43 protein-coding genes and 2 pseudogenes (1 of these 45 running past the window's edge) are annotated in these 57,671 nt (G+C 56.2%); 25 read left to right on the plus strand and 20 right to left on the minus strand.

Features of this window, described 5'->3' with window-relative positions; genetic code table 11:
• A pseudogene (locus RDL66_RS05775) lies at positions 1-378 on the plus strand (glucose-6-phosphate isomerase); the annotation flags it as partial.
• A 124-nt stretch (positions 379-502) separates the two neighbouring features.
• Complete coding sequence (locus RDL66_RS05780) at positions 503-1,489, plus strand: malate dehydrogenase (RefSeq protein ID WP_296182730.1); 987 nt, start codon at positions 503-505, stop codon at positions 1,487-1,489.
• Between the two features lie 77 nt (positions 1,490-1,566).
• On the opposite strand, the gene RDL66_RS05785 is transcribed toward RDL66_RS05780, so the two are convergent.
• A complete protein-coding gene (locus RDL66_RS05785) occupies positions 1,567-3,153 on the minus strand; it encodes an alpha-amylase family glycosyl hydrolase (protein WP_308535825.1) in 1,587 nt (528 codons plus the stop codon).
• 309 nt (positions 3,154-3,462) lie between these two features.
• Between RDL66_RS05785 and RDL66_RS05790 the strand changes: the two genes are divergently transcribed.
• The 8 genes and pseudogenes from RDL66_RS05790 to RDL66_RS05825 all read left to right on the plus strand — a co-directional run.
• Positions 3,463-4,716 carry an extracellular solute-binding protein gene (locus RDL66_RS05790; RefSeq protein WP_297722356.1) on the plus strand — a complete coding sequence of 418 codons (1,254 nt, stop codon included), beginning with the start codon at positions 3,463-3,465 and terminating at the stop codon, positions 4,714-4,716.
• A gap of 111 nt (positions 4,717-4,827) precedes the next feature.
• Positions 4,828-6,231, plus strand: coding sequence for a sugar ABC transporter permease (locus RDL66_RS05795; RefSeq protein ID WP_308535826.1), 1,404 nt, complete (start codon positions 4,828-4,830; stop codon positions 6,229-6,231).
• Complete coding sequence (locus RDL66_RS05800) at positions 6,228-7,148, plus strand: sugar ABC transporter permease (RefSeq protein WP_308535827.1); 921 nt, start codon at positions 6,228-6,230, stop codon at positions 7,146-7,148. The genes RDL66_RS05795 and RDL66_RS05800 overlap by 4 nt, the downstream gene beginning before the upstream one ends.
• Positions 7,149-7,922 (plus strand): TraX family protein, encoded by a 774-nt coding sequence (locus tag RDL66_RS05805; RefSeq protein WP_308535828.1) that lies wholly within the window; start codon positions 7,149-7,151, stop codon positions 7,920-7,922.
• 222 nt (positions 7,923-8,144) lie between these two features.
• Positions 8,145-9,434 carry an extracellular solute-binding protein gene (locus RDL66_RS05810; protein WP_308535829.1) on the plus strand — a complete coding sequence of 430 codons (1,290 nt, stop codon included), beginning with the start codon at positions 8,145-8,147 and terminating at the stop codon, positions 9,432-9,434.
• A 185-nt stretch (positions 9,435-9,619) separates the two neighbouring features.
• On the plus strand, positions 9,620-10,591 hold the full coding sequence (locus RDL66_RS05815; protein ID WP_308535830.1) for a sugar ABC transporter permease: 972 nt from the start codon (positions 9,620-9,622) through the stop codon (positions 10,589-10,591).
• On the plus strand, positions 10,588-11,499 hold the full coding sequence (locus RDL66_RS05820) for a carbohydrate ABC transporter permease (RefSeq protein ID WP_308535831.1): 912 nt from the start codon (positions 10,588-10,590) through the stop codon (positions 11,497-11,499). Before RDL66_RS05815 ends, RDL66_RS05820 begins: the two co-directional genes overlap by 4 nt.
• 142 nt (positions 11,500-11,641) lie before the next feature.
• Positions 11,642-12,568: pseudogene (locus tag RDL66_RS05825) on the plus strand (type I restriction-modification system subunit M); the annotation flags it as partial.
• 234 nt (positions 12,569-12,802) lie between these two features.
• Here the strand turns inward: RDL66_RS05825 and RDL66_RS05830 are convergent.
• From RDL66_RS05830 to RDL66_RS05885, 12 genes are all read right to left on the minus strand, one after another.
• Positions 12,803-13,933 carry a UvrD-helicase domain-containing protein gene (locus RDL66_RS05830; RefSeq protein WP_308535832.1) on the minus strand — a complete coding sequence of 377 codons (1,131 nt, stop codon included), beginning with the start codon at positions 13,931-13,933 and terminating at the stop codon, positions 12,803-12,805.
• Entirely contained in the window at positions 13,930-15,570 is a 1,641-nt protein-coding gene (locus RDL66_RS05835; protein ID WP_308535833.1) for an AAA family ATPase, read from the minus strand. The genes RDL66_RS05830 and RDL66_RS05835 overlap by 4 nt, the downstream gene beginning before the upstream one ends.
• Positions 15,567-18,536 (minus strand): type III restriction-modification system endonuclease, encoded by a 2,970-nt coding sequence (locus RDL66_RS05840; protein ID WP_308535834.1) that lies wholly within the window; start codon positions 18,534-18,536, stop codon positions 15,567-15,569. Before RDL66_RS05840 ends, RDL66_RS05835 begins: the two co-directional genes overlap by 4 nt.
• Positions 18,537-18,539: 3 nt before the next feature.
• Positions 18,540-20,501, minus strand: coding sequence for a DNA methyltransferase (locus tag RDL66_RS05845; RefSeq protein ID WP_308535835.1), 1,962 nt, complete (start codon positions 20,499-20,501; stop codon positions 18,540-18,542).
• Positions 20,498-20,731, minus strand: a complete 234-nt coding sequence (locus tag RDL66_RS05850; protein WP_308535836.1) for a helix-turn-helix transcriptional regulator — start codon at positions 20,729-20,731, stop codon at positions 20,498-20,500. Before RDL66_RS05850 ends, RDL66_RS05845 begins: the two co-directional genes overlap by 4 nt.
• A 108-nt stretch (positions 20,732-20,839) precedes the next feature.
• A complete protein-coding gene (locus RDL66_RS05855; RefSeq protein WP_308535837.1) occupies positions 20,840-21,082 on the minus strand; it encodes a type II toxin-antitoxin system Phd/YefM family antitoxin in 243 nt (80 codons plus the stop codon).
• Between the two features lie 174 nt (positions 21,083-21,256).
• Positions 21,257-21,943, minus strand: coding sequence for a VOC family protein (locus RDL66_RS05860; protein WP_308535838.1), 687 nt, complete (start codon positions 21,941-21,943; stop codon positions 21,257-21,259).
• A gap of 34 nt (positions 21,944-21,977) precedes the next feature.
• The gene (locus RDL66_RS05865) at positions 21,978-22,907 is read right to left on the minus strand and encodes a hypothetical protein (protein WP_308535839.1); all 930 of its coding nucleotides are present in this window, start codon (positions 22,905-22,907) and stop codon (positions 21,978-21,980) included.
• Positions 22,908-22,918: 11 nt separating this feature from the next.
• Positions 22,919-23,929 carry a transketolase family protein gene (locus RDL66_RS05870; RefSeq protein WP_297346259.1) on the minus strand — a complete coding sequence of 337 codons (1,011 nt, stop codon included), beginning with the start codon at positions 23,927-23,929 and terminating at the stop codon, positions 22,919-22,921.
• A gap of 2 nt (positions 23,930-23,931) precedes the next feature.
• Complete coding sequence (locus RDL66_RS05875) at positions 23,932-24,795, minus strand: transketolase (protein ID WP_297587420.1); 864 nt, start codon at positions 24,793-24,795, stop codon at positions 23,932-23,934.
• 14 nt (positions 24,796-24,809) lie between these two features.
• Positions 24,810-26,093, minus strand: a complete 1,284-nt coding sequence (locus RDL66_RS05880; RefSeq protein WP_308535840.1) for an aminotransferase class III-fold pyridoxal phosphate-dependent enzyme — start codon at positions 26,091-26,093, stop codon at positions 24,810-24,812.
• Positions 26,094-26,122: 29 nt separating this feature from the next.
• On the minus strand, positions 26,123-26,893 hold the full coding sequence (locus RDL66_RS05885; RefSeq protein WP_295026976.1) for a hypothetical protein: 771 nt from the start codon (positions 26,891-26,893) through the stop codon (positions 26,123-26,125).
• A 270-nt stretch (positions 26,894-27,163) separates the two neighbouring features.
• Here RDL66_RS05885 and RDL66_RS05890 point away from each other — a divergent pair, with 270 nt between their 5' ends.
• From RDL66_RS05890 to dnaG, 4 genes are read left to right on the plus strand one after another with little or no spacing between them, the layout of a single operon-like run.
• Positions 27,164-28,549 (plus strand): glycine--tRNA ligase, encoded by a 1,386-nt coding sequence (locus RDL66_RS05890; RefSeq protein WP_297722428.1) that lies wholly within the window; start codon positions 27,164-27,166, stop codon positions 28,547-28,549.
• Between the two features lie 45 nt (positions 28,550-28,594).
• Positions 28,595-29,920: a tRNA dihydrouridine synthase DusB gene (dusB, locus tag RDL66_RS05895; protein WP_308535841.1), complete on the plus strand. Its 1,326-nt coding sequence runs from the start codon at positions 28,595-28,597 to the stop codon at positions 29,918-29,920.
• Positions 29,917-31,218 (plus strand): deoxyguanosinetriphosphate triphosphohydrolase, encoded by a 1,302-nt coding sequence (locus tag RDL66_RS05900; RefSeq protein ID WP_308535842.1) that lies wholly within the window; start codon positions 29,917-29,919, stop codon positions 31,216-31,218. Before dusB ends, RDL66_RS05900 begins: the two co-directional genes overlap by 4 nt.
• Before the next feature lie 26 nt (positions 31,219-31,244).
• Entirely contained in the window at positions 31,245-33,329 is a 2,085-nt protein-coding gene (gene dnaG / locus RDL66_RS05905; protein ID WP_308535843.1) for a DNA primase, read from the plus strand.
• A gap of 109 nt (positions 33,330-33,438) precedes the next feature.
• On the opposite strand, the gene RDL66_RS05910 is transcribed toward dnaG, so the two are convergent.
• Together RDL66_RS05910 and RDL66_RS05915 are read right to left on the minus strand one after the other, a co-directional pair.
• On the minus strand, positions 33,439-34,251 hold the full coding sequence (locus RDL66_RS05910) for a type I 3-dehydroquinate dehydratase (protein ID WP_308535844.1): 813 nt from the start codon (positions 34,249-34,251) through the stop codon (positions 33,439-33,441).
• Positions 34,252-34,310: 59 nt separating this feature from the next.
• Entirely contained in the window at positions 34,311-34,478 is a 168-nt protein-coding gene (locus tag RDL66_RS05915) for a hypothetical protein (protein ID WP_308535845.1), read from the minus strand.
• Positions 34,479-34,861: 383 nt separating this feature from the next.
• Here RDL66_RS05915 and RDL66_RS05920 point away from each other — a divergent pair, with 383 nt between their 5' ends.
• From RDL66_RS05920 to RDL66_RS05935, 4 genes are all read left to right on the plus strand, one after another.
• Positions 34,862-36,529, plus strand: a complete 1,668-nt coding sequence (locus RDL66_RS05920) for a fumarate hydratase (protein ID WP_308535846.1) — start codon at positions 34,862-34,864, stop codon at positions 36,527-36,529.
• Positions 36,530-36,787: 258 nt separating this feature from the next.
• Positions 36,788-37,948 (plus strand): NAD(P) transhydrogenase subunit alpha, encoded by a 1,161-nt coding sequence (locus RDL66_RS05925; protein WP_297722453.1) that lies wholly within the window; start codon positions 36,788-36,790, stop codon positions 37,946-37,948.
• Positions 37,949-38,090: 142 nt separating this feature from the next.
• Complete coding sequence (locus tag RDL66_RS05930) at positions 38,091-38,417, plus strand: NAD(P) transhydrogenase subunit alpha (protein WP_297722456.1); 327 nt, start codon at positions 38,091-38,093, stop codon at positions 38,415-38,417.
• A 2-nt stretch (positions 38,418-38,419) separates the two neighbouring features.
• A complete protein-coding gene (locus tag RDL66_RS05935) occupies positions 38,420-39,958 on the plus strand; it encodes an NAD(P)(+) transhydrogenase (Re/Si-specific) subunit beta (RefSeq protein WP_308535847.1) in 1,539 nt (512 codons plus the stop codon).
• 85 nt (positions 39,959-40,043) lie between these two features.
• Here the strand turns inward: RDL66_RS05935 and RDL66_RS05940 are convergent, their stop codons facing one another.
• From RDL66_RS05940 to RDL66_RS05960, 5 genes are all read right to left on the minus strand, one after another.
• Entirely contained in the window at positions 40,044-41,993 is a 1,950-nt protein-coding gene (locus RDL66_RS05940; RefSeq protein WP_308535848.1) for an MFS transporter, read from the minus strand.
• A 55-nt stretch (positions 41,994-42,048) separates the two neighbouring features.
• Complete coding sequence (locus RDL66_RS05945; protein WP_299293704.1) at positions 42,049-42,594, minus strand: MarR family winged helix-turn-helix transcriptional regulator; 546 nt, start codon at positions 42,592-42,594, stop codon at positions 42,049-42,051.
• Between the two features lie 162 nt (positions 42,595-42,756).
• Positions 42,757-43,944: an acetate kinase gene (locus RDL66_RS05950; RefSeq protein ID WP_308535849.1), complete on the minus strand. Its 1,188-nt coding sequence runs from the start codon at positions 43,942-43,944 to the stop codon at positions 42,757-42,759.
• Positions 43,945-44,002: 58 nt separating this feature from the next.
• On the minus strand, positions 44,003-44,992 hold the full coding sequence (gene pta, locus RDL66_RS05955) for a phosphate acetyltransferase (RefSeq protein WP_308535851.1): 990 nt from the start codon (positions 44,990-44,992) through the stop codon (positions 44,003-44,005).
• A gap of 292 nt (positions 44,993-45,284) precedes the next feature.
• Entirely contained in the window at positions 45,285-46,037 is a 753-nt protein-coding gene (locus tag RDL66_RS05960) for a GntR family transcriptional regulator (protein WP_308535853.1), read from the minus strand.
• A 176-nt stretch (positions 46,038-46,213) separates the two neighbouring features.
• On the opposite strand from RDL66_RS05960, the gene guaA reads away from it, so the two are divergent.
• From guaA to RDL66_RS05995, 7 genes are all read left to right on the plus strand, one after another.
• Complete coding sequence (gene guaA / locus RDL66_RS05965; protein WP_308535854.1) at positions 46,214-47,800, plus strand: glutamine-hydrolyzing GMP synthase; 1,587 nt, start codon at positions 46,214-46,216, stop codon at positions 47,798-47,800.
• A 120-nt stretch (positions 47,801-47,920) separates the two neighbouring features.
• Positions 47,921-48,568 (plus strand): type IV toxin-antitoxin system AbiEi family antitoxin domain-containing protein, encoded by a 648-nt coding sequence (locus RDL66_RS05970; RefSeq protein WP_308535856.1) that lies wholly within the window; start codon positions 47,921-47,923, stop codon positions 48,566-48,568.
• Positions 48,565-49,452 (plus strand): nucleotidyl transferase AbiEii/AbiGii toxin family protein, encoded by an 888-nt coding sequence (locus RDL66_RS05975; RefSeq protein WP_308535857.1) that lies wholly within the window; start codon positions 48,565-48,567, stop codon positions 49,450-49,452. Before RDL66_RS05970 ends, RDL66_RS05975 begins: the two co-directional genes overlap by 4 nt.
• 874 nt (positions 49,453-50,326) lie before the next feature.
• The gene (locus RDL66_RS05980; RefSeq protein WP_308535859.1) at positions 50,327-52,687 is read left to right on the plus strand and encodes an AAA family ATPase; all 2,361 of its coding nucleotides are present in this window, start codon (positions 50,327-50,329) and stop codon (positions 52,685-52,687) included.
• A gap of 354 nt (positions 52,688-53,041) precedes the next feature.
• A complete protein-coding gene (locus RDL66_RS05985) occupies positions 53,042-53,929 on the plus strand; it encodes a patatin family protein (RefSeq protein ID WP_282921984.1) in 888 nt (295 codons plus the stop codon).
• A gap of 58 nt (positions 53,930-53,987) precedes the next feature.
• Positions 53,988-56,831 carry a YhgE/Pip domain-containing protein gene (locus RDL66_RS05990; protein WP_308535860.1) on the plus strand — a complete coding sequence of 948 codons (2,844 nt, stop codon included), beginning with the start codon at positions 53,988-53,990 and terminating at the stop codon, positions 56,829-56,831.
• Positions 56,828-57,671, plus strand: the beginning of a protein-coding gene (locus RDL66_RS05995) for a YhgE/Pip domain-containing protein (protein ID WP_308535862.1). 1,508 nt of this gene lie beyond the right edge of the window; only the first 844 of its 2,352 coding nucleotides appear in the window; it begins with the start codon at positions 56,828-56,830; its stop codon lies beyond the right edge, outside the window. Before RDL66_RS05990 ends, RDL66_RS05995 begins: the two co-directional genes overlap by 4 nt.

Below are 57,671 nucleotides of genomic sequence, written 5' to 3' on the forward strand. Positions count from 1 at the left end.
CACGAACTGTTCCTGGGTAACTTCTTTGCCCAGAGCGCGGCGCTGGCTTTTGGGAAAACTCCCGACGAGGTGCGCGCGGAAGGCACGCCGGAAGAGTTGGTGGCGCACCGGACTTTCCCGGGCGACCGCCCCTCGACTTCCATCATGGCCCCGGCCCTCACCCCGAAAGTACTGGGCGAGCTTATCGCCCTGTACGAGATGATTACGCTGGTCGAAGGCGCAATCTGGGGCATTGATTCTTTCGACCAGTGGGGCGTGGAGCTGGGCAAGGCGATGGCCATCAATCTGGGGCCCGCCATCAGCGGAGACGCCGATGCCTTGGCGCAGGCGGACGCTTCGACCCGGGGACTGCTGGAATACTATTTCGCCCACAAGTAAGCGGGTGAAATTCTGCGTTTTTTCAAGGGGCTCGGTTTACCCTCATCGTGGCTTTTTGCGCTAAAGTAATGAATGCTGACGCTCAGAGTGGAAGCGTTTAACACGATACAAAGGAGTTAAATCAATGGCTAAAAGTCCTGTAAATGTTACCGTCACCGGTGCTGCTGGCAATATCGGATACGCGCTGGTATTCCGCATCGCCTCCGGCGAAATGCTCGGCCCGGATCAGCCGGTTCGTATCAAAATGTTGGAAATCACCCCGGCTCTGAAGGCTGCCGAGGGCACCGCCATGGAACTGAATGACTGCGCTTTCCCTCTGTTGGATGGTATCGACATCACCGACGACCCGAACGTGGCGTTCTCAGGCTGCAACTTCGGCCTGTTGGTCGGTTCAATGCCGCGTAAGCAGGGCATGGAACGCGCGGATTTGATCAGCGCCAACGGCGGTATTTTTGGTCCGCAAGGCAAGGCCATCAACGACAACGCCGCTGATGACGTGCGTATCTTGGTGGTGGGCAACCCGGCGAACACCAACGCGGTTATTGCTGCTGCATCCGCCCCGGATGTTCCCGCCTCGCGTTTCAACGCCATGATGCGTTTGGATCACAACCGCGCTCTGAGCCAGCTGGCTGAAAAGCTCAACGTGCCGGTGTCCACCATCAAAAAGATGATTGTGTGGGGCAACCACTCTGCTGACCAGTACCCGGACATCTCTTTCTGCGAGGTAGACGGCAAGCCAGCGTGCGGCCTAGTCGATGAGGCTTGGCTGGACGATTACTTCGTTCCGACCGTGGCCAAGCGTGGTGCGGCCATTATTGAGGCTCGCGGCAAGTCCTCCGCCGCTTCAGCGGCTGCCGCGGCTATCGACCACATGCATTCCTGGGCTTGTGGCACTCCCGCGGGCGACTGGGTCACCGCCGCTATTCCTTCGACCGGCCAGTACGGTGTTCCCGAGGGTCTTTCCTACGGCTTCCCCGTGACTTCCGACGGCAAGGAATGGAAGGTTGTGGAAGGTCTCGAGCTTTCGGACAAGACCAAGGCAAAGATTAAGTTCAATGCGGACAAGGCTTCTGAGGAAATCGACACCGTGAAGTCCTTGGGCATTATGTAAATCGCCGCCAAGATTTCTCAGTTTGGGAGCCAGATTCTGGCTCCCAAACTGGTTTAAACCCTAGTTTTGGGTTTCGTTTACAGCATCGCGAAACTTTGGGGTCCCAGCTTTAGCGTGGTTCCCACCACCTGGGCCGAGCCGATACTAAAACGCACCGAGCGCGCTTGTGCCAAATCATATTCGGCGGGAGCGTGCGCCGGATTGACCGCCACAATCAGGCTTTGCGCGGCATTTTCGCGTTTGAAAACAAATAAACGCCCTTCCGGCTCGGCGCTGAGGACGGTGAAAGCGCCGTCAGCCGCCAAAGCCGGGAGTTCCCGTTTGTATTCCAACACGCGCGCCACCGTGTGCCACAAAGAATCCGGTTGGGCGCGCTGGACCGCCACGGTGGGAGCATCCGCGCTGGTGTCGACCGGCAGATAGAGATTCGCTGTTGCAGCCGTGGAAAATCCCAGGTTATCAGTGCTATCCCACTGCATCGGGGTGCGGGCGCCGGTACGCACGTAACCGCCCTCCTTGGTGGGCAGCAGCTGGTGGCGCAGGCCAATCTCATCTCCGTAATAGATAAACGGAACTCCCGGCAAGGTCAGTATCGTCGCCCACGCCAAACTGAGTTCACGTTCGGTCAGTCGGGGCGCCACCCGCCAAGTGTCGTGATTGCAGGTGATGAGGCTGAAAAAGGCCCCGGTTTTCTCGGCGGCGCGCAGTTGCGGCTCGTATTGCTCCAGGAATCCGCAGATGCTGGTGGGAGCGTCCGTGTTGAAGTAGCTCAGGTCGTTTTCCCGCGCATACGGAGTGTTCGTGTTACGCAGCAAGATGTTGTAGCCGTTCGGGTGATTGTCCCACCGCCAATCCAGGTAAAAGTCCATGTCAAACCCGGCTAGTGCCGACTCGCTGGGGACGCCCCACTCGGCTACAAACGCGGCTTCGGGGAACTCGGGACGAATCTGGTCAAACATATAATGCCAGGTCTTGATGGTGTACGGCTTGCCTTCATCATCGTGTTTCACCAGGGAGTTTGCCATGTCTACCCGGAATCCGTCGGCACCGGCAGAGAGCCAAAAGCGCATGACATCGACCATCGCGTCACAGGTTTTCCGGGCAGAGGTACCTAAAGCTGGGTCTTGCCAGGGATATTTCGGGTGGGCCCAACCGTAGTTCAAGGCCGGCTGGCATTTGAAGAAGTTGAGGATATAGGTTCCGTCGCGTTCCGTTTCCCCGCCAATAAAGGGGTAGCCGTCGCCCCCGGCAATCCAAGAGTCGGTCCACACGTAGCGGTCCGAAAACTCGTTCGGTTCGGGGCGTGAGCTGGACTGGAACCAGGCGTGTTCTTCAGAAGTGTGGCCGGGCACCAGGTCCAACAGCACGTGAATTCCCAGGGCATGTGCCTGGTCAAACAGTTTTACCAAGTCCTCGTTGGTGCCGTAGCGAGGGGCCACTAACTTGTAGTCGCGTACGTCGTATCCCGCGTCCTTGAAAGGCGAATCAAACAGGGGATTGAGCCACAGCGCATCGACCCCCAACTCTTTGAGATAGTCCAGCCGGGAAATAATGCCCGGAATGTCCCCGATGCCGTCCCCGTTGGAGTCCTGAAAACTCTGGGGATAAATTTCATAGAAAACCGCGTTATTCAGCCACTTTGGACGGGGGTATGGGGCGTTCACAGTGATCCTTTCTCAGAGGTTCGCTATCGAGAGGTCGCAAGGACCTCAGAACATCTTACAGAAGGCTCGGGGGTGTTTGCCCCCGAATCCGTCACGGAAAAACCGGTGTAAACGCCTTGTGAGCCCTCTCGCTTTGTGACAGGGCAATGGGCTACAAAATTTAGGACTTTAATCCCCCTTCCCTGCAAGAAAGAAAATGCTAGCATCTAAAATTAATGTTTGTTCCGACAAAACGGTCGGTTTTTCCGCCGCTTTGCGGAACTTCCTGAGCTGGGGAGAAATCCTCCTCGCCTGTCGAAAGGAAAATTAATGTCCATGACGTTTAAGAAAGCCTTTGGTCTGATAGCCGCCTCGGCGGTGGCCCTGTCCATGAGCGCCTGCGGTGGCGCTGGCGGGAATAGCGCCGGCGGACAGTCCGAGGATGTGTCGCTGTCTGTGTGGGCTCCTCAAGAGGACCAAGCGGACGGTAACAGCTGGCTGGCTAAGATGGAGGAATCCTTCGCGAAGGCTCATCCCGAATACAAGATTACCTGGAAGAACGACGTGGTCTCTGAGGGCGACGCCAAGACTAAGGTAGAGACCGATCCGGCCGCTGCCGCTGATGTTTACATGTTTGCCAACGACCAGCTGGGCGGCTTGCTCGATGCCGAGGCTATCGGCGAGCTGGGCGAGAACGAAGCCAAGCAGGTCAAGGAACAGAACGAACCGTCCATGGTGGACTCGGTCACCGGTACCGATGGCAAGATTTACGGTGTTCCCTTTACATCTAACACCTGGTTCATGTACTACAACTCAAAGAAGTTCTCGGCTGATGACGCGAAGTCTTTAGACGCGATGCTCGCTAAAGGCAAGGTGTCTTTCCCGCTCGACAACTCCTGGTACATTCAATCCTTCTACACCAAGGGCGCAGGCCTGACGTTCTTTGGTGACAAAGGCAACGATGCTACGAAGGGCATCACTTTTGCCGATGGCGATGCTGCCGCTACCGCGGTAACGAAGTACCTGGTCGGCTTAGCCAATAACCCGAACTTTATGGATGACGCGGAAGGCTCCGGCCTGGGCGCGCTGAAGGCCGGTGACACCGATGTGCTGTTCTCCGGGACTTGGGATGCCGCCAACGTTAAGGAAGCCCTGGGCGATGGATACGCCGCCGCCAAGCTGCCGACCTACAAGCTGGACGGCAAAGACGTTCAGATGGAGGCTTTCGCCGGTTCCAAGGCCGTGGCTTACAACCCGCACGCCAAGAACGCCAAGGCTGCCGCTCAGTTTGCGGCGTTCCTGGGCTCCACCGAAGCCCAAAAGGCTCACTACGAGATGCGCGGCATTGTCCCGACCGACAAGTCCCTGGTCGACTCCGTTACGGACGACGACTTCGCCGCCAAGGCTCAGCTGGAAGTCATCTCTGGGGCTTCCATCCTGCAGCCGACAATCTCCGCGATGGGTTCCTGGTGGGATCCGGCCGAGGCTTTCGGCAAGGGCATTTTGAACAAGGAAATCACGGAGGCCACCGCCGAAGCTCAAACCCAGAAATGGTCTGAGCAACTGGCCAAGATGGTTGGCTAGATAACTACATCTCGAAGCTGTCGGGCCGCTGGTGAGTGGCAATCCCCCCAGCGGCCCCGCAGCCCGACCGCGGGTTTTACCGGCGGCCTTTTCACTGAGAAGGAAACCTGAATGGACGCAACGCAAACGTCAAAACGCGAGGCGAGGCTACGTAAGAAACTCGGGAAAGACTACGTCTCACCCTCGCCCTATAGCCTCAAAGCTGCTTTCCGGGAAGGCGACGCCATTACCAAAGCGTCCGCCGTAATCTTCGGACTGGGCAACCTGACGCACCGCCAAATAGTAAAAGGGGCGCTCTTCCTACTTTTAGAGATAGCGTTCTTTGCCTTCCTGTTCACCAACGGTTTGGGTTTCCTCGCGAAACTTCCCGGACTTGGTGACCAACAGCGAGGCAAGGTGCTGGTCGACGGCTATTGGGAGTACACTGCCGGGGACAACTCGGTCATCATCCTGCTCTACGGTGTGGCCACGATACTCATCATTCTGGCGTTCATCGGTTTGTGGAATCTTTCGGTGCGTTCGGCCTACAAGGCCCAGGTGCTGACCGCGAAACACGGTAGAGCTCCTTCGATACGCGAGGACATTGCGGATTTGCTGGACAAGCGATCCCATATCGGCTTTTTGTTCCTGCCGACTCTAGGCATCCTCACCTTTACCGTACTGCCGCTGCTATTCATGATTTCCATGGCTTTCACCAGCTATGACCACAAACACCTGGTACTTTTCGACTGGGTAGGGTTGAAAAATTTTGCGGCGATTTTTGCCAATTCCTCCGGGGATGTGAACCTGCGAATCTTTAGTTCCGTGCTGATATGGACCCTGGTGTGGGCTATCTTTGCGACCTTCCTCAACTTTTTCTTGGGCATGTTCATGGCCATGCTCATCAACCGGAAAACCACCCGCTTTAAGAATTTTTGGCGGGCGTGCTTCTCAATGTCTATCGCGGTGCCGCAGTTCGTGTCCCTACTGGTCATCAACCTAATGCTGCAGCCGCAAGGCGCTATCAACCGGTTGCTGATGGACTGGGGATGGATTGACCAAGCCTTGCCCTTCTTTACGGATGCCACTTGGGCTCGCGTCACCGTCATCGTGGTGAACCTCTGGGTCGGTATTCCTTTCACGATTATGCAGGTTACGGGCATTTTACAAAACATTCCTGCCGACCAGTACGAAGCAGCCAAGATTGACGGGGCTAACTCTTGGGTGATTTTCCGCAACATCACCATGCCCTACATCATCTTCGTGCTCACTCCCTATCTGATTACGACTTTCACAGCCAACGTCAATAACTTCAACGTTATTTACCTGCTGTCCCGCGGAGCGCCCGTACCGGTGGGAGATTCCGCCGGCAAGACCGACCTTTTGATTACCTGGCTGTACAAACTTACGGTAGACAAAAACGACTACAACCTCGGTGCGGTCATCGGTATCATGACCTTCATCGTGCTGGCGGTGGTGTCGCTCATTACCTACCGGAGATCCGGTTCCTTCAAGAATGAGGAGGCCTTCCGATGAACACATCCGCTACCAACACAACAGTTGAGGCCACCCCTCGTGCCGAATCCAAAACGTCCATCATGGGCAGTCTCAGTAAGCGCCGCATGGTCGGGGACATCGTGGTCCACGCGTTCCTTGCTATCATGGCGGTCATCTGGCTGCTGCCGATTGTGTGGGTCGTTGCCGAATCTTTCAACAAGGATCCCGCCCCCTACACCAAGACGTTCTTTCCCCGCGAGTTTTCGCTGGATAACTACATCAAGATTTTCACCGATCGTTCCGTCATGGACTTCCCCCGGATGTACCTGAACACCTTCATCATCGCCTGCTTCACCTGCGTGATTTCCGTGTTCTTCGTGCTGATGGTGGCTTACGTCATGAGCCGGATGCGGTTCCGTTTGCGCCGCACCTTCATGAGCGTGGTGCTGATTTTGGGTATGTTCCCCAGCATCATGGCTGTTTCCGCCATCTACTTCATATTAAAGGCGGTGGGTCTGACCGGCGGCGGCATGACGATTCTCGCTTTGATTCTGGTGTATTCCGCCGGTTCCGGCGCGGGCTTCTATGTTATGAAAGGGTACATGGATACCATCCCGAACTCTCTGGACGAGGCCGCGATTCTGGACGGCTGCACCCGTTCCCAGGTGTTTTGGAAGATTATCCTGCCCATCTGTAAACCCATGATCGTCTACCAGGCCATCGTGAGTTTCTTGGGGCCGTGGCTGGACTTCGTGATGGCGAAAGTCATCGCCCGCACCCAGTCGGACTACACCGTGGCTTTGGGCTTGTGGTTGATGCTGGAAAAGGAATACATCCACACCTGGTTCGCGCGTTTCGCGGCGGGGGCTGTGCTGGTGTCGGTACCAATTGCCATTCTGTTCATCGTTATGCAGCGTTTCTACCAGGAGTCCATGTCCGGTTCGGTGAAGGGCTAGATGGCGTCGTCTAACAACAGTGTGCCTGAAACCGGACCGGAGCGGATGCGTGGTCTGAGCAATCTTCGCCTCAAGGTCATCGCCGGTATCTTCCTGTCTCTCCAAGTGGCGTCCACCACGGTGGTTCCGTACTTTTTCGGAACTGATTTGAAAAATAACTTCGGAGCGCTCACCGCGGCGGTGCTCAGCGAAGTCGTTTCGTGGTGTGCGGTGCCGATTTATGCGTGGCTCCTCGCGGAAGGGTTCACTTGGACTGCTAACCGCTGGCGCTACCTGCTCCGCCTGGTCATTTTGGCTCTGGTCTGCGAAGTTCCCTACGACCTGGTGACTTTCAACCGGCCAGTGGACTGGGCTTCGCAGAATCCGGTGTTCGGCCTCGCCCTGGCGTTGCTGGTGTTGATTCTCATCGACTACATTCGCAAACGGTGGTCGGGCGCACCAGCGTGGATGGGTGCGGTGGCGCTGTCCGTTGCCGGAATACTCTGGGCACTGCTGCTGCACTTGGGAACCCGTCAAGGTGTCATCAACATCGGATGTTTGCTGATTGGTTTCACGCTGATTTTTTCCCTGCTGAGGCTACGGGAAAACACCATGATGATGACAGCCGGGTTGCTGGGTGCCGTGAGCCTGGTGACTCCAGCTATCGGAGTGGCTTTTCTGCACTATCGCAACGAAACCTTGGGGTATCTCAACGCCAATACCCGGTGGTTTTGCTACGCAGTCTATCCGCTGCTCCTGATGCTGGGGACGTCGTGGCGCGCCCTGTTGCTTTAGGCAGGTGCGGACAGCTGAGCAACACAGCCTGCGGGAAACCATAGGATTGACAAAATATTTACAAAATACCCTAGTCGTGTGAGGTCCTGAAGGTAAAAACGTAATGTTGCGGCCATTTTCCATCGAGACCTGACGGAATATATGAGAGAATGTTATTTGTCCCTGACGGGTAAAGATGCCATCGGGGAACAACGACAATGAAGTTAACTGATTGGAGTTTCAATGCGAAAGCTCATTGCGGCTGCGGGCGCTCTGGCCCTCGGTCTAACTATGACGGCCTGCTCTCAGGCCTCTGACGCTGGTAAAGACGGCGGCGACGCCGCTGGCAGCGCCTCTCAAGTGGGTGTCGTGACCTGGTGGGAGCAAGGCTCTGAGAAAGAGGGTTTTGACGCCTTAAAGAAAGTCTTTGCGGAGCAGCACCCGGATGTGGAACTGATTAAGCAGTCCGAATCCGGTGGTGGCGGCACCAACGCAAAGCAGAAGCTGGCTGCGGACTTGGCGGCAAAGAACCCGCCAGACACCTATCAGGCTCACGCTGGCGCCGAGCTTTCCTCGGATATTGCCGCGGGATACCTTGAGGACGTTTCTGGCCTGTACGACGAGTTCAAGCTGCGCGATGCCTTCCCGGCTGACCTAGTTGACCTCCTGACCGTGGATGGCAAGATTTACTCCGTCCCCTCTAACATTCACCGCGCTAACGTAGTGTGGGCTAATGTTGAGGTCATGCAAAAGGCCGGTTTGGATCCCAAGGCTCCGCCGAAAGATATCAAGGGCTGGATTGCTGACATGGAGAAGCTCAAGGCTGCCGGGGTACAGTACCCGATTACCGTAGGCGCCACTTGGACCCAGCTGCAATTGCTGGAAACCGTCCTGCTTGCTGACTTGGGCGCCGATGCCTACAACGGCTTGATGAATGGCAAGACTGATTGGAGCGGTCCGGAAGTCAAGGCTGCTTTGGATGACTACGCCAAGATTTTGACCTACGCCGATCCGTCCCTGCTCTCTGAGGACTGGGAACCTGCCATGAAACCTGTCATCGAAGGCAAGTCTGCCTACAACGTGATGGGCGACTGGGCGCCTCCGGCTTGGGAGAACGCCAAGAAGGTATGGGATAAGGACTACGTGACTTTCCCGGTTCCGGGCACCGATGGCGTGTTCGACTTCCTGGCTGACTCCTTCACCCTGCCGGTGGGCGCGAAGCACCCCGATGGCACGAAGGCTTGGTTGAACACCATTTCCTCCAAGGAAGGCCAGATTGCTTTCAACGTGGCTAAGGGCTCTATTCCGGCTCGTTCCGACCTGACCGCCGATGAACTGTCGAAGTTCTCGGATTACCAGCGTTCCGCAATGGATTCGTTCGGTAAGGACACCATCGTTTCTTCTATCGCTCACGGTGCGGCTCTGCCTCTGGCGGCCACCGAAAAGATGAAGAGCGCTCTGGGCAAGTTCAACTCCAGCAAGGACGTTGCGGCTCTCCAAAGTGAGCTGGCTGCAGCGGCTGCTGCGAAGTAGCCCTCAAACAGGCAAGTCTTTACGCCGGCGGGTTTTTCAAAATGGCAAAAACCCGCCGGCGTAAGGCTGAACTGGGGCGCATCAACCGACCTTGTGCAGTCGGCAGAGGTGAGCGGAGAACCTGGTGCACACCGATGCGAAACCCAACAATCTCAACCACATCGACCATAATTTAGGGGACAAAAATGTCAGGCAACGCCGCCGTCAAGGCACCTGAAAAGGCTAGGGCACCGATGAAGCGTAAACGAGCACGCAGTTCGAACGGCATTAAGCAGTGGGGACCCGGACTGTTACTGGTGTCGCCATCAATCATCCTCGTGGCTATTTTTGTATACGGTTTGCTGGGGTCTAACTTGTTCACGTCCCTGCAAGACAATCACTCCGCGCCGCAAGTTTCGGGGGTGGAACCGGTTAAATTTGTGGGGTTTGCAAACTTCGCGGCGTTGTTCGGGGACAAGGATTTTCAACACTCCTTGATTAACCTGTTGATGTTCACGGTAATGTTCCTGGTGGGTACGCTGTTCTTTGGGTTCGTCTGGGCGTGGCTGTTGGATAAACCCATTAAAGGCGAAGGGATTTTCCGTTCCGTATTCCTGTTCCCGATGGCGGTATCGTTCATCGCCTCCGGTGTGGTGTGGCGCTGGATGCTGAACTCCGCTCAAAATGAGAACGCCTCCGGTTTGAACCGTTTGCTCCAGATGATTGGCCTGGGCGGGCTGCAAAACGACTGGATTTCCAACCCCTCTTTCGGGGTGCTAGCGGTGGGGATTCCCGCCGTGTGGCAGCTCTCGGGCTACGTGATGGCCCTGTTCCTGGCGGGATTCCGCGGGGTTCCCGATGACTTGCGGGAGGCCGGGCGCGTAGACGGCGCTAACGAATGGCAGCTGTACCGCTACATCATCTTTCCGCAGCTCGCGCCCGTGGCGCTCAGCGCGGTCATCATCATCGGGCATATGTCGCTGAAGTCTTTCGACTTGATTATGGCGGTGGCGGACCAGACGTTCTATCAGACCAAGGTTCCGGCCATCGATATGTATAACTTCATGACGGTTTCGGATTACTCGAACGCGGCCGCGGTCGGCACGGTTCTGTTGGTGATTGTGGCGCTGCTGGTGGTGCCCTACTTGATTCACGATGCGAAGGAGGCCAACCGATGAGTTCCGCCGCTGCAATCGACGCGGGTGCTGCCGCGATTACGACAAAAAAGGTCAACGCCAACGGTTCGGTAGGAAAGAAACGGGGCGGAGTCAGCGTCGGCAAAGTCTTTCGCTACGTGCTCTTGATTTTCTCCCTCGCCATGGTCCTCATGCCGGTCTACGTGCTGTTGATTACGTCTTTCAAGGGCGCGGGGGAGGCCGACCCGTCCCGGACTTGGTATCTGCCTGCTGAATGGAACACCGATAACTGGGCTCGAGCCTGGGATCAGCTGCAGGGCGGGCTGTTGCGCTCCCTGATGCTGGTGATTCCGTCCTCGATTATTTCGGCCATGCTCGGTTCCGCTAACGGTTTCGTCCTGTCGCGCTGGCGGTTCCCCGGAGCGAACGTGGTGTTCACCCTGATTTTGTTCGGCATGTTCATCCCTTACCAGGCCGTCATGATTCCGATGATGCGCATGGTGGTGGCCTCCCAGATTGGTTTCGGGATTCACACCCTGATTTTGATGCACATCATCTATGGCATCCCCATTACGACCCTAATTTTCCGTAACTATTACGAGAGCGTGCCCAGGGACCTCATCGAGGCCGCGCGTATCGACGGGGCGGGAATGTTGCGCACGTACTTTAATGTGGTGTTACCGATTTCTATTCCGTCTTTCGTGGTAGTGCTGATTTGGCAGTTTACTTCCGCGTGGAACGACTTCCTGTTTGCCCTGTTCTTTGGCGGCGGTTCCCAGCGCGGTCCGGTGACCCTGTCCCTGAACGAGCTGGCGCACGGCTCTATCATGGCTGACTATGGCGGTTCCATGGCGGGCGCCCTGATTGCCTCCGTCCCGACGCTTCTGGTCTACATCGCGTTGGGCAAGTACTTCGTCGGCGGCATGATGGCCGGCTCCGTGAAGGGGTAATCTAGGCCGTTTGCAGTGGTCGTGGCGCTAAGTCGAAGGAGCGAAATTTTCGTGCTACGAGCCGAGATTTGCTGCAAAAGCGCATCATTAGGCTGCGGTTGCTAAGTAAAGTTGGATGTATACGGATAAACGGGAGGAACTTGTGTCACCAACAGACGAGCGCTCTAACTTGCATCGCACGATTTGGCGGGTCGCCAACGACCTGCGCGGCAGTGTGGACGGCTGGGATTTCAAAGCCTACGTGTTGGGAATGCTGTTCTATCGTTTCATCTCCGAGCACATCATCGCTTTTGTGGAACAAGTCCAAGCTGAGGCTGGCAGCCCGGACTTTGACTATTCCCTGCTGCCAGACGACGAGGCTGAGGTTCAGAGCAAATACCTGGTAAACACCCTTGGCTTCTTTATCCGCCCCTCAGATTTGTTTTCTAACGTGCGCGAACACGCTCCGCACGACCAGAATCTCAATGAAACGCTGGCGCGGGTGTTTCAAAACATCGAAGCCTCGGCGGTGGGCACCAGCTCCGAGGACGACATGAAGGGACTGTTTGCTGATATCGACACGAACAGCGCGAAACTCGGCAACACGATTGCCCAGCGTAACGAGAAACTCACGAAGCTGCTCGACGCCATCGGCGACTTGGAACTGGGCGGCTACCGAGACACGAACATCGACACCTTCGGCGATGCCTACGAGTATCTGATGACCATGTATGCCTCTTCGGCGGGAAAATCCGGCGGTGAGTTCTCTACCCCCCAGTGCGTCGCCGAGTTGATTGCCCGCATCACGGTGTTGGGCAAGAATCGCGTAAATCGGGTTTACGACCCGGCTTGCGGTTCGGGTTCGCTGCTGTTGAAGTTCGCGAAAATCCTGGGTCTGGAAAATGTGGAAGAGGGTTTCTTTGGTCAGGAGATCAACCTCACCACCTATAACCTGTGCCGCATCAATATGTTCTTGCACGGAGTGAACTTTTCCAAGTTCGACATTGCGCTGGGGGACACCTTGACTGACCCGGCGCACTGGGACTTCGAGCCATTTCAGGCCATCGTTTCCAAACGTTGGATAGCGCGAGTGATACAAACTAACGATGTGCGCGATTGTGTGCTCGCCGCGTGAAACGGCGCGGTAACGCGGGGAACGCCGACCGTTCGGCTTCAGCAGGTCGCGACGCGGGTGTCAGCGTGGCTGCGTGCGCGGGGCGATTGTGGAACCACGACGGAATGCTGACCGGGTTTTGCACCCACCTTGCGAGTGAGGCGTGGAGCCGTCAAAAGGTATCGGGGCGCGTCAAAATGTCTACAGCGACTACTGTTCGGAAGTGCCTGGAGCCCATACGCTAATAGGAATGAATGGGTTTTCTCGAAGCCTTCGCGTCAGGGTTTTGTCGTTGACGATTATGGCGACTGATGCTCTTGCTCTTGTGATGCCAACGTAGAAGAGGCAAGCGCTCTTGTCTGCCAAAGGCGTGCCGTCTGCAATCAGTTTGAGAATGGGATTGGTCGGAACGATGATCACCCGTTCGTAGGTGAGTCCCTTGACCGTTCCGATGTTTTTGAATTCCAAATCAGTAAGGTGCTTGCCGGATGCTTTACTGCTGCGCAGAGGCATCGGATGATAGTTTTCTAGATAGGTTGCGAGGTGTCGTTCATGGACGAGAAAGACACCGTCGTGTCCAGTTACCGTCTGGTTTTGGGAGTTCGTTGGAGCGAATCCCAGTTCAGTGGGAAAAATACGGTCTGAGAAGTCAGCAATTCTCTGGTTTGATCGCCAGGTTTCACATAGCTCTGCGATTTCAAGGAGGCCCGCCGATTCGTGTTTCCGGTACCAGTTGATGAGTCCAAGACGATCCGCGTTTCGGTTTTTCGATGACGTCTGATCGCTATCAAGCAGGGATTGCCTGACATCGCCGACCAAGAACAGGTGCGGTGTCGCTTGGCTCAAGAGTCGCTCAATGATGTCGAGGCTTTTTCGACTGATGTCTTGGACTTCGTCGATGATTATTTCGTCGTAGATGCGGCCTAGCCGTTTTTCAACTGCACCCTGCGAAGCTTCGGCGACCTTGACTGCAAGCTCGGGCAATGTTTCTTTGTATATCGAACCATTCGAGGAAAAATAGCGCCAGCTCCCTCTTAATTTGAAGTGGTCCTTGGGGTGCATGGCACGGTCAAAAATGAATCCTGTAGGGCGTACATGCGGGAATAGGACGGGAAGGTATGGTCGGACGTAGTGTCTGATCATGAATGCATACCAACCCATGACGTCTGGCATTTGAGACTTGCTGCACGCGCCGGAGAGTCGCGAAATGAGCTCTGCTTGCCCGGAGTCAGTGAGTGTAATGACCAGTCGTTTCTTTTTATCCGCCGTGTTAGCGCATCTTTGGACGATACGCTCTGTTTTCCCTGCTCCAGCACAAGCGTGAACGAAGTTATGGATCACGATAATCCGCTGGTCCTGCTCACGACGCTGTTAAGCGAGTTTATTGCATCTGCGATGTATTTGGGAGGATTGAGCTTTACCGGTGAAGTCGCAATTTTGAGCGCCGTAGCCGTCTTGTGTGTCGACATCCAATCCAAAAGGTCTGTCTCGTTGTCTATCCCGAGAACTGTTCGAATCGTATCTTCACTATTCGCCGACTGAATCTGATACTCGAGTGTCCTCCCTAAGTTGGGGTCGCCAACGAAGAGTTCACGTTCGTTGGGTTTTGTGAACTCCTTTATCTTGTCCTGCCAGTGTTCGGGGGTCTTGCCATCGTTGTCGCGTAGCGCTACGAGTTGCCGATTCAGCACTGAAGCTAGTTCGAATCCTCGACGGAACGAGACTCCACCGATTGATATGACATCCACTCCGTAGTCGAGGGGCTCAGCTCCGTATTTATCGAGAAAGAATCTGTTGAAAACGATTTCGTCGGACGGCCCTTCAACCAGCACGGCCTTTTTCGCCAGGACAAGTCGTAACGTGTCGAATCCAGAAAGTTTCTTGAAGTACTCTGACGTGTCATCGCTCAGTTCTTGGAACGCGTGCGCAGTGCCCTCGTGTAGGAGAACCAGCTGGTCTAGGCCAAGGCGGTTGAGGACGTAAGAGCTGTGAGTGGTAACGAGGACCTGTCGGCCCTCACGCAGTGCTGAAATGTAAGAAAGCAGCTCGCGCAAGCTTGTATGGCTGAGGTGGTTCTCTGGTTCTTCAACCAGTAGGTAGGCGGAAGACTCAGACGACCTTCCCATCGCAAGAACCGTTTTCGCTATCGCCTGCGTCCCCTTTCCAGACTGAGAAAATGGAACCTTGTCAATCGCAGGTACCAAAGTGTTTGCCCATGATGATGAGCGCGACTGATCAACTTGAATACCAAGCTTCAACTGGCGAAACACGGAAAAGTCCGTGCCCAATGCTCCGTCAAGCACCGTTAACAAACCATCACCCAAAGAAGCCCTCATCTTACGGTGCTCAACTGAGACGTGGTTACGCACCTTAGGATCAAGGCGTTCTTCGACGATCTGGCGAGTGTAGTAGTCCATACCTCGATCTGAGCGAATCGTACGTGTGTCGATAACAGCAACTCCGAGTTCTTTGGGTCGTCGATAGACAACTTGGTCGGCAAAATCTCGCCAATCCAGGCGGTAGTACTCAACTGGGAGGATATGGGGACAATTATCCTCTCGGAAATATTGCTCGATCTCTTCCGAATAATCGGGGTCGGGATATGCGTGAACAGAAAGACCGACGCTATCCTCCTTTAGCATATTGTGAATGCCCCGCATCTTCTGGGATTCCCCGTCTGGAACCTCAAGATGTATATCGATACGAAACTCCGGAATCGCAGGAAGTGGAGCTCCAGCCTTCGTATTCGAGAGTGCATTGAAGAAAGCATCGACAAGTTCCATGTTGAACCAGTAGGGGTTAAGCGCCTCGCTTGCGGTCACCCCTTCGAACTTTCCAGTGAGCGCCATTGTGATCGCTTCGAGAAGAGTGGATTTACCCGCTTCATTTGCGCCCACAATGATGTTCATCTCGTGGTGGGGGTTGAGAACTAGCTCTTTGAACTTTCGGTAGCCGCGAATATGGACTTTCGTGATCACGAAGCCACCACCTGTTTGATAAGCGTGACGATGTCGTCGTGTTTGAGTTGGGGCATGAAGCGGACGGTGATGTTGTCACCGCTGATTGATTCGAAGAACTTGCATGCTGCCTTGATACGTAGCTGCTCGGTTTCTCGCAAGTCTGCCTTCGTGTCGACGTCTTTGGTTTCGACGATGAAGTTCAGTGAGAGCTTCCCGTCGCTGCCTTGGAGGACGTACATGAAGTCGGGGCTGGTTGTACCGCCGAAGTACACGGGCACCCGGATGGAGCGGCGCGGGATCTTGCCGTAGACGACGACCTCGTCGAGGACAGAGTCGCGGATCGTGACCCGTTCCTTGGGTGAGTCGTAGACGAACGCGTCGTAGAGGAACTTCTCGGGCACGTCAGCATCAGTGTCGCGGTAGATGCCGATGTTGCCTTGGACGATGTTCTTCAACGGTTTGCCGTTCGTGCCTGTCAGTGCGGTGGCTCCGAGCGGGCCGTCGATGCGGGCGTATGAGAACCGGCTCTTGAACTCCTGCTGCATCCAGGTTTGGAACTCGGCGACGAACTTGCCGAGGGTGGCCTTGTTGAAGAACCCGTCGGGCAGTTTCTGCTTCGCGTTGCGGCGCACTAGGCCCGTATGGATCGCTTTGATCGGCAGATAGGTTTGCAGGTATGCCTGCTTGAGCCAATCCCCATAGGCCAGCCGATCATCGATATCAAATGTTGACTTGGTGGCCGTCTTGGTGGTCAGGCTCCCGTCGTCTGCTTTGGTGATGGTTTCCTCAGCGAAGCGCCCCACCTGCGGGGTGTAGATGTCCTGGTCGAGGATGTGATCGATACAGGTTGCGATCTCGTCGGCGGTGAGGTCGTCGAGACGCAGATAGTACTTGGCGTTGACCGCCTCCCACAGCTGCTTGAGTTCGGCGTACCGTTTGGGGCGGATACCGATCTTGGCTTTGCGAGCGTCGGTGACAACCTTGTCGGGCTTAACCTTGCCCACATTGAACTGCGGGTAACGCTCCAACAGTTCTTGTTCCTTGCCTTCGACGACGTTCTTGTCCGTGTCGACCAGTCCGGCTTGAAGCAGCTCGATAAACAAATCGGTCTCGGTTTTGCCGAGTTCCTTGGCGACGGCTGGTAGGAGTTCCTTCACCGACGGTGCTGTTGCTGCCGCGTCGGAGTTGATCTCGGTGATCAGCGACTGCGCGAACGATTCCTCGGTGTAGTCGATTAGGTAGGTCAGGTAGAACTGTTCATGCGACAACCGGCTACCGCTGACGTCCACGGGCAGACGCAGACCACGCCCGACCTCTTGCAGTTTGGAAATATCCGACCCGGAGGAGCGAAGTTTGACGATCTGGAACACGTTCGGGTTGTCCCAGCCCTCACGTAGTGTCCACTTGGAGAAAATGAACCGCATCGTGTTCGGTGTGCCGTCCGGGTTCGTGAACGAGAGTAGGGACTGCTTGTCGCGCAGGATCTGGTCGACCTCAGCCTGGATTGCCTCATCACTCGAGGAGTTGTCGGCTGAGAAGTAGCCGCCGTTCGTGGCCGCCACGTCGGCTGCTGAGGCGCGCAGATAGTCGACGTAGTCGCGTTCGGCCTGGGAGGTGCCTTCCTTGTGCTTGTCGATCTCTTTGGTGAGTTGTTGGTGCAACAGTTCGTGGAAACGGGTGCGTAGATGGCCCGGGCCGTCTACGCCACGGTAGGAGGCGATCGAGTCGATGAAAAACAGGGTCAGCGTCTTCACCTTTGTCGCCCGCTGGTAGTTGACCCACTCGGTTTCGAAGTGGTTCTCCAGCGCACGTTTCATCATCAGACTCTGGTAGGTCTCGGTGTAGACGCGGCTGACGATCGTGTCCCCGGTGCCAAGAATCTGGTCGTTCGACAAGGTCACACCCGACTTGATCTCCGGCACCCTGGTCTTGCCAACCTCGGCCACCGTGATGCCCGCAAAGTCCCCGTCAGCCTGCCCCAGCGAGTCACCAATGTGCAGCGTGGTTTTCTTGTGCGTATCGAGATTCTCAAACGTTGCTGTCTTCGGTCTACTCCGCGACATGCTCGTCAACCGCAGCCTGGTCGACTCACTCGCCTCGTCCAGCGGGTACTGGATAGAGACGCCTTTGACGAGCTGCTCGTTGAAAGCCTCCACCGAGCCGAGGTTGAACACCAGATTGTTGTAGTCCGTCACCCCGGACTTTTCTCTCTTCGGGAACGTCGCCCCGAACCGGATAATCGCCTGAGGACGCAGCTGTTCGAGGACAGTCTTGTAGGTCTTGTTCTCGCGGCGGAACCGGTGCGGCTCGTCAATGATCACGATCGGGCGGGTCTGGCGCAGCGCCTCATACGGCTGGCTCGACATGCCCATCACAGTCTGGTCATAGGTTGCAGCCATCGTGGCTTTCGACTGCAACATGCCATCAGTCATCAACAACACCGTGATATGGCCTTTCGCGAGCCGAGAGGCCTGCACGAAACTCGCGATCGCCGAGGGGAACATCTTCCTGCCCTTCGACCGCTTCTGCGGGTCAAGCACCTCCAAGTCGAGCTTCAACCGGCTGCCATACTCGTCATCGAAATAGCGTCGGGCATACTCCGAGGTGATAAACGACCTGGTGCCTTCCTTAATCGGGGTCGACGGCACCAAAAGAATGAACTTGTGGAACCCGTAGAGCCGGTTAAACTCGTACATCATCTGGGTGTAGACCAGCGTTTTGCCGGTTCCGGTCTCCATCTTCACGTCCACACCCAACACACCATCATCGGTGCGGGTGCGCCACGGGCGAGGAATCGCCTCCACACCCTCAACCAAACCCGCCTGAAGATCGGCAATGTTGTCGGTGATCTGCCGGTCGGCAACATCGAACACTGGGTTCGCTTCCATCGCAGACGAATCATCCAATACCACGTCCGCGAACACATGGGTCAACGCAGTCAGTGCGCGTTGCTGGTGTTCAAGAGTTTGAAGTCTGATCTGCATGGGTCAGAACCTCTCGATCACGGTGACTGTCTTGCCGGACTTCAACACGGCCAGATTCTTCTTCAACTCGTGCATCACCGAGAACTCGACCGAATAGCCGAACACCACCACACGGGAAACCGTCAGCTCACCGTTTTCGAGAATGCGAACCATTGCCACCACGTCATCACTGGTCAGCCCGGTGTTGATGATGTAGGCGGAATCGCCGCACACATCCAGCTCATACCCGGCCAGCTTCACCCTCTCAGGTGTTGCGGTCAGGCCGTGGCCATCCTTCACCAGCCACGTCGCCAACACCGTGTCATGTCCAGGAGTCTCATCCAGATCGAACTTCGACACATAATCCCCAGCAAACAACGCATCCGCCTGCTCGGGATCAAACGCTTCCAGCTGATCCAACACCTGCCCCGACGGCTCCTCCAACCGGTACAACCGGAAGCCATAGTCAATGTCCGCGCCCGTCTCGTCCTTGATCTTCGCCGCCGCACGCTTAATACGCTCACGACCAATCTCATCAATCGTGCGGTAACCAGCATCGTATGCGGGCTTTCCCCGCTCGATCTTCTCGGGCAACTGCACCATAACGTATTTTCTATTACCGCCGTCCTCGGCGTTGAGTTGAAGAATAGCATCGGCAGTTGTTGCAGAACCGGAGAAGAAGTCAAGAATCACACTATCTCTTTGTGTGACAAATCGAATTATCCTTTTGAGAAGATTCGTAGACTTCGGATTGTCGAAGACTCGCGCGCCCATCAACTTAGTAAGTTGAGCAGTGTTCCCACGGTTATCCTCGTAGTAGACGCTAGACAAAGTATCTTCAACCGTCTCGAGCCTCTTTTTGATCTTGGGAACCGTGGTTTCATCTGATCCCCACTCGACATCCCCCCTCTCTGCGGCTGCAAGAAATGTTTCCTCTGGCCAGCGATAGCCATTCTGAGGTTTCGCACAGACCCGTTGAGTTTCGGGATGGAGGATATCGAATCGGTACCCTCCGGGCTTCGTGTTCGACGAGTTTCCAGGGTAGTAGACACCGTTATCGTCCACCCTGTCATAGTGCTTTACCCCGGCGAGAAGGTTTCCCTGCGCTTTAATCCAACTGCGCAAACCTTTCTGTATTTCATCCAGAGAGCTACCGAACTTTGCTTTTAACGATTCGTATTGCTTGAGTATGAGATTCGACTTATAGCTGGGTGCGACCCAAGCCTCTTGAACGACCCTATTGCGGGCGTAGCATGAAACGTATTCGTGCTCAGCGGCTATTTGTGATTTGTTGTTATCTGTTGCTGTCTTCCAGACAATTTGCCCAATCTGGTTTTGTTCACCGAATACCTCGTCGCAGAGGAGCTTGAGATTTGATTGTTCGTTGTCATCGATGCTGATGAAGATGACGCCGTCGTCTGAGAGGAGTTCCTTGGCGAGTTGGAGCCGGGGGTACATGAAGGTGAGCCAGGCGGAGTGTGAGGACTTGCCTTGCAGGTCGAGCACTCGCTGGGCTTCGTCTTCGGACAGGCCGATCTTGTCGACGAGTTGTTTGGGTGTGAAGCCGAAGTCGTCGTTGTAGACGAACCCGTCAGAGCCGGTGTTATAAGGCGGATCGATGTAGATGCACTTGACCTGGCCGGTGTATGAACCGAGCAGATGTTTGAGGGCGTCGAGGTTGTCGCCGACGATGTAGAGATTTTCGGAGTCCTTGTTTTCTGGTTCGCTGTTGTGTTCCAGGTCGGGCACGACCACGGTCTCTGTCTTGGTTGACGTGAGGTACTTGGCGTAGGACTTGCCGAGGAACTTCAGCTCGTAGCCTTCTTTGGCGAGGTTCACGTCGCCTGAGCGGAGGGTCTCCTTGAACCGGTCGATCATGAATGCGTCGTTGCTGTCGAAATACTCGGGCAGCGCGGCACGTAGCCGCTCAAGCTCGAAATCGTTTGGCTGGACGGTTTCGTTGTGCTGATGGGCGTCGCGGATCATAGGACGACCTCCTCTTCGTTCGGGACGACTTCGCAAATATCGGCGATGTCGCAGTCGAGTGCTTCACAGATGCGGGCAAGAACGTCGGTGGTGACGTTGCCTCCGCGTCCGAGTTTCGCGATGGTTGATGCACTTAGCACAGTTAGCTTGGCTAGGTCGGTTTTATTCATACCTTTATCAATCAGGAGTTTCCATAGCGGGTTGTAGGACATACGTAGGTTATTCGGCATGTGGGGACTCCGTTTCTTCGTTGGCTGGGGTGCTAATGATATCGGTATCTGTAAGGCCAACAAGGAAGCCATAGCGACCTTCGTTGATCTTCTTAGTGAAAAGGACTTTCATTTGGCTAGCTCTTCGTACACGCGGCGATTGCGTTCCATGATTTGCTTCGAAGCTGCCAAGACTTCGGAGTCGGTAGCTTCTTGGGGCATGTCCAGTTGGTTGAACTCAATGATGACGTAACGCGGCTCGTTATTCTTCATAATGACGGCGCTCCCGTTTTGGTCAACCAGTCTGGCGACCTTGGAAAAGTTTTGATTCGCTTCTGAAATTGGCACCAAAGTGGCGGTATCAACGTTCATTTTTCCTCCTCAACATCTCAATTATGCAATAAATTCTAGGATTAATAAATGGTGCAAAGCTGAAATGAGACAAAAATTTCGGGGCAGAGCTAATGCTCCGCCCCGAAACCCTGTTCTCGCAACTGGGCTAGATTTGAGTGAAATTGGTTTCACTAGGCTCTTTTACCCAGGCAATTAATCCTTTCGGTAGTAATCCTTCATCATGGTGTACTTCATCACGGTACCGATGAGCGCACCCAGGCGACCCAAACCGAGACGAGCCGCGTGAAGGTCGATGAGCTCGACGAGGTTTCCATCCGGGTCACGGAAGAAGGCCCAGTCGGCGCCTCCCGCGGAAATCGGCTCATTCATGAACTCCACGCCTTCGCGGCGCAGGCGGTTCACCCAGCCACGCACGTTCGACACGTGGAAGGCGATGTGGGAGTATCCGGGCCGGTTCCAGGTCTCGCGTTCCTCCGACACCACGGGCGGATCGAACTCGAACACTTCCAGGATGTTACCGGAACGGGAACACATGAATCCCAGACGAACCCGCTTGATGCCCTCCACGTGGTACAACCGCTCGACAGGCTTCAAATCCTCGCCGGTGATTTCCAGGTAGTTCATCAGCTTCAGACCGAACACCCGGTCGTACCACTGGACGGCCCGCTCGAAGTTCGCCACGGTCACGCCCACATGGCCCAGACCCCAGTTGATACCGGCGCTAGACATCTTGTTGCGGCATTCCCGCTGCTTGCGTTCCAGGAACTCTTCCTTGCCCAGCTTTTTCAGCTCTAGGGCGTTATCGACAGCCATCTTGGCGCCGTAGCCCAGCGCCGCGAGCACGCCGAGCTTGGTCGCTTTCCGGCAGGTTGCCTTCATGAAACGCCGCTTGCAACTAACTGTTTTGGCTGCTTTACTTCGCATAGTCACCCACCGCCATCATCAGTGCACCGAGTTCGGCACCGTATTCGGGCGAACCTTCCATTGACATACGTCCCGATGCTTGCGCATCCAGAAGGTCATCTGTCTGCAGCAAGGTTCCCAAAGCGGAGGTCACCGAGTCGAAACGCATCGTAAAGAACGCGGCACTGCGCGTGTATTCCCCACGGAATGCCTTTGACTTCCCGGCTTTGATGCGAATATACGCACCGAGCTCGGGATGCCCGTCCACAGCGTACGCATAGACGCGGTCCGGCGACGGATCCGTCCACGCGTGCACAGCGGGATGCCCGGCCTTATTCAGCTGGCTCATTCCGGTGGTGAGCAGGTAGAACATACACTTCGTCAGCAGTTTCCGGTCGTCCTCGGTCTTGGGCGCTTCCGTCGCTCCCAGCAAGCTGGACATGGCCAGCAGGGACTTCACGGTTGCAACCAAAAGCCCGGGATTGCCCAGCCCTCCGCGAATCTTGGGCAGGTTCACCTTGCCTTTAAAGAAGTCGTTGAACTTCTCGGGGGAGGGGAACTCGATTTCCACATTCGGCAGCGGGTGAGCGCCCAGCTTCGGCGTGACGTTCGCACCGTGAATAATCAGGTGCGTGGCGTAACGCTCCGGGCGTCCGTCTATCGACGTGCCCGCCGGGGTCAGACAAGAAATCTGAACCACGCCATCCTTGCCCTTGAAGGCGGCCGCCAAATCCGGCTTTTCGGCGATAATCGGCTTCAACAGCGGAATAACCGCGTTGAGGAACACCACGTTGGCGTAGCGAACTTCGTCGTCGATATTGGGATTGGGGCCCATCGGGAACGGCTTGGCTTTCGATTTCTTTTCACAAGATTCCCCGCACGCCTTATCGGGCTTAGTTGCCTTAGGCGGGGCGGAGCTTTGTTTCGTTTCTTTAGTCATTGCGCGCTACCTTAGAACTCGTCTTCCCAGTCGTCGTCCTCCTCGAAGTCCATGTGCATGACTTCACGAGCGGCGGCCACACAGCCGTTTTCGTCCCAGCCGTAGTGGGAGTACAGGTCCTCAGGCTGGCCGATAACCGAGAATTCGTCGGGGATGCCGAGCTTCTTTAACACGAAGCCCTTGCGGGTGGTAGCGCCGACATCGGCCACTGCGGTCCCCAGGCCGTTGATGATGTTGTGGTCCTCAACGGTGATGATACGCCGAGTTTCGGTAATCGCCTTGGCGATGGCCTCCTCATCAATCGGTTTCAAGGTGTGGATGTCCAGCACGCGCACGCTCAGACCGTCCTCTTTGGCGAGGATATCGGCAGCCTGCAAGGCACGCCACACGCCGGAGCCGGTCGCGATGAACGTGAGGTCCGTACCTTCGCGCAAAGTGTTGGCCTTGCCGAATTCGAAGGTCGGAATCTCGTCACGGTAGACAATCTGGTCAAAACCGCGGTTCAGACGCAGATATACCGGTCCAACATGGTCGTAGGCAGCCTGTACACAGTAGGCGGCCTCCAGACCGTCAGCCGGACACATGACCACCAGGTTTGCAAAACTACGCAGAATCGCGATGTCTTCGGTGACGTGGTGAGTGGTACCGGCAGCCCCGAAGGACAACCCTGAGTGGGTGCCGATAATCTTCACATTGAGATTCTGGTAGCAGATGTCGGTGCGGATTTGTTCGCAAGCACGCAGAGCCGCGAACGCCCCGAACGTGGAGACGAACGGCATCAGCCCCGCTTTTGCCAGCCCGGCGGAGATACCGAACATATTCTGTTCCGCGATACCCACGTTATAGAACCGCTCGGGGAACTCTTTGGCAAACACGGAAATCTTGGTAGATTTCGCCAGATCAGCCGAAAGCCCCACGATGGTGGGATCCTGCTTGCCTAGTTGCACCAGAGTCTGACCGTATACCTCCGCGGTGGTCAGATTAACCGCGTCAATCGAAGTGTAAGTTAATCCTCCAGCCATGTTTAGGCTCCCTTCACTAGCTCGAGTCGTTTCTGCAGGTGTCGCTTGAGAGATTCGACTGCCTTGGCATGCTTTTCGTCGTCAACAGCGCCGTAGTGCCAGGTGTAGTCGCCTTCCATGAAGTCGATACCTTCGCCCTTCACCGTGTCCATCAGCAACATGGTGGGCTTACCCTTGATGGTGCGCGCCCGATCAAAAGCGTCTACCAAATCGGGTATCGAGTTACCTTTGACCTCAATGACTTCCCAGTTGAATGCACGCCACTTGTCAGCAAACGGTTCCAGACCCATGACGTCGGCGGTCATGCCGTCAATCATGGCGTGGTTGACATCCACGATGCCCACCAGGTTGTCTACCTTGAACTGGCCGGCACTCATGGCGGCTTCCCAGATGGAGCCTTCGTTGCATTCACCGTCGCCCATCAGGCAGTAAGTGCGCCATTCCTTGCCGAGCTGACGTGCTCCGAGAGCCATACCCACCGCGAGGGACAGGCCGTGTCCCAGCGAACCCGTGGAAACTTCCAGACCGGGAACCTTGCCCGCGTCCAGGTGAATACCCAGGTGAGAAAGGATATGCGAGTAGGTCGGCAACCAGTCCTTGGGGAAGCACCCCAAGTCTGCGAGAACCGGCCCCATACCCACGCCGATGTGACCCTTGGAGAGCACGAAACGGTCACGATCCGGGTCGTCCATCTTGTCGGCGCTGAAATTCATCTCGTGATGATACAGAACAGTGAGTACATCCATGGAGCTCATAGCACCACCAATGTGACCACCACCTGCCCAAACCACCGTGTCGAGAGTGAGCAGACGCAGCCGATTGGCGATTTCTTCGAGTTCCTTGTGTTCTTTAGCCGATAAAGCCATCTTTCCTCCTTTGCTTAGGCCTGAGCCAGAATCTCACGTGACTTGTTCTTAACGACGCCCATCGCTTCGTCAGCCACGTCAGCGATGAAGTCGATGTCCTTGTCGGTCAAGGCCGTGTTCATGAAGTGGTTGTGGTGGTTCGTCATGAACACGCCGCGCTTCACACATTCACCCACGAAAGCCTGATGCAGCAGCAGGTTCGGGTCTGCCTTGCCGTCAAGCCCTCTAATCTGGTGGAACAGCAGAGCCGGTTCGCCACTGAAGTGGTAGTCAAAGCCGTGGTGCTTGGCCACTTCAGTCAGACGCTCAATGACCTTCACGCCGTTGTCGTGGCAAATCTTTGCCGCATCGATTTCACGCATCTTGGTGATGCAGGCAATCGCGGCCGCCATCGGCGGGGCGCTCATCCAGTACGAACCGGTGCACATCACGGAGGCGGCGGCGTCCTTGAGGGACTCGATGCCGGTCACCGCCGAGATATTGTGTCCGTTGGCGATAGCCTTGCAGAAGCACTCCAAGTCGGCCTTAAAACCGTAGTGGTAGTCGGAACCCTTGATATCCAAACGCCAACCGCAGCGCACATCGTCAACGATGAGGACGATGCCTTCGCGGTCACAGATGGAACGAATCTTGTTCCAGTAGCCAGCTGGCGGCAAGACGTTGTCCTCAAAGACCGGGTGGTGGTACGGGGTAGCGATAAAGGCGGCAATCTCGCCCTTATATTCAGCCGCGAGACGTTCCACCGCGGCGGTGTCGCCCCAATCCACCAGCAGCTTGTCTTCGACTTCTTTCTTGCCCACGCCGGGGGCGCCCCAACCTTGGGTCCACCCAATCACGCCGTGATAGCCGCCGTTGATAGCGATGAACTTGTCCCGTCCGGTAGCGGCACGCGCCACCATCAGAGCGTAGTTCGTAGCATCCCCGCCGTTCTTGGCAAAGAAAGCCCAGTCGGCCATTTCGACCGTATCCACCATCAACTCGGCCAAATCGACCATGATAGTGCCGGGCTGCACCGCGCAGTTCAGGATTTTGGCCTGCTCAGCTACGGCTTTATCCACATCGGGGTCGTTGTATCCCAGAATCATGGGACCGTAGGCGCACATCATATCGACGTACTTGTTGCCGTCCACGTCCCAGAAGTAGGTGCCCTGCGCTTTCGAGGCAAACAGGGGGTAGGCGCTGATAGGCATGAAACAGCCTTCTGCCGGCCCCAAGTGCCCATAGACGCCGCCGGGGATAACCTCAACCGCGCGCTCATACCATTCGTGGCTCTTGGTGTGTTCGTAAGTTTTCATCATTTTGTTTTGTCCTTCCTCACGCGCGTTTTCTAGCTCAAGTAGAACGGCACCATGCCGAGGATCTTGTTCATGTTGTCCAACAGGGGAACGTATCCACCCAGCTTAATCAGCTCTCGACCGATAGCGGGATAGGACGCGAGTTCACCGCGCAGGACCTGGCCGGTCGTATCCAAATCAGAAAAGACCATGAAAGCGTGACGTCCGTGAGGACCCGCGGCCTTGGGCTCATCGCCGTCGACGATGCGCGCGTGGTGGTCGTTGATGACCATGGTCAAAGCCGGACCGTTGGCAATCTTTAATCCGATAGTGCCGTCGCACATGCCCTTAGCGACCTGGACGCCCTTGGGGTCGTGGTTGGCAATCTCAGCCATCGCATAGACCGCTACGTGCAACGTCAGCAGGGAGTTAATCCTCGCAAACTCGGGGTCCTGCAGCAGCTGCGGGGTTGGCCGCAAGTAGTAGGACAGCCGGTCGGTCACCTCGGTGAACGTACCGGTCAAGTACTTCAGTTTGGTGAAGCCCTTGAGCGGTACGGGAATCCCCTTGCCTTCGAACATCTTGTTGACCATGTTCGGCACGGGGAAACCCAGGCTCATGTCAGCCGGACCTCCACCGGGGAAGAACTCAATTTTGCCGTTGCCCAGCTTGAGCCGGACAGAACCGACGTTCGCTGCCTTGAATTGCAAGGTCAGCGGGACATGTTCCAAGAGCTGTTTCGACTTGGGGTCGAGCTCCGGGAGCTTCTCGAGTGTACGCAAAACTGCCTTAAGATTGACGGCAGCCATAGCAGTTTGATTCATAAACCCACCTCATCGTGTGTTTTGTGTTTACTTGGCAAATGCAATTATAGTGTGGAATCCAATTTTTGTGCAGTAGTTTCACGGGAGTGTTTTTCGGGATTTTAACTGAAATGCTCCCATATTCGCGGATTCGCGGTTGAGGTTCGGGCTGGACGGAGGCACCGAATTCGTCCCCGGAGGTTTGCCAGCTAAACTAGGGCTGGTGCCTTCCCGCTGGAAAACCAGGAAAAAGCGCGGGACGGTAGAAAGCAACATCAATAAGGAGCACAAGTGGCATCAACGATGGATTCAGTAATTTCTTTGGCGAAACGCCGCGGTTTTGTTTACCCATGTGGTGACATCTACGGCGGGACGCGCGCGGCGTGGGACTACGGCCCCTTGGGTGTAGAACTGAAAGAAAACATCAAGAAGGCCTGGTGGAACTACATGGTACGTTCCCGCGAGGACGTGGTGGGTCTGGACTCCTCGGTAATTTTGCCGCCGAAAGTGTGGGACGCTTCGGGCCACCTCAAGGCTTTCACTGACCCGCTCATCGAGTGTCTCAACTGCCACAAGCGCTTGCGCGAGGACGACCTGCAGGAACAGTACGCTGAGAAACACGGCATTGCGAAACCAGACGATGTCAGCATGGATGACGTCTCCTGCCCGAACTGTGGCGTCAAGGGGAAGTGGACGGAACCCCGGGCTTTCTCGGGACTGCTTAAGACCTACCTGGGACCGGTGGACGACGAATCCGGCCTGCACTTCCTGCGCCCGGAAACCGCCCAAGGCATCTTTATCAACTTCGCCAACGTGATGACGACTGCTCGCAAGCGCCCGCCCTTCGGCATCGGCCAGATTGGTAAGTCTTTCCGCAACGAAATCACTCCGGGCAACTTCATCTTCCGTACCCGCGAGTTTGAACAGATGGAGCTGGAGTTCTTTGTGGAACCCGGCACCGACGAAGAATGGCACCAGTACTGGATTGACCACCGCTTTGAGTGGTACACCGACCTGGGGATTAAGGCGGAAAACCTGCGGTTGTATGAACATCCGAAGGAAAAGCTGTCGCACTATTCCAAGCGCACGGTGGACATCGAGTACGCCTTCGGTTTTGAAAACTCCAAGTGGGGCGAGCTGGAGGGCATCGCCAACCGTACCGACTATGACCTGGGCGTACATATGGACGCCAGCGGTCAGAAACTCGATTATTACGACCAGGCCAACGACAAGCGCTGGATTCCTTACGTTATCGAGCCCTCCGCCGGTTTGACTCGCTCCCTGATGGCTTTCCTGATTGAGGCCTACACCGAGGACGAAGCCCCGAACACCAAGGGCGGGGTGGACAAGCGGACCGTGCTGCGCCTCGACCCGCGCCTCAGCCCGGTTAAGGTGGCGGTCCTGCCGCTGTCCCGCAAGGACGAGTTGCCCGAAATCGCCCAAAATATCGCTGCTGAACTGCGCAAATACTGGAACGTGGAATATGACGATGCCGGGGCCGTGGGGCGCCGCTACCGCCGTCAAGACGAAATCGGCACGCCCTACTGCGTCACCGTGGACTTTGATTCCCTAGAGGACCAAGCCGTGACGGTTCGTGAACGCGACACTATGACCCAAGAACGTATCGGACGGGATAACTTGGTCGCCTACCTGCGCGATCACCTGCCGATTTGCTAATGGCGCGGCGATTTTCCGCGACTGAAATACCGGGCGGAGGCATTTTTGGCTCCACAGCATCCACAGTGTCCACAGTGTAAATACCCGCCTCTGCGCATTGGCGGGGTAGAGTTTACGACCCCCATTGCCCTAGCGCCGATGGCAGGGGTGACGAACGCTCCGTTTCGCGATTTGTGCGCGGAGTTTTCCCGTCAGGGCCTGCCGCCGGAGTTTGTTTCCGCGTCCCGCCCGGACGTCGCCTCCGGGACGCTTCGCGGCGTCGAGGGCATGTTCGTCAACGAAATGATTACCGCGAAAGCGCTAATGATGGACTCGGCGCGCTCGTGGATTATGGCGCAATCCGGTCCCGGACAAACCGTTCGAGTGCTGCAACTTTACGGGGTGGTGGGGGCTGACCTGGCCTGGGCGGCTCGTGAGCTTATTGCTCGGGATCTGGTCGACGTTATTGACCTGAATTTTGGCTGCCCAGTCCCGAAAGTTACCCGCAAGGGCGGGGGAGCGGCTCTGCCGTGGAAAACCGCGTATTTTGGTGACCTCATCGAGCAGGTGGTGAGAGCGTCTCAAGAGGCCTCTCGGGCAGCCCGACGTGGCGTGGACGTGCCGGTGACCGTAAAAATCCGGGTCGGGATTGACGAAACTCACGAAACATTGCTGGACGCGGGACGGGCCGCGCAGGACGCAGGGGCAGCTGCCCTCACGCTGCACGCCCGCACTACGAACCAGTATTATTCCGGGCACTCCGATTGGTCGCGGATTGCCGAACTGGTAGACGCGTCGGACATTCCCGTGTTGGGCAATGGCGACGTGTTTTCCGCCCAGGACGCGCTGGAAATGTTTGCGCAAACCGGATGTGCGGGAATCGAAATTGGCCGGGCTGTACAAGGCCGGCCCTGGATTTTTCGTGAAATCACGGCAGCTCTGTGGGGCCAGCCGATTCCTGCGGGACCGACCTTGGGAGAAATCGCTGCGATTATCCTGGCTCACGCCCGCGGACTGGTGGAACATTTCGGTAATGAACAGGCGGCCTTGCGAGATATGCGCAAACACGTGGGATGGTACTTGCGAGGTTTCAACCTGGGCGGAGCTACTCGTGCGGAGCTGACCCGCGTCGAAACATTAGATGACCTGGAAAGTCGCCTGCACGACCTTTTGCAGTCGCTGGACCCAATCACCCCCTATCCCGAAGCGGCGCAAGGCAAGCATGGACGTTCGCGCGCCCAGCGCCACGTCAAGCTGCCCGAAGGCTGGCTTGACACCCGCGAAATCGATGCGGCGGCAGCTCGTGCCCTGCACCTAGCCGGTGAGGATGTCACTGACCCCTACGCCAAATCAGGAGCGGATGGACTTTCAACCGATAGGCTTGAGTCGTGAGTGAAATTGGAACCTATCCCCGTGAGGTGCATGAACGCTTTGTCACGGAGATCCACAAGCGGGGCAACCGCACGGACTTTGAACGCGATCGGGCACGGATACTCCATTCCTCCGCGTTGCGCCGGCTCGGTGAAAAAACTCAGGTATTAGGTCCCATTGCCAATGATTTTTCGCGGACGCGCCTGACGCATTCCCTGGAAGTTGCCCAGGTGGGGCGCGAACTTGGCAAAGGGCTGGGGTGTGACCCTGACGTGGTTGATGCGGCCTGTCTGGCCCACGACTTGGGACACCCGCCCTTCGGGCATTCCGGGGAGCGGGTGCTCAATGACTTGGCCAAGGATATTGGCGGGTTTGAGGGTAACGCCCAGACGTTGCGCCTGGTGACCCGCCTGGAGCCGAAAGTCGTTAGTCCCCAAGGTCAGTGGGTGGGGCTGAATCTGACTCGTGCCACTCTCGATGCCATCGCGAAATATCCTTGGCTACGCGGTGAAGGGCCTCATGGTGCGGATTCCCCCAAGTTCGGGGTCTACGCCGAAGACCGGGACGTTTTCCAGTGGCTGCGCGTCGGCGCCCCTGTGAATCACCGCTGCATTGAGGCCCAAGTTATGGACCTCGCCGATGACATTGGCTACTCAGTCCATGACGTTGAGGACGCGGTTGCCCTCGGGTCGGCCAGCTTGGGAGACTTGGAAAATGAAAAAACTTTTGTTGACGTGGTTGACATCACGAGGCGTTGGTACGCGAGTTCTTTCGGTCCGGGCAAGTTCAGTGCGGACGACTTGGCGGCCGCCCACGAAAGGCTGCGGCAAATGCCTTTCTGGCTGACCGAGCCGGTGGCGGATTACCGTTCCCAAGCCGCTTTGAAAGACATGACCTCCCAGCTCATCGGGCGCTTCGCGTTGGCCTGTCACGACGCTACCTGCCAACGATACGGTGAACGCCCTCTGGCTCGCTATGATGCGGACGTCATAGTCCCCCTCGAAACTCAAGCGGAAATCCTGTTACTCAAAGGTATCGCCGTGTACTACGTCATGGCGCCGCGCGAAACTACTCATGACCACTTGACGCAACAACAAATGCTTTCCGACCTAGTGTGGGCGCTACTGGAGCAGGAAGTCACCGGGCAGCGGGTTTTGCAGGAGCCTTACCGGACCGAATGGCTGCGCGCGGAAGAGCATTCTCTGGGTCGGGATGCCGGTCGCCTGCGGGCGGTAATAGACCAGGTAGCGAGCTTGACTGACCTGTCGGCAGCCGCTTGGCATGCCCGTTTAGTGGGGATGATTACGCAACCCGTCTGACCCAAAACTTAGGCTAGTATGATTGCATGGCTTCCAAGTTCGACCCCGACGACCTGCAAAAGATACGCGAAGCTATCCCCATTGAGTCGGTGGTCAGCGACTATGTGAGTCTGCAGCGTAAAGGGAGCTCACTGATGGGCTTGTGCCCGTTCCATGACGAAAAGACGGCGTCTTTTAGCGTGACTCCGGTGCGCAATATGTGGCACTGCTTTGGTTGCGGTGAGGGTGGGGACACCATCGACTTTGTGCAACGCATCGAGGGGCTGACTTTCCCCGAGGCTGTAGAGTTTTTAGCCGCAAAAGCCGGAATCACGATGCACTACGTGGAGGGCGCGGCCATTACGAAAGATCGCGTGGAGCCGGGAACACGGCAGCGCCTGCTGGAATGCAACCAGGTAGCGCAGGACTTTTTTGTATCCCAACTCGTGTCCCCCGGAGCAGAGCGGGCGCGGAATTTCATAGAAGGAAGAGCTTTCACATCCCAAGACGCGGCTCTCTTCGGGATGGGCTACGCGCCCCCGGGCTGGAACAACCTCACCGATTACCTCCGTTCGAAAGGCTTTACCGAACAGGAGATTGTGACGGTCGGCTTGGGCAAACCGGGACAACGCGGCATCTATGACGTGTTTCGGGACCGTGTTATGTGGCCTATCAAAGATCCGGCCGGAGCCATACTGGGTTTCGGTGGGCGGCGTTTAGACGATTCAGATCCGCAAGTCCCGAAATACATCAACACCCCAGAATCCCCGATTTATCACAAATCCTCCGTGCTCTACGGTCTGGATTTGGCGCGTCCGAACATCGGTAAAGAGCGGCGCTGTGTCATCGTCGAGGGCTACACCGACGTGATGGCGGCGCATTTGTCCGGCATTACTACTGCGGTCGCGACCTGCGGTACCGCATTTACAGAAGATCACGCGAAACAGATTCGCCGATTCATCGGTACTTCCGCGGACAGTGCCTCCTCTCTAAAGCTGCCTGGTGGTCTGCCTCCGCGCGGCGGAGAGGTCATCTTCACTTTTGACGGTGACGCCGCCGGGCAAGCTGCAGCTCTCAAGGCTTTCCGCACCGACCAGGACTTTGCCTCCCAGGCTTTCGTGGCAGTCGCCGACGATGGTTTGGATCCCTGTGATTTGCGGATGCAGCGCGGGCCAGGGGCGGTGCGTGACCTGATTGAGAGTCGCCGACCCCTATTTGATTTCGTGTTAAAGACCCTCATCGCGAAATATGACTTGGAAAGCCCCGCGGCCCGCATCGAAGCTATGCGTGCGGCAGCGCCGGTGGTGGCGGAAATTCGCGACAAGGCATTGCGAACCGAATACGTGAAGCAACTGAGCGGCTGGTTGGGGGCCAATTTTAGGGATACCTGGTACGCGGTCAATGACGCTTGGAAACAGTTGCGTTCCCAACAGCGTGGTGGCGCCGGCTTTGACGGGTCGTCACGTTCGGGACCGGGGGGACCCGGCATCGCTTCCCGCGGTAGTGGAAACGGTGCCAATCCCGGGAACATGACCGGGGAAGCCTCGGGGGGCAATACCCAGATTTTTCCCCAAACTCGGCTGGATCCGGCGGTGGATACCGATCCGATTTGGCGGGTGGAACGCGACGTGTTGATAGCAGCTTTGCAGTTCCCGGGTTTAGCTGCCCAAACTGCTTTTGACACGTTGGATCCGCAGAGCTTCACCCAACCCACTTTGCGCGCCATTTTTGAGGTCGTCGCCGCGATTGGAGGTACCGAGGAATATCAGCGCCTGACTGAGGCCGCCCAAACCGCGGGAGAACCGAATCCCGGAAGCCTGGCTCTGAACCGTTGGGCTGCAGCGGTGAAAGCCCAGGCTGGTCCCGTCCTGGTGGGGGCGTTGACGAACCTGGCGACCCGTCCGGCACCTCTGTATGAAACGGGTCAGTCAGACCAGCAGACCAGAGCCGCGGCGGAGTCTTGGGTGCAAAATGCGGTGGAATCCATGGAACGCAAAGGGCTGAACGCCAAAATCGCCAGCTTGAAAGCCCAACTGCGGCGGCTTGACTCCGACTCGCCGGAAAAGCCGGAAGTGTTTGCCAAACTCATCGATTTGGAAAACCGGATGCGCGAACTGAACCCCGAATTCTGACCTGTGCCATGTACCTGTACGGCAGGTCCACGTAATTCGCGCCCTTGTGCCGTATTTCGTACCAGTGCCGGAGTATCTCAAAGTTAGGGAAGGTTATTGGGACTGCGGTCTAAAAACCAGACGCCGGATAGCGCAGTTCCAGCTGTGCCAACGGCAGCTGCCCCGGCGCGGACTGCGGACCGCCTACCGTAACGAAAGTACCCCAGTTACCCATCTGTGGACCCGCTAGACGAGTGGGTTGTCCCAACTCACCCATCCCAATCAAGATTGTGGGTCTTTGGGTCAGCAGGAAAGTGGTCTTGCCGCCCTTTTGCAGATTCTCCAGTTGTTGAGGGGTTTGCGGCGAAAAGGCCGCCTTAGATACGTCCGCTCCCAGATTGAGCTGATAAATGAGCAGGTCGCTGACTTCGTTCTCGCTGTTAGGCGAAGGCTCCCAACAGTGACGGGACAAGATCACGCCCGTACCGTTGGCGTGAATGTTACGCAACAGGCCCCCCAAACGTTTCTCGTTGTCCTCTTGCGCGTGGGGATCCTCGGCCGCGGCAGCGGCTTGCTCCGCGGTCATGCCCAGGTAGGGATAGTTCGACTCGACGTCCACCCAGTCGGCACATTTCGCGGCCTGTGCCGCGAGATTCTCATAAACTTCCGCGGTAATCGAGACGTGTCCTCCCTCGGTTCGGAAAGTCGCCAAGATGGGGCGTTTTACCTGTTCACGAGCCTGGCGCAGGAGGTCTGCGACTTCGGCAAAGTCGTGTTTCGTGCCTTGGAAGGACCCGCGGGACAGCCACGCCCCATCCAAACGAATCTCGACCAGTTCGACTCGTGGATGCATGTCACGGATGAGCCGGTCATAGCCCAGGGCCCCCGGGTTCACCGAGGTGATAAAAGTGGGCCGGCGCCAATCCGCAAACAATTCCGTCATGGTTCGATTTTAGCGCGGGTGGCAATCCGAAAGGATTGCGACCCTGACTATTGAACGGGTTAGTTGAGTGCAGAACCAAGGCGAGACAGGCCGTAAAGCGGCAAGTTGAGCGTGCTTTCGCCGTGCCCGAATTCGGCAGGTGAGACGCGCACGCCGAGGGGCAAATCGTAGCGTTTCGCGAACACGCCCAGGGAACGGGCTCTTTGCTTGGGTGCGTTGAAAGCCATTAATTTGGCAATTAAATCGAGTTTTACCACAGGATTTGTGGCAAAAAAATGATTTTATTTATCGTAAAACTGGCATAATTGCTGGCTGTTCGCAATTCCGCAAATCTTGTCGTGGTTGGGGAACGTACCGAATCGTCGAAAACGCAACCCGGGGAAAGCGACGCAGGACGAGTGAAGTACTGAGTCGGAACGAAGTGGAGGCTCAAGTAATTCCGAGGCCGCGGGGAGGCAACGTTTTTTCTTTAGTCAGGCTTGCGAAAATCAAAACATAGCTCTGAGGCCTGATGAGCTGGAATCCTCCGGTTTAAAGCCTTACAGGGAGAGCGACAAAGCCCGGGCGTTAGAATCAAACCGCACAAAAACACCAGAGCAAAGGGGCAAAAGTGGCCGATTTCTTTTATGCTGACATCCTGCCGCACGGCGAGGACACTTATACGTACCGCAAACTGACCAGCGAGGGGGTTAGCGAAGTCGAGGGGCCGGACGGGACGAAATTCCTGAAGGTCGAACCGGAGGCGCTGACACTGCTGGCCGAGACCGCGTTCCACGACATTTCGCACTACCTGCGCACGGCTCACCTGCAGCAGCTGCGCAAGATTCTCGACGACCCCGAGGCATCGGGCAACGACAAGTTCGTGGCGATGGACCTGCTGCGCAACGCGAACATCGCGGCGGCGGGGGTTCTGCCCATGTGCCAGGACACAGGCACCGCCATTATCAAAGGTGAGCGCGGTCAACACGTGCTGACCCCCGGACCGGATGAAGCAGCGCTGTCCCGCGGGGTCTACAACGCCTACACGAAACTGAACCTGCGCTATTCCCAAAACAGCCCCCTGTCTATGTATGAGGAAAAGAACACCGGGTGCAACCTTCCGGCGCAGGTGGAGCTGTATGCAGAGACCGCTCCGGGACACGAAGCGGAATACCGTTTCCTATTCATGGCCAAGGGTGGCGGTTCGGCCAACAAGTCTTACCTCTACCAGATGACCAAGGCGATTCTTGACCCTGAACACATGATGCAGTTCCTGGAGGAAAAGATTCGGTCCCTCGGCACGGCCGCCTGCCCGCCCTACCACTTGGCGATCGTCATCGGCGGCACTTCTGCGGAATACACACTCAAGACCGCGAAGTACGCTTCGGCTCACTACCTGGATGGTTTGCCCACCCACGGCGGCGAACAGGCACAAGGGTTCCGCGACCTGAAGATGGAAGAGGAAGTCCTTGACCTGACTCGCCACATGGGCATCGGCGCCCAGTTCGGCGGCAAGTATTTCTGCCATGACGTGCGGGTGGTGCGTCTGCCGCGTCACGGCGCCTCCCTGCCGGTAGCCATCGCGGTGTCATGTTCAGCTGACCGGCAGTGCGTCGCGAAAATCAACAAGGACGGGGTGTTTATCGAGGCGCTGGACACTGATCCGGGTCGGTTTATGCCTGACCCCAGCGAGGCGGAACTTGGCGGCGACGAGGCGGTCGCGATTGACTTGAACCGCCCGATGAAGGACGTCCTCGCCGAACTCACCAAGTACCCCATCAAGACGCGGCTTTCCCTGACCGGAGCCCTCATCGTGGCTCGTGACATTGCCCACGCGAAGCTCCGTGAGCGCCTGGAAAAGGAGGGCGACCTGCCCCAATACTTCAAAGATCACCCGGTGTACTACGCGGGTCCGGCGAAAACTCCCGAGGGAATGCCGTCGGGGTCCTTCGGGCCAACCACGGCTTCGCGTATGGATCCCTACGTGGACCTGTTCCAAGCTCATGGCGGCTCGATGATTATGCTGGCCAAGGGTAATCGCGGCCAGACTGTCACCGACGCCTGCAAGAAGCATGGCGGGTTCTATCTCGGCTCCATCGGCGGGCCGGCCGCAGAGTTGGCTGCGCACTCCATCAAGAAGGTCGAGGTTTTGGAGTACCCCGAGCTGGGAATGGAGGCCGTGTGGAAGATTGAAGTCGAGGACTTCCCGGCTTTCATCGTGGTGGACGACAAGGGCAACAATTTCTTCGAGGGCTTGGACAAGGTGGTGCTCACCTTGAAGGTGCCGCCAAAGAAGTAGTCGTCATCGGTTTCTAGTGCGGGCGCCTCGAGGGTAGTTATTCTTCGGGGCGCCCGCACTATATACGCAGGTAGCAGCGGCTTTGTGGGGGGAGATTGGCGGGAAAAAGTGCACCCAACACGTGAATGCACCTCAGGATGAAATCTGGGACTAAATACACATATAAAAACAACTTCCATGCGATACACTATTTATCGTCCAACTCATGAACCCATGAGCTGTGCGTACAACGAAGTATTCGCGGAGGGTTTTTTTACGATGATTATTGGTGTACCCAAGGAAATTATGAGCGGTGAAGACCGCGTGGCTGCTACCCCGGAAACGGTGGCGGATATGGTCGGCAAAGGCTTGACCGTACTGGTCGAAAAAGGTGCTGGGGAAGGTTCTTTCTTCCACGACCCGGAATACGTCTCGGCGGGAGCTGAGATGGTCGACGACCCAGAGGAAGTCTACCAGCGGGCGGATCTGATTTTGAAAGTCAAGGAACCGCTGTTCAACGAGGCGAAGGGCCGCTCTGAAATCTCCATGATGCATAAGGGTCAATACTTGATTACCTTTATTCACCCGGCTGCTCCGCCCAACCACGAGATGGTCAAAGAGATGGCCGCGCAGGGTGTCATTTCGCTGACTCTGGACGGTGTGCCGCGTATTTCCCGGGCGCAGAACTTGGATGCTTTGACCTCGATGAGTACCTGCGCCGGGTACAAAGGTATCCTCTTGGCGGCGAACTACCAGCCGTCCTTCATGCCGTTGATTCACAGCGCTATCGGGCGGATTGACCCGCTGAAGGTGCTGGTTGTCGGTGTTGGCGTGGGCGGCTTGCAGGCCCTAGCTACCGCGAAGCGTCTGGGTGCGGTGGTGCACGCCGCCGATATCCGCCCGATGGCCGCCGAACAGGCCACCTCTCTGGGTGCTAAGCCGGTTGAACTGGGGGTAGACCCCGAGAAGGCTATCGGTGAAGGCGGCTACGCCCAGGCTCTGCCGGAAGATGAGTTGGTCAAAGAACGTGCTGCTTTGGCTAAGGTGATTCCCGACATGGACATCATCTTTGCTTCGGCGCTGGTGCCGGGCCATTTGGCGCCGCGGCTCATTACCGAGGATATGGTGAAATCCATGAAGCCCGGTTCGGTCATCGTGGATATTTCCATTGACCAGGGCGGCAACTGCGAAATCACGCCTCCGGGCAAGGTGGAAGTCAAGCACCACGTCACCTTGGTAGGGATTAAGAACATCCCTGGTATGCTGCCGAAGAGCTCGACTTTCATGTTCGCCAAGAACATTGCCAACTTCGTGGACTTCCTGGTGAAGGATGGCCAAATCGTCCTGGATCGCAGCGATGAGATTATCGCCAAGACCCTCACGACTATCGACGGCGAAATTGTCCACGTCGGTGCGCGCGAGGCGATGGGTCTGGCCTAAAGACCCGAGATTGTGACGATTAGGGCGGCCGGCCGGTCAACGGTGAGGTCGCCCTAATCGGTGCCTCGGGGCGGCGTCACCGCCCTGCTCAGCTAAATTTATTTGAAATCCCTGACAAAACCGTAACCCAAGGAGAAAATCGATGACTCCCTTCCAAGGCGTGTTATTGGTCGTGCTGGTGGTGTTTACCCTGGTCGGCTATAAAATCATCAGCCATGTTCCCAGCCTTTTACACACCCCGCTGATGAGCGGGATGAACGCTTTTTCCGGCGTGACCGTGCTGGGCTGTCTGACTGCTGCCGCATTGGCGGTGAGTCTGGGGTCAAAAGCGCTGGGCTTGCTGGCAGTTGCGCTGGCGATGGTGAACATTGTCGGCGGTTTTGGGGTGACTGACCGGATGCTGCGGATGTTCGACAAGAAGCGCAAGCCCGTCGCCGGTGGGAGTGCTCAGCCTGGAGAGGGGGAGTAGTCATGGATAACAGCTTGAATCTGGTGGGGGCACAAGGTCCGAACAGTCTGCTCTACTATGCCATCTCGGTAGTACTGGTGATACTGGTGCTGGTGGGATTAAATATGCTCTCCAAGGTGCAGACGGCGGTACGCGGCAACCTTCTGGGTGCGTTGGCGATGGCTCTGGCTATCGTGGCGACACTGTGGAACTTCGGGATTCTCAGCGCGGTCGAACTCTATGCTGCGATGCTGGTCGGAGCTTTATTCGGAATCATCATCTGGCGAAAAACTAAGATGATTCGGATGCCGCAAACCGTGGCCCTGCTCAACGGATTGGGTGGCATGGCCTCGATGCTTGCCGGGGCGCTGGCCTTGACCGGACACGCTGATAACAACGCTTTTGCCCAGTTCACGGCCGGTTTAGCGGTCGCTGTTGGTGGTGCGACCTTCTTTGGTTCCCTCATTGCAGCAGGGAAGTTGCACCAGATTCTGGATCAGCACCCGAAGGTGCTTCCCGCACACTCCGTGTGGGTGGGTCTGAGCCTGGTGGTCAGTCTGGGTGCCGCCCTAGCTTACGTTTTTCCACCGTTCAGCAGTCCGGGTGTGGCGCAGACGGTGTTGCTCATCGTCCAGATTGTGGCCGCCAACCTGTTTGGTTACCTGTTGGCGGTACGGGTGGGCGGAGCCGATATGCCCATCACGATTTCCCTGTTGAACTCCCTGTCCGGAGTCGCGGGAGCCATCGCCGGCCTGGCCATCTCCGACCTGCTGTTGGTGGCTATCGGGGCTATCGTCGGGGCTTCCGGTCTGTTGCTGACCCAAATCATGTGCCGGGCGATGAACCGGCATCTCATGGATATTTTGCTGGGTAAAACTTCCGTCAGCACCGCCGCCGCAACGCCAACTGAAACCGAATCGGAAAAACCAGACGACTCTGCTTGTGCAGGCGAGAACGAAACCGGTGACACCGCTGCTGGCGACCAACCGACACCCGCAGCACCTGCCGCCGACCCGGAAACCACCTTCGCCGACTGGGTAGAAAATGCCCAGCGTGTTATCTTGGTGCCCGGCTACGGCATGGCCCTGTCTCAAGCCCAAGCCCAGGTCAAGCGCCTGTTGGACTACCTGGAAAAGGCCGGAAAGACCGTGGACTTCGCGATTCACCCGGTAGCAGGCCGGATGCCGGGGCATATGAATGTGCTGTTGGCCGAAGTTGATGTGGATTACGAAAAGCTACGGGAGATGAAAGACATCAACGATGACTTCGCGACCGCGGATTTGACGGTGGTCGTTGGTGCCAACGACGTGATGAACCCGGCGGCAAACACCGCGGAGGGCACCCCGATTTACGGGATGCCCGTGCTGAACGTGGGAGACTGCGCCCACGTGGCCATCTTTAACTTCGACTTGAAACCGGGCTATGCCGGGGTGGAAAACCCGCTGTATGCCCGGGCGGAAACAGAACCAGATCGGGTGCTGATTTTCCAAGGCGATGCGAAGGAAACCTTGGCGGCGCGACTGGACGCAATTGGGGCGCCGCCGGCGCTCGAGCTGTATTAGTGGCTTTGAGCCTGATTCCGTGAGGATTACAGGTTAAAACACCGGGCGCTCCGTACATTCGGGGCGCCCGGTAGTTTCATTTTTCCTAGATTGAGTTCTGTGCCGTGGACTGCGCGATGATGTGTGCATCGAGAGTTTTCTTGGAGGGAACCCCCAACAGCAACAGCACACCGAACAGCGACACGAGTGTATAGAACCAGAACAAGCGGATAAATCCCTTATTGAGCTCCAGCTGGAACGTTGATTCGATAGTGTCCGCGTGCGCATCGATGTTCTGAAGGTAATCCTGGCGAGCTTGCTCTAAAGCTGGCGGAACGAAGCCCATCTGTTCTTTCATGGTGTTGCCTTGCTCGTCGAAGGTGTAGTTCGCCAGATCCTTGGAGCGTGCCACAATGTTGGTGACATCCGCGCTCTTGAGGCGATTCATCAACTGGTCAGGCACATTCACCATGGAAAATCCCGGGTCAACTCGGGGCGGGGCAGATGGCCGCGTACGGTTGCCGCTGTTCCCGGGCGGCATTTGGCCCCTGCCCGATTCTTGACCACCGGCAGTGGACATTCCGCCGGGGGCTGCGGGCATCGCGGAGGACATGGCGGACATATCCGGTTTCGGCATGACTTCCATGACTTTTCCGGACAGGCCGCCCATAGCGGTGGCGAGCAATCCCACCATGATCGCCGGAGCCAGGGTAGTCGCCAGAGAACGCGTCAAAGACAGAGTTGCTTGACCGGTGTTCGCGTCACGGCTGGGCACCAGGTGCAAAATCAGGTAGGTCAGGGGTGCGCCCATCAGGAATCCCAGCCCGAAGCCCATCACAAAGATGGACAGGCTGGTGGAGAGTAAACCAGGATACGGGGAAGTCCAGAAAATCAGCAGCAGGCCAGAGATAGCGCAGATAATGACCCCGAGGCCCAGCACGAAGCGAGGGCCGAGCTTATCCGTGAGCCGCCCGGATATTGGCGCTGCGAGGCCAGAAGCCAAACCGATGATAATGGTGGGGTAGCCTCCAGCGCCCGTAGGTAGGCGCATGGAGTTCTCGGCGAACTGCGGGATGAACATCACGGTCATCATGAGGGTGCCGGCCACCATGCCGAGCAACAAAGTCACCCCGACTGGAACGTTCATGAAATAGTCAAAGTTGATTAAGGGGTCGTGGACGCGGTGCTCGGTAACCCAGAAAACTACCCCCGCAATCGCAAAAATCAGCAGGGAAACCCGGACATTGGAATCTTGGAAAGAGCCGCTGATATCCGTGAAATCCAGATGCTGGAACATCCACAAGAGGGCAGTGATGGCGACCACGATTAAGACGGTGCCGGGAATGTCCAAGCGGCGACCCGCTTCGGTACGATCACGATCTAAGAAGAGCCCTCCCAGGACTACCACTGCCAGGGCAATCGGCACGTTGATGTAAAAGATCCACTGCCAGTTCTCGGTTCCGGCGATGTCCATGATGAGTGAGCCAGCCGAACCGCCAATAACCGAGGCAACGCCGTAGACCATGCCGACTAGACCGAGAGCCATACCGCGCTTTGCTGGAGGAGCAATGGTCCCGGCAGCGGCGGTGGCGACCGGCATCATGCCGCCGCCGCCCACGGCTTGCACCACGCGGGAGGCCAACAACAGACCGAAAGATTGAAAGTCTTGGGCGATCCCGCACCCTAGTGAACCAATCCCAAACAGGGCGATAGCCAGCACATATATCGGCTTGCGCCCCAATACGTCTGCCAGTTTGCCGATAACGGGGATAGCGATGGCGTAGGCCAAAGTATAGATTGTAAAGACCCAGACACCTGCTTGGTCATCGACCCCCAAACTGTTTTGAATGACGGTACGAGCCGGATTCACGATGCCCATGTCCAAGGCACCCATGAAAATTCCTGCCAGGTACAGAGCCAGAATCAACCCCCAGCGTTCCGGCACAGTGTGTTCAAGAGAAGCCAAATCAGTGGGTTTTTCGTTGTCGTTTTGCGATTCCGGCTCGCCGTTTGGCACCTCAGTTTCGGAATCGTCAAGGGTATGAGTCACTGTCATAAAATTAAGTATATTGATAGTTAAGATACTTAATCAAATTTTATGACCGTCGCGATTATTTTGCCGACGAAGGCCGATTTCTCTGGGAGTTTCGCGGCTTTGGCGGATCCGATGGTGAGGATTTTGTGTGGTGAGAAGCGTCTATCTGGTCGATGAACTCCGCCAGCATTTCCGAGAACTGTTTAATTTCCTCGTTGGAGCGGTTGGCAAAAACGCCATGCAGGTCCTCGTTTACGGAACCGACAAAATTGTGCCCCAGCATATCTCCGGATTCTGCGATGCGCAGCACGGCCCGGCGGCGATCCTCCGGGTCAGTTTGCCGACTGACGTATCCCAGGTTCACCAAGCGATCGACCAAGTAACTGGCGGCGGCGCGGGTGATATGCAGGCCATCGGCTAGTTCTGAGGGGGACAGGGGCTTTCCGGCAATCTCGGAACGCCAAATCAGCAGCAGTCCGTCGCCGTCCTTGCCGTGCATTCCCAAGTCGGCTGAGATATTGGCAATCAAATTGTTAGCGGAAAACACCAAGCGGTGAAACTCGTAAACCAGCTGTTCACTGAGAGCCGAGCGCTCCTTATCGACCTTAGCAACCTCACTCATGCTATTCAGTATATTGACAGTTAAGCGATTTTAACTAAAACTTGCGTGCCTTCGGGCCGTCGACTGTCCGGCCGGCCGGCTGGCCGAGGCTCGTTTCGGCGTAAAAACGTGGGCCCCAGAGGTTTCCGGGGCCCACGCCAGAAAGGTTTTTGAGGATAGAAGCTAAATCAGGCGTACGACTTGGCGGGCAATCGCCAACTCTTCGTTGGTGGGTACGACCAGCACCAGCACTTTCGAATCATCGCTGGAGATACGCCAGATAGCCTTGGAACGGTCGCGGTTATCGTTGCGTTCGCGGTCAATCTTGACCCCGATGAACTCGAGTTTTTCGCACAAGCGCCGCCGGGTGCGTACATCGTTTTCACCGATGCCGGCGGTGAAAGTCAGCACGTCCAAGCCGCCCAGCTCAAAAGTGTAGGCGCCAATGTACTTCAGCAAGCGCTGCTGATAAGTCTGGAGGGCCAGTAGAGCGTCGGAGTCGCCCTCGTCACGGCGTTTCCACACGTCACGCATATCGTTGTCGCCGCACATGCCTTTCATGCCGGATTGCTTGTTGAATAGGGTGTCGATGTCCTCTACGCTCATTCCTTTTCGTAGCAGGTGGAACACCACCGCCGGGTCGATGTCGCCGGTACGGGTACCCATGACCAAGCCTTCCAGGGGAGTCAACCCCATCGAGGTGTCCATCGGCAGCCGACCGAGTTCCGCGCAGGCGGACGCACCATTTCCCAGATGCAGGGTGATTTGTTTCACAGTATCGTCGCCCAGGTAGTCGCAGACCTTGTTGGCTACGAATTCGTGCGAAGTGCCGTGGGCACCGTAGCGGCGGATGTGGTAGTCATGCGCCACCTGTTTGTTCAGGGCGTAGCTGCGGGCTTTTTCGGGCAAGCCGGCAAAGTAGGCCGTATCAAAAACGGCGACGTGAGGCAGGTCAGGCCACAGCTCCATAGCGGTGTCGATGCCGATGAGGTGAGCCGGATTGTGCAGCGGCGCCAAGTCGCACAGTTCCTCAATCTTGGCTCGGACATCTTCGTCCACGATGGCCGGCCCTTTAAAGTGCCATCCACCTTGAACGATGCGGTGGCCGAAACCGGATAAATCCACGTGCTCCAAGTCGGGTCCGTGGGTCGCGAACATCTCGATAATCCTGGTCAGGGCTTCCTTGTGGGTCGGAAGGGGGAGTGTCTCGCTGAACTTTTCCGCGTGGACTTCGTGGGTGACTTCCCCCCGATCGGTGCCGATGCGTTCCGCTATACCTTTGGCCAGGACGTCGCCGCTGACGGGCTCGATTAGCTGGTACTTCAGCGAGGAAGAGCCGGAGTTAATTACAAAAATAGTTTGGTGGCGCATAGTTTTGTTCCTTTACTTTTTTCACAAGGGCGGTCGCGGGGCTGCATCCTTTGGTCGCCTATCCCTGGGCTTGGATAGCAGTAATGACGATGGTGTTGATGATGTCGTCCACGGTGGCTCCGCGCGACAAGTCGTTGACTGGGGCGTTTAGCCCTTGCAGAATCGGACCCACAGCCAGCGCGCCGCTGGTGCGCTGCACCGCTTTGTAGGTGATGTTTCCGGCGTTCAGGTCAGGGAAGATGAACGTGTTTGCTTGTCCGGCCACGGGAGAGTGCGGAGCTTTCTTGGCAGCCACGGATTCGACTACCGCGGCATCGAACTGGAGCGGACCATCGATAGCTACCTCGGGGGCGGCTGCCTGGGCTTTTGCGGTGGCTTCCTTTACCAGGTCAACCAGCGGACCCGAGCCGGAGTCAATCGTGGAATAGGACAGCATGGCAACTTTCGGTTCCAGACCAAACTGAGCCGCGGTCTTGGCTGAAACGACCGCGATGTCCGCTAGCTGCCCAGCGTCCGGGGAAATCGTGACCGCACAATCCGAATACACGTCAAAGTGGTCATCGAAAACCATGAGGAAAGCTCCGGAAACTAGTTTCACGCCCGGCTGAGTCTTGATGACTTGCAGCGCGGGCCGGATGGTGTGGGCGGTGGTGTGAGCCGCTCCGGAGACCATGCCATCGGCATCGCCGCAGACAATCATCATGGTGCCAAAGAAAGAAATATCTTTCAGAGTTTCCTTCGCTTTGGCTTCGTCCATGCCCTTGTGCGCGCGCAGTTCCACCAGCTTGGCGGTGTAGCGAGCCAGCTTTTCGGCATCATCGAGGGAAACGATTTCGGCCGCGGAAAGGTCCAGACCGAGCGCGGCAGCTTGAGCCTTGATGGTGTCCTGATTTCCCAGCAGAACCAAGTCAGCGACACCCTTCTGGAGGATGTGCGCGGCTGCTTTTAAGATGCGCTCATCGTCAGATTCTGGCAGCACAATCCGTTTCCGGTTTGCTGCCGCTTTGTTGGAAAGATTGTCCAGAAATGAGGTTTTGAAGTTGCTCATGCCTAGCTCCTCTAATGAAATCAGGGGGATTCGTCAGCCCCGCCGGCAAGTTAAAAAATATCTTAATACAGGGTTTGGGGTTGGTAAAGTTGGGACTAAGGTCCTGACGGGAAATTTTCGGTCTTGAGCCCTCGAAAACCGCACGGTACCGGGAAAAAGTTCGGCAAAAAACTTGTGAACAATTAATGAGGCGCCCGTGGAAAAGGAGAGAAACCACGAACGCCTCATCGCTGTCGGGTCTGGGGACCCGGTATGAAATTGTCCCAGTGAAGAAGAAAGAAGGGTTATTGAGTTAGTGCGCAAAGAGCGTGTTCTTGAGAGCAAAGCGGTCTGCGCGGAACAGGTATTCACCATAAGCGGCAATCTTGCCGGATTCGTCATAAGAGATATTTTGGATGCTCAGCACCGTTGAACCCGCGGGAATCCGCAGGAGTTGAGCCTCCGGGGCGCTGGCCTTGCGGGCGGATACCGTTTGACGAGCCATCGTCACGACGACACCGCGCTCGGCTAGGGCAGTTTCGAAAGAATCGCGTTCCAAAGCGGTGGCTGCCGGAGCAATCGAGGAACGAATCATGTCAAACATAAGTCCGGCGGGCTGGCGGTCGTTCAGGCGCAGCCGGCGGATAGCGGTCACGTTGGATCCGGGGGCTACCTCGAGTTTCGCGCTGACTTCCGGGCTGGCCGGAGACGTGCCGTAAGACAAAACTTCAGTAGAGGGCTTGTGACCGTCGGCCTTCATCTGGTCAAAAATGGTGGAGAGGGTGTTCGGACGATGTACCCGCGTTGGAGCCACCTGAGTGCCGACACCGCGGCGGCGCACCAGCAGACCGTGGTCACCCAGTTGCTGCAGGGCGCGGCGGGCAGTGGGCCGGGACACATTGAGGCGTCGCGCCATGGACAGTTCGTCTTCCAAACGCGTACCGGGGGTCAGCTGCCCTGAGAGGATTAATTCTTCGATGGGCTGCGCAATCTGATGGTAAAGCGGAACTGGGGAGTTCCGATCCAGCCGGACATCAGCCTCGAAATATGTTGGTACCTGACTCATGGCGGGTCTCCTTTCCCTTGTGTCGTCGGTCTTTCCTTTGACCCTACATATTATTGTATCGACAATTAATGGCCTGACATTAGGAAAAATCGTTGAAATAACAACGAATTAATCCTGAATAAAGTCTGAGAATTCGGGGGTCAATTTATGATGGGGAAATGTTTTAGGATTGATGCATGGCTGAAAACTTGCAACATGGTAGACCCGCAGGACCTGTATTAGTTGTCGATTTTGGTGCGCAATATGCCCAACTTATCGCTCGCCGGGTTCGCGAGGCGAAAGTTTACTCGGAAATTGTGGGACATAACCTGACCGCTCGGGAAATTTTGGATAAACAGCCTTCAGCCATCATTCTCTCAGGCGGACCGTCCTCCGTTTACGCGCCCGGGGCTCCGTCTTTTGACCCGGCCGTCTTTCAGGCAAATGTGCCGGTATTGGGCATTTGCTACGGGTTTCAGGTCATGGCACAAGCCCTGGGGGGCACGGTTAGTCCTACCGGAACGTCCGAGTACGGCCGCACCAACTTGGAAGTGGTTCCGGGTGGTCAGTTGATGGAAGGAACCCCGTCCGAACAGGTAGTTTGGATGAGCCACGGGGACGCAGTTTCGGCGGCTCCCAGCGATTTTCAAGTTACCGCAGCGACGGACGATACAAAGGTAGCGGCCTTTGAAAATCCTGAACGAGGGCTGTATGGAGTGCAGTGGCATCCCGAAGTTCGTCACAGCGCCTATGGTCAGAGGCTTCTGGAACATTTCCTGCATGACGTGGTCGGCCTGGATCCGGTGTGGACGCCGCAATCCATCATTGACACCCAGGTTGCCGAGATTCGCCAGCGCGTGGGCGATGCCCAGGTCATCTGCGGTTTGTCTGGTGGGGTGGATTCGTCCGTAGCGGCCGCTTTGGTTCATAAGGCCATTGGCGACCAGCTGACCTGCATTTTTGTGGACCACGGTTTGCTGCGCGCGGGGGAGCGCGAGCAGGTGGAACGAGACTATGCCGCCCACATGGGGATTCGCGTGAAATATGTAGACGAGTCCGCCCGCTTCTTGGGGGCGCTGGCGGGAGTGAGCGAGCCAGAACAGAAACGCAAGATTATCGGACGCGAGTTTATCCGGTCTTTTGAAGCAGCTCAGCGCGAGGTCGTGGCTGAGGTTGGCGCCAGTGGTGGGGAAGTGAAGTTCCTGGTCCAGGGGACTTTGTATCCTGACGTGGTGGAATCGGGCGGTGGCAGCGGCACGGCAAATATCAAGTCGCACCACAATGTGGGCGGATTGCCCGAGGATTTGAAGTTCGAGCTCATCGAGCCGTTGCGCAAACTGTTTAAGGACGAGGTTCGTGAGTTGGGGCGCGAGTTGGGGCTGCCCGATATCATCGTGAATCGCCAGCCTTTCCCCGGTCCGGGCCTGGCCATTCGTATTATCGGAGAGGTCAACGAGGAACGCCTGCGGATTTTGCGGGCGGCGGACCTGATTGTGCGCAACGAGCTGAGCGCGGCCGGGCTGGACACAGAGATTTGGCAGTGTCCAGTGGTGTTGCTCGCCGACGTGCGTTCGGTGGGGGTGCAGGGTGACGGGCGCACCTACGGGCACCCGATTGTGTTGCGTCCGGTTTCCTCAGAAGACGCGATGACCGCGGACTGGTCGCGCTTGGATTGGGACTTGGTGGCGCGGATTTCTAACCTAATCACCAACCAAGTTCCCGAAATTAACCGCGTGGTGCTGGACTGCACGTCCAAGCCGCCGGGGACCATCGAGTGGGAATAGGTCCATCCAGCGTATTCTGATTACACCTAGTAGCAATTAGTCGCATCCTTTGGACAGCATCGCAAAAGCTTTTATTTTTGATGCGGTTGCGTATGTCTGCTAAAAGCGTACAATTGCAACGTGACCTATTCGAATCACATAGCATCCCTCAACGAGCTTTCCGCCTCGGAGGGCGTCTTCACCACGGCCCAAGCCGCACGGCTCGGAATCACGCGCAATGCCCTGTCCCAAGCCGTGACCTCCGGCCGAGCCGAGCGAATAGCGCACGGCGCATACCGGCTTGCCGGATCACAAGGCGATTTCACAGACGAGCTAGCGGCTGTCTGGAAGCTGACCAATCCAGCCGCATTCACCCACGAGCGCATGCAGGTCGGCGCCTGGGACGGAATCGCCATCGGCGGTTCGACTGCGGCATGTCTGCAGAACCTCGGCGACTTTTATCTGTCACCGTATCGCATTTACGCACCGCGTAGAATTAACTCCCGCATGAAATCAGCGAGTTTCGCCATCAGAAGAGTCGACCCGGACGACGTGAGCTGGATCAAGGGGCTGCCTGTGACGCGACCCGAGAGAACGCTCGTCGACCTTTGCCTGGACAACGAAGAATGGTCTTTGGTGGAAGACTCCTTCAACTCCGCGGGCAATCTCGACTACGACCGCCTGGTGAAGATAATCGCCGACCAGCCGGAGAGGAAGAGCGTGCAGGAATCGCTATCGGTGATTCGCGGACTCATGGAACGGCACCTCGACAAGGAGTGCGCCAGATGAGATACCAGACTCCAGCGGCACTCGAGATGGCTGCAAAGGCGGCAACCAGACAATCGGCGCTCGACACGGGTCGAGCCATGACCGGGTTCTATTTCCACAGGCTCCTTTGCCGTATTTTCAGCGACCCGCATCACGCTTTCGTGCTTGAAGGCGGTCAGAGCATGCTCGCCAGAACCGTGGACGCGCGTGCGACGAAGGATATCGATCTGCTCTGCAAGGAGCGTTCTCTGGAGCGTGCCCTCGAAGAGCTGAAGAGGCTTGCCTCTGCGGACCTTGGCGATTACATGCGGTTCACGTTTGCATCCGCTGACCCGATAAAGGTTGAGGACAAATATCGGAGCGGATTGCGCGTTGTTTTCCAGCCCATGCTCGGCGCGAAGAGCCTGCAGCCCGTTGCCATCGACCTCGTTGTCGACGAGGTTCCCCTAGACCGTGCGGAACTCATCACCCCTGCGGACAGGATTGAGGTCGAAGGGCTGCCGGTATGCGACTATCTGGTCTATCCCGTCGAGAGCGCGTTGGCGGATAAGCTCTGTGCACTGGTTGAAAGGCACGAGAGGAGAGCCTCCTCCCGTGTGAAGGATCTTGTTGATATTGCAATCTACACGGTGACATGCTCCATAGATGTAGGAAAGCTGCGGGAGTGCTTGTTGCAGGAAGGCGCCGTGCGCGGCATCGCCCTGCCTGAGACGTTCTGCATTCCAGATGAATGGGGCGCGCCTCATGAGCGGCAGTACGAGAGGCTATGCTCCCAGACCGGCCTGCCCCATTCGCTTCGGAGCATTGAAGCGGCAGTCGAACTTGCAGGTAAACTTTTCAACCCTGTGTATGCCGGTTTTACAGATGGTATGACCTGGAATCCGGTAACGTGCGATTGGGGGTAAACATCCACGTCCTCAAATGGGCAGTGCTTCCAGTCGGGCAAATTGAGGGCACATGGAAAATCTCCGGGTTTATTGAGGGAGGAACCCATTGAGCCTCGCTCTAGTTTTACAAGGAAGAGATGCTCCCCGGTGGGTTCTTTCAGTCTGCAGTTCGGCATGCAATAAAAGGGGTGTTGCACCATGTGGCTGTGGCGGTGTGGTGAGAGGCTTCCGCGAGCATTCGCGCAGCAATGGGATGCCCAATCAGATGTTGTTGCTATGGCGCAAAGCGTCTCGTCTAGCTCGTCTTTCCTGACATGCAGAAGTCTCCCAATCCTTATGACGGGAACCTCCTGCCGCTCGGTGAGCTTGTAGACAACGTATTCGATACGAGCAGGTAGTCCGCGGCCTTCGGCAAGTCCATGAAGACGTCGGGCAGGTCGTTCGCGTCGGATGTCAAAAATGCAGCAGATCCTCGTATCTCCGCCCCGGCATTCTCGTGACTTTCTGTATAATTATCCATAGTCCCGTGGGTGCTGGGAACGTGTCGCGTGGCCTCTGGAGAATGTCTTCTTTCGTAGGGTGTCTTACTGTCCTCTCGTCTTGCATCTGGTGCCCTCGAGGTGCAACAAGGCTCGAGGAGTCGCGTCTTTTCAACATTACAATCAGAAAGATACCTGTTGGGAGGCGTAATGTTGTAAAGCCTGACGAGACGTTAGGCCTTGCTAAGGCTCGCTAGGTCATGGTTGGTCGAAAAAATCGATTCAATTATCTATCGCTCACCGCTTCCGTAACTCGATATGGGGGGCGTGTTTTATAATGGAAAGAAAGGATTGCAAAACTTTTGTTGTGTGCAATACGCAACACGTTCTAGTTGGAAAACATAGGAGTTTGGATGGCAAGCAATATTTCCTCGATACATGGCGTTCATGTATGCAACGGAGCTTTCTCCGACGGCTGCGATATCAATCTTTTTGTGGATGATGCACCGGCACGGCGCACCTCGATTGTCTTTGGTCACAACGGCTCTGGAAAATCGACCATAGCGCGCGAAATAGACGCCATCAGAGCAGGGGGCGGTAATGGATATTTTTATGATTCGGCTAATCAAGAATTAGATCTGGACGATGCGGACCGTAAGCGAATAAGGGTCTTCAGCGAAGAGTACATTGAGTCGAAAACACGCATCGATGATGATGGTCTTGAGGCGTTTGCGATGCTTGGCGAACAAGTCGAAGCAGCGGACGAAATCAAGAAGATCGATGACCAGATCGATAGCATTAGCACCGAAAACGAGAAGCTGGCAAAAATAATTGACGGGTTTACGAAAGGCAAGAATTCTCTTGAAGCTCTGAAGGAAGCAGCGAGGGAGGCTGCAAAGAGAGGTGGGTGGAGATCTAGGGCAGAGAAGGTAGACGGCAAAGCCCCAAATCTCACACCTAATCGATGGGGTGAAATATGTAAATCGGCGTCTGGACAGCCACGCGAATCTCTGGAAAAACAGTTCAACGACAAACTGGTGGAATACAAAAAGGCGAGCGGAGCCGGTGACAGCCATCTGCCTGAGCTTTCGCTGATAGATGTCGAGCGATACAACGAAGCGCGAATTCTAGAGCTTCTAGCAAAATGCGTAGAAAATCCTACACTCAGCGACCGTGAGAAGCGGATTCTCGAACTTGTTCAAAGCGGAGATCAGCTTCTGGTTGAGAAGTCAGCTAAGGTTTTCTCCAATTCGGAGACTGATGCGTGCCCAATGTGTCTACGAGAGATTTCCACCCAGGAAAAGGCCTCGATTGTCGATAGCGTGCAAAAGGTGCTCAGCAAGGAAGTTGACAAATTCAAAGCGGAGCTCAGACAAGCGTCCTTGCAAGATATTACTCAGCAGACTGTCGCCGAACAGGTATCTGCCTCGCTGAGTACCGACTTGCCTAGGGTCGAGCAAATGGTGATTAGCCTGGTAAGGAACTACAACGACTTGTTAGCGGAGAGGGAGTCAAACGTCTATTCCCCAAAAACCATTGAACCCCTGGGGTTGTCGGAAGCACTTAATGACTTGAACGAAGTGATTAAGCGCATCAATGAGGAAGTTGCATCGATAAACAAAGCCATAGATGAGAAGGCGGAAATCCATAGTACGCTCCTTGGCTTGAATAATGCGATCGCCGCAGTGGATGCGCTCCCAATGATAAAAGGGAGCGAAGAGGCGGCTGAAAATCTCGCTAAGGCCAGGGCTAGCCAAAAGAAGAACAACGATACCCTCAAATCTCTGGTTCAGAGCAGGGCAGCACAGGAAGCCAGAATGCGGAGGGTCGACATCGCGGTCGATGTGATCAACGCTTATCTTGCGAACGTCTATTTCGACACCAAAAAATTCCAGCTTCAACCGAATGGTGATAAGTACAAGATTATCTCGAACGGCTATCCCGTAAAGCCGAAGGACATCTCGACAGGTGAGAGAAACATTCTTGCCCTCTGCTACTTCTTCTCTGAGGGCGGAAAGGACAGGGAGAAGAATCACGAGGATGACGACCCACAGTACCTCGTTCTCGATGATCCAATTTCTAGCTTCGACATGGAGAACAGAATAGGGGTCTGTTCGCTGATCAGAGAACGCTCCGAGCACCTTTTGAGAGCGAATGCAGAGAGCCGCATTACAGTCATGACTCATGACGGGGGCGTTGTGGAAGAGCTGACAAATATCTTCTCGGACATAAGTGACACTTTCGACGGGAAAAAAATCAAGACTGACCTGCTTGAGCTTAGGGGAAGGTCTTCTGAACCACGCGGCGAGAAAAGCAGCGAATATGTTGTTCTGCTAGAGCGCGCATATAAATTTGCCAGTGCCGAGAATATCGACCCGAACGAGTCGTACGTGATTGGCAACATACTCAGGAGGATTCTAGAGGGATACAGCACCTTCAACTACGGAATAGGAACGTCTCGACTGTCTCGCGACCCAGACCTGCGAGAGCGCCTCGGTGACCAACTACCCTTCCTTGAATATGCCATGTATCGCCTTGCTTTCAACGATGCCAGCCACATGGAGAAGCGCGTAAAGGCGTTCAATCCCACAAACGCCTTTGAACGGTACAGCGAAGAGGAGAAAAAGAGATGCGCTCAATGTGTCATGGTTATTCTCGACAAGCTCGACCCTGTACATCTGAAAAAGCATCTTGGTAGTTGCCAGGTTAGTAAGCAGGAAATTGAGAATCACTTGAGTGAGTGGTCCGATCGATTTACTCCTGCGGCATCATGATACGCGTTGTTCAGCAAGAAATGTAGTCGCTACCGTGATGCCTAGTGGTATTTCCCTAGATCAGAGCCGTCACTCTTCGCTCACGAGTCGTCACTCTTGGGTCGGGGAGTGCCCTACCCCGTTAGCACCGTTTTTGTCCATGTAGTCAGTTGCGTGCAATCGAAATGTGTTTTCGCCGTTCAAACGGTTACTCTTCAGTCGGGTGAAAATACTCTTCCCGGGTGACTACAGAACATGTAGTCACCACTGACTACACAGAAACGGGCTCTGCAACGATTAAGCGGGAATAAACGTGTGACTCTCCTGATGCGGATTACCATGTCAAGCCGTACGATGGTTTAGGGGTGGTTTGGAATGCAACGGTTTGAAAACAACGTCTTTGACACAGCTTTATTGTTTGAAGGCGGAGCCATGCGTGGCAGTTACAGCGGGGGAGCAGTAAACGCCCTGTTGGAGGCCGAAGTTTATGTGGACTACGTGGCAGGGATCTCCGCGGGGGCAACCTGCCTGGTGAACTATCTGGCCCGGTTGCCCCAACGCTCCCGGCGCTGCTTTATTGATGTTTCTACCGATCCTGCTTTTGGCGGCTGGAAGACCGCCATCAAAGGCAAAGGGATTTTTGACACTCACCACATGTACTACGACATGACTGAGCCAGGGGGAATGCTGGAACTGGACTATGAACGGTTTGCGGCCAATCCGGCGGCGTGGCGTGTTGGGGTGTACAACGCTGAGCGTGGCGAAAATGTCTATTTCAGTTCAGACCAGGTGGACACGGTACAAAAGCTCACCCATGTGTGCAAGGCTTCGGGATCCATGCCGATTGCCACCCCGGTCACCTACATCGCCGGGGAGGCCTGCATGGACGGTGCCATAGGCCCCAGCGGCGGGATTCCCCTGGACGTGGCTCAGGCAGATGGTTACGAAAAGTTCCTGGTCATCCTGACGCGACCGCGGGATTATGTGAAGGAAAACCGTCTGCCCGATTGGACCTATCGGTCTTTGCTGGCACGTTATCCGCGGGCGGCCCAGGCCTTGGTAGACCGTCCCGCGAATTACAACCGGACCCGGGCGGAACTGGAGCGCTTGGAAGCTGAGGGCAAGGCCTACGTGTTTTATCCCGAACATATGGGAGTTGCGAATTTCGAAGATAATCCCGCCAAGCTGGAAGAAAATTTTGCGGCCGGATACGAACAGATGCAACGTGAACTCCCAAAGGTTAAAGAGTTCTTAGGGCTGTAAAGTCGCGTGGTAGATTGCGTGAACTGTCAGAATTCCAACACGCGGATATAATTGGGGAGTGAAAGATAGCTGGCGGGTGTTCACTCGTGATGTGAAGCGGATTATTGCGGTTCCGCGGTCCCTGATTATCATCATCGGCATCTTAGTCACCCCAGCCCTCTACACTTGGCTGAATATTGCGGCCTTTTGGAACCCCTATAAGGCGACGGAAAACCTGCCCATAGCGGTGGTGAATAATGATGTGGGGGCGGCATCTGCACTGACTGGTCAGCTCAATATTGGCGACCTCATAGTCGAGCAACTCTCGGAGAATGAACAGCTCGGCTGGCAGTTCACGGACCAGGACACGGCCAACCACAAGATCAGAGCCGGGGAAGTCTATGCGACTTTAGTTATCCCCAAGACCTTTAGTAAAGATTTGGTCGATATCTTCAGCGGTCAACGCCACCAGCCGACCATCGAATACTATGTGAACGAAAAGAAAGGCGCTATTGCGCCAAAAATTACCGATGCGGGAGCAAATGAACTCGACATCCAAATCACGTCTACTTTCCGAGGCCAGGTAGGCGAGGCCATTGCGCAGGCTTTGCGCGATGGTGGGTTAGAGATTGACGCGAATGTTGTCGGTGCTCAGGGTAGTGCTTTAGATGCTTTGGGTGGTATCAACCGGGACCTGGCTGATACGCAAGTCGCCTTGGATTCCGCCAGTACGTCTCTGAAGGGTTCCTTACAGACTATGAAAAAAGTCCGGGCTGCGCTGGGCGCAGCTGACCCGACATTGGCTGATGTTTCCGCGGCTTTGAGCGACGCCCAAGACATTTTAGTAACGGTCGTTTCTGATGCTTCCGAATTCGCGGCCACGGCGGGGCAAGCCAGTATTGAAGCCCAAAAAGCGCTCAATGAGTCCTCGGCGGCCGCGGGTTCGGCGGTATCGAATGCGACGAGCAAACTCACCGAAATGAACTTGCAGCTGCAATCCGGTATTCAGCGGGCGAATGCTTCGACTACGAAAATGCGCGAGCAGATTGCGGTTTTGAAAGGTTACCCGCAGGCCCAAAAGCTCGCTGCGAAGTTGAATTCCCAGTTGAACGACATGCAGAATCTGCTCGCTAAGGTCGGGAAAACCGGATCAGAGGCGGTAAAGACCAGCGAGGATTTGCAGGCGCTAATGAAAGCCTTCGATCAGGCTCAGACCGATGCGCAAAGAGTTACCACTGGTCTGCGTGAACAGTCCAATCAGGCGGCATCCACGTTAAACGCCCGGGTGACGCAGCTGTCGGCACAGCTGGGAGCCATCAAATCCGCGGTGGGCGTTGCAAGAATATCCCTTACGGAAATTTCAGCACTGACCCGCGGAGTTGATGACCAGATTGTGGATATGCAAAACGTGCTTGGCCAGGTGCAGGGCAACCTGAATGGGCTGGCCAGTACGGCTCGCGGGGCGCAAACCGATGTGGCGACTCTGGCCACCGCGCTACGGACGGGACCCTTGGAAAAAGTCATTGGCTTGGACCCGACCAATATCGGACGCTACCTGACCTCACCTGTGGAATTCGACCAACAAACGCTCTTTCCCATCAACTCTTATGGTTCGGGAATGGCGGCCATGTTTATCAATCTTTCCCTGTGGATTGGTGCGCTTATCCTGGTCATTATTTTCCGGGTAGAAGTCGATAAAGAGGGATTTGGCTGGTTGAGTTTGCGCTCGGCTTATCTGGGACGATTTATGCTCTCCGGTGTGCTGTCTATAGGGCAGGGGTTGATTGTCAGCGTGGGCAGCTTGCTGATGGGAGTTCAGGCGGTCAATGCCCCCGCTTTCATTGCTACATCCATGCTGATTGGGCCGTGTTATTTGGCAATTATCTATGCCTTAGCGGCCGCGCTCAGTCACGTGGGCCGTGCCCTGGCAATCTTGCTGGTGGTGTTGCAGATTCCCGGTGCCTCGGGCATCTATCCTATTGAGCTCATGCCCGGATTTTTCCGCCAGCTTTCTCCGATGCTCCCGTTTTCTTACGGCATTGACGCGATGCGAGAAACTATCGGCGGGTTCTATGACGGGCGTTTCTGGCATGTTATGGCGGTTTTATTGCTTATGAGCGTCACGGTGTTCCTGTTGGGGTTTGTGGGGAGGCGCCGCTTGGGACACTTCACCCAGCTGTTCTATGACGATCTGGCCCGCACTGAACTGGTCGTGAATGAAGACGTGCAGCTGCAAAGCCCCAGTTACCGATTGAGTAACATCATTGCGCTGCTGGGCAACCGGAAAGAATTTTCCACCCGCATCAATCGACGTCAGGAAAAGTTCAATGCCCGTTATCACGCTTTGATTAATGGATTGAGCAGCGTGGGGATTTTGGGACTGGTTGTGCTGGGGATGATTTCCCGGCTCACCTCCGCCAGTAAGCCAGTGCTTCTGGGCATAGTAGCGATTTGGGGACTGGTCATTATTGGGGCACTGGTTAACGTGGTCGCGCTAAAGAGCTCCATAGAACGGGCCGAAAGGCTGTCGCATCTGACAGAAGATGAGCTTTTCGAGAGCCTCGCCCGCCAGCGAGAAGCAAATTCAACCAAAACCACTAACCGGTCGGAGAGCCTGAACAGCGGACATAACTCGAGCCGCAGTGAACGCCGCCTTATTACCGCGTCAGAGCAGGAAGACGACGCGGCGGAAAGTGCCGCAGTGGAACCCGTTCTGGGGACCGCCGTCGGAACATTGGAAGAACCCCGGGACGAAAATGCGGGGAACAACCCCGAGGAAATTCAGAAGGAAACCGTGGACCAATCTGCTGATGGAATCCCGGCCGAACCCCAGGATCAAGCCAGGACCGATGCCGCGGATCAAAGTACCGAGAAACCTACGGGCGAAACCGATGCCTCAGCAACCGGGGAGGCAGCACTATGAACAAAGTACTTTTTATCATTCGTGACGACTTTCGCCAGATTCGCAGCAGCGTCATGGTTCGGATTTTCATGGTTCTATTGATTGCCGTGCCCTTGTTTTTCACCTGGTTCAACGTACTGGCGACTTGGGATCCCTTCTCGAATTCGGGACGCTTGCAGATTGCCGTGGCCAGCACCGATGAGGGCTACACCAGCAAGCTCCTGAACGTCAAAGTCAATGTGGGGGACACGGTACTCAAGGAACTGGCCGTGAATGACCAGTTCGATTGGGTGCTGACCAGCAAAGATCAGGCTTTGGAAGGTGCGCGCTCAGGGGAGTATTACGCGGCAATTGTGTTGCCGGAGGATTTTTCGCAGTCCATGTTCACGTTCTATGCCGGCGGGGCTGCTCCGGCGGATATCACGCTGTACACCAACGAAAAGAAGAACCCGCTGTCCGCCAACCTCACCACGCAAGGCGCTCAGGGTGTCACCGCGCAAATCAACACGACTTTTTCGCGAACCTTGGCCGAAGTCGCCGTGGGTATTGCCGAGGACGTGTCCTCCTACCTGGACACTGCCGACACTCAGGCGGCCTTGGATCGGCTGAGCAACCGCCTCGAATCCCTCTGTGCACAATTGAATTCCGGGGCGAATACAGTCAGTTCTCTGTCTACCTTGATAGGTTCGGCGGTGCCGCTGGCCACAGGGGCAAAACAGCTGGCTGCGGGGGTGCAGGACTCTTTCGATGGGGCTGTTGGCGATGCATTTGGTTCCGGGGTCAAAAGTACGGGGGGGACAGATAATCCTTTCGCGGTCGTTTCCTCTGGGCTCGATGATGCTGTGAGCCTGGCGGCAGACA

The sequence above is a fragment of the uncultured Mobiluncus sp. genome (assembly GCF_902488535.1).
Taxonomy (GTDB): Bacteria; Actinomycetota; Actinomycetes; order Actinomycetales; family Actinomycetaceae; genus Mobiluncus.

Coding starts and splice junctions, on each gene's coding strand:
- RDL66_RS05780 (WP_296182730.1), top strand. CDS start 503: ATGGCTAAAAGTCCTGTAAATGTTACCGTCACCGGTGCTGCTGGCAAT.
- RDL66_RS05790 (WP_297722356.1), top strand. CDS start 3,463: ATGTCCATGACGTTTAAGAAAGCCTTTGGTCTGATAGCCGCCTCGGCG.
- RDL66_RS05795 (WP_308535826.1), top strand. CDS start 4,828: ATGGACGCAACGCAAACGTCAAAACGCGAGGCGAGGCTACGTAAGAAA.
- RDL66_RS05800 (WP_308535827.1), top strand. CDS start 6,228: ATGAACACATCCGCTACCAACACAACAGTTGAGGCCACCCCTCGTGCC.
- RDL66_RS05805 (WP_308535828.1), top strand. CDS start 7,149: ATGGCGTCGTCTAACAACAGTGTGCCTGAAACCGGACCGGAGCGGATG.
- RDL66_RS05810 (WP_308535829.1), top strand. CDS start 8,145: ATGCGAAAGCTCATTGCGGCTGCGGGCGCTCTGGCCCTCGGTCTAACT.
- RDL66_RS05815 (WP_308535830.1), top strand. CDS start 9,620: ATGTCAGGCAACGCCGCCGTCAAGGCACCTGAAAAGGCTAGGGCACCG.
- RDL66_RS05820 (WP_308535831.1), top strand. CDS start 10,588: ATGAGTTCCGCCGCTGCAATCGACGCGGGTGCTGCCGCGATTACGACA.
- RDL66_RS05840 (WP_308535834.1), bottom strand. CDS start 18,536: ATGCAGATCAGACTTCAAACTCTTGAACACCAGCAACGCGCACTGACT.
- RDL66_RS05845 (WP_308535835.1), bottom strand. CDS start 20,501: ATGATCCGCGACGCCCATCAGCACAACGAAACCGTCCAGCCAAACGAT.
- RDL66_RS05850 (WP_308535836.1), bottom strand. CDS start 20,731: ATGCCGAATAACCTACGTATGTCCTACAACCCGCTATGGAAACTCCTG.
- RDL66_RS05855 (WP_308535837.1), bottom strand. CDS start 21,082: ATGAACGTTGATACCGCCACTTTGGTGCCAATTTCAGAAGCGAATCAA.
- RDL66_RS05860 (WP_308535838.1), bottom strand. CDS start 21,943: ATGAAGGCAACCTGCCGGAAAGCGACCAAGCTCGGCGTGCTCGCGGCG.
- RDL66_RS05865 (WP_308535839.1), bottom strand. CDS start 22,907: ATGACTAAAGAAACGAAACAAAGCTCCGCCCCGCCTAAGGCAACTAAG.
- RDL66_RS05870 (WP_297346259.1), bottom strand. CDS start 23,929: ATGGCTGGAGGATTAACTTACACTTCGATTGACGCGGTTAATCTGACC.
- RDL66_RS05875 (WP_297587420.1), bottom strand. CDS start 24,795: ATGGCTTTATCGGCTAAAGAACACAAGGAACTCGAAGAAATCGCCAAT.
- RDL66_RS05880 (WP_308535840.1), bottom strand. CDS start 26,093: ATGATGAAAACTTACGAACACACCAAGAGCCACGAATGGTATGAGCGC.
- RDL66_RS05885 (WP_295026976.1), bottom strand. CDS start 26,893: ATGAATCAAACTGCTATGGCTGCCGTCAATCTTAAGGCAGTTTTGCGT.
- dnaG (WP_308535843.1), top strand. CDS start 31,245: ATGGCTTCCAAGTTCGACCCCGACGACCTGCAAAAGATACGCGAAGCT.
- RDL66_RS05910 (WP_308535844.1), bottom strand. CDS start 34,251: ATGACGGAATTGTTTGCGGATTGGCGCCGGCCCACTTTTATCACCTCG.
- RDL66_RS05915 (WP_308535845.1), bottom strand. CDS start 34,478: ATGGCTTTCAACGCACCCAAGCAAAGAGCCCGTTCCCTGGGCGTGTTC.
- RDL66_RS05925 (WP_297722453.1), top strand. CDS start 36,788: ATGATTATTGGTGTACCCAAGGAAATTATGAGCGGTGAAGACCGCGTG.
- RDL66_RS05930 (WP_297722456.1), top strand. CDS start 38,091: ATGACTCCCTTCCAAGGCGTGTTATTGGTCGTGCTGGTGGTGTTTACC.
- RDL66_RS05935 (WP_308535847.1), top strand. CDS start 38,420: ATGGATAACAGCTTGAATCTGGTGGGGGCACAAGGTCCGAACAGTCTG.
- RDL66_RS05940 (WP_308535848.1), bottom strand. CDS start 41,993: ATGACAGTGACTCATACCCTTGACGATTCCGAAACTGAGGTGCCAAAC.
- RDL66_RS05945 (WP_299293704.1), bottom strand. CDS start 42,594: ATGAGTGAGGTTGCTAAGGTCGATAAGGAGCGCTCGGCTCTCAGTGAA.
- RDL66_RS05950 (WP_308535849.1), bottom strand. CDS start 43,944: ATGCGCCACCAAACTATTTTTGTAATTAACTCCGGCTCTTCCTCGCTG.
- pta (WP_308535851.1), bottom strand. CDS start 44,992: ATGAGCAACTTCAAAACCTCATTTCTGGACAATCTTTCCAACAAAGCG.
- RDL66_RS05960 (WP_308535853.1), bottom strand. CDS start 46,037: ATGAGTCAGGTACCAACATATTTCGAGGCTGATGTCCGGCTGGATCGG.
- guaA (WP_308535854.1), top strand. CDS start 46,214: ATGGCTGAAAACTTGCAACATGGTAGACCCGCAGGACCTGTATTAGTT.
- RDL66_RS05975 (WP_308535857.1), top strand. CDS start 48,565: ATGAGATACCAGACTCCAGCGGCACTCGAGATGGCTGCAAAGGCGGCA.
- RDL66_RS05980 (WP_308535859.1), top strand. CDS start 50,327: ATGGCAAGCAATATTTCCTCGATACATGGCGTTCATGTATGCAACGGA.
- RDL66_RS05985 (WP_282921984.1), top strand. CDS start 53,042: ATGCAACGGTTTGAAAACAACGTCTTTGACACAGCTTTATTGTTTGAA.